This is a genomic window from Bifidobacterium saguini DSM 23967 (assembly GCF_000741715.1).
GTDB classification, from domain to species: Bacteria; Actinomycetota; Actinomycetes; order Actinomycetales; family Bifidobacteriaceae; genus Bifidobacterium; species Bifidobacterium saguini.
The window spans coordinates 173,015-230,685 of sequence record NZ_JGZN01000013.1; the positions used below are offsets into that span (position 1 = coordinate 173,015).

At 56.7% G+C, this 57,671-nt stretch carries 47 protein-coding genes, 2 tRNA genes and 3 pseudogenes (1 of these 52 cut by a window edge); 25 read left to right on the forward strand and 27 right to left on the reverse strand.

Features of this window, described 5'->3' with window-relative positions; all coding sequences use genetic code 11:
* Window positions 1–3: 3 nt before the first annotated feature.
* Both BISA_RS09035 and BISA_RS09040 read right to left on the reverse strand, forming a co-directional pair.
* The gene (locus BISA_RS09035; protein WP_033891520.1) at window positions 4–1,578 is read right to left on the reverse strand and encodes an ABC transporter substrate-binding protein; all 1,575 of its coding nucleotides are present in this window, start codon (window positions 1,576–1,578) and stop codon (window positions 4–6) included.
* Between the two features lie 231 nt (window positions 1,579–1,809).
* Entirely contained in the window at window positions 1,810–3,597 is a 1,788-nt protein-coding gene (locus BISA_RS09040; RefSeq protein WP_337588789.1) for a sugar porter family MFS transporter, read from the reverse strand.
* A gap of 166 nt (window positions 3,598–3,763) precedes the next feature.
* Between BISA_RS09040 and BISA_RS09045 the strand changes: the two genes are divergently transcribed.
* Window positions 3,764–5,587 carry an AMP-dependent synthetase/ligase gene (locus BISA_RS09045; RefSeq protein WP_033891521.1) on the forward strand — a complete coding sequence of 608 codons (1,824 nt, stop codon included), beginning with the start codon at window positions 3,764–3,766 and terminating at the stop codon, window positions 5,585–5,587.
* A gap of 118 nt (window positions 5,588–5,705) precedes the next feature.
* Here the strand turns inward: BISA_RS09045 and BISA_RS09050 are convergent, their stop codons facing one another.
* The 9 genes from BISA_RS09050 to BISA_RS09090 form a co-directional block, all read right to left on the reverse strand.
* Window positions 5,706–7,430 (reverse strand): VWA domain-containing protein, encoded by a 1,725-nt coding sequence (locus tag BISA_RS09050; RefSeq protein ID WP_033891522.1) that lies wholly within the window; start codon window positions 7,428–7,430, stop codon window positions 5,706–5,708.
* A 595-nt stretch (window positions 7,431–8,025) separates the two neighbouring features.
* A complete protein-coding gene (gene araA / locus BISA_RS09055; protein ID WP_033891524.1) occupies window positions 8,026–9,543 on the reverse strand; it encodes an L-arabinose isomerase in 1,518 nt (505 codons plus the stop codon).
* Between the two features lie 149 nt (window positions 9,544–9,692).
* Window positions 9,693–10,385, reverse strand: coding sequence for an L-ribulose-5-phosphate 4-epimerase (locus BISA_RS09060; protein WP_033891525.1), 693 nt, complete (start codon window positions 10,383–10,385; stop codon window positions 9,693–9,695).
* Window positions 10,386–10,426: 41 nt separating this feature from the next.
* Window positions 10,427–12,073 (reverse strand): xylulokinase, encoded by a 1,647-nt coding sequence (locus BISA_RS09065; RefSeq protein WP_033891526.1) that lies wholly within the window; start codon window positions 12,071–12,073, stop codon window positions 10,427–10,429.
* Between the two features lie 255 nt (window positions 12,074–12,328).
* Window positions 12,329–13,444: a LacI family DNA-binding transcriptional regulator gene (locus BISA_RS09070; protein ID WP_033891655.1), complete on the reverse strand. Its 1,116-nt coding sequence runs from the start codon at window positions 13,442–13,444 to the stop codon at window positions 12,329–12,331.
* Window positions 13,445–13,630: 186 nt separating this feature from the next.
* A complete protein-coding gene (locus tag BISA_RS09075) occupies window positions 13,631–14,323 on the reverse strand; it encodes a ribonuclease HII (protein ID WP_033891527.1) in 693 nt (230 codons plus the stop codon).
* 111 nt (window positions 14,324–14,434) lie between these two features.
* Complete coding sequence (gene lepB, locus BISA_RS09080) at window positions 14,435–15,325, reverse strand: signal peptidase I (protein WP_033891528.1); 891 nt, start codon at window positions 15,323–15,325, stop codon at window positions 14,435–14,437.
* A gap of 177 nt (window positions 15,326–15,502) precedes the next feature.
* Complete coding sequence (gene rplS, locus BISA_RS09085) at window positions 15,503–15,868, reverse strand: 50S ribosomal protein L19 (protein ID WP_033891529.1); 366 nt, start codon at window positions 15,866–15,868, stop codon at window positions 15,503–15,505.
* Between the two features lie 196 nt (window positions 15,869–16,064).
* Window positions 16,065–17,078, reverse strand: coding sequence for a LacI family DNA-binding transcriptional regulator (locus tag BISA_RS09090; RefSeq protein ID WP_033891656.1), 1,014 nt, complete (start codon window positions 17,076–17,078; stop codon window positions 16,065–16,067).
* 374 nt (window positions 17,079–17,452) lie between these two features.
* Here BISA_RS09090 and BISA_RS09095 point away from each other — a divergent pair, with 374 nt between their 5' ends.
* Window positions 17,453–18,715 (forward strand): MFS transporter, encoded by a 1,263-nt coding sequence (locus BISA_RS09095; protein ID WP_033891530.1) that lies wholly within the window; start codon window positions 17,453–17,455, stop codon window positions 18,713–18,715.
* On the opposite strand, the gene BISA_RS12900 is transcribed toward BISA_RS09095, so the two are convergent.
* Window positions 18,716–18,874: a hypothetical protein gene (locus BISA_RS12900; RefSeq protein ID WP_156099597.1), complete on the reverse strand. Its 159-nt coding sequence runs from the start codon at window positions 18,872–18,874 to the stop codon at window positions 18,716–18,718. It lies immediately after the preceding gene.
* Between BISA_RS12900 and BISA_RS09100 the strand changes: the two genes are divergently transcribed.
* Both BISA_RS09100 and BISA_RS09105 read left to right on the forward strand, forming a co-directional pair.
* On the forward strand, window positions 18,873–20,450 hold the full coding sequence (locus tag BISA_RS09100; protein WP_033891531.1) for an alpha-N-arabinofuranosidase: 1,578 nt from the start codon (window positions 18,873–18,875) through the stop codon (window positions 20,448–20,450). The genes BISA_RS12900 and BISA_RS09100 overlap by 2 nt on opposite strands.
* Window positions 20,451–20,832: 382 nt before the next feature.
* Window positions 20,833–21,999 carry an ATP-binding protein gene (locus BISA_RS09105; protein WP_033891533.1) on the forward strand — a complete coding sequence of 389 codons (1,167 nt, stop codon included), beginning with the start codon at window positions 20,833–20,835 and terminating at the stop codon, window positions 21,997–21,999.
* Between the two features lie 183 nt (window positions 22,000–22,182).
* On the opposite strand, the gene BISA_RS09110 is transcribed toward BISA_RS09105, so the two are convergent.
* From BISA_RS09110 to pgi, 4 genes are all read right to left on the reverse strand, one after another.
* Complete coding sequence (locus BISA_RS09110) at window positions 22,183–22,611, reverse strand: DUF1893 domain-containing protein (RefSeq protein ID WP_051917461.1); 429 nt, start codon at window positions 22,609–22,611, stop codon at window positions 22,183–22,185.
* 88 nt (window positions 22,612–22,699) lie between these two features.
* Window positions 22,700–23,281: an ECF transporter S component gene (locus BISA_RS09115; RefSeq protein WP_033891534.1), complete on the reverse strand. Its 582-nt coding sequence runs from the start codon at window positions 23,279–23,281 to the stop codon at window positions 22,700–22,702.
* 26 nt (window positions 23,282–23,307) lie between these two features.
* Window positions 23,308–24,216, reverse strand: a complete 909-nt coding sequence (locus tag BISA_RS09120; protein WP_202806965.1) for a DUF362 domain-containing protein — start codon at window positions 24,214–24,216, stop codon at window positions 23,308–23,310.
* Between the two features lie 363 nt (window positions 24,217–24,579).
* Complete coding sequence (gene pgi, locus BISA_RS09125) at window positions 24,580–26,280, reverse strand: glucose-6-phosphate isomerase (protein WP_033891535.1); 1,701 nt, start codon at window positions 26,278–26,280, stop codon at window positions 24,580–24,582.
* Between the two features lie 310 nt (window positions 26,281–26,590).
* Between pgi and BISA_RS09130 the strand changes: the two genes are divergently transcribed.
* The 3 genes from BISA_RS09130 to BISA_RS09140 all read left to right on the forward strand — a co-directional run bounded on the left by BISA_RS09130 (window position 26,591) and on the right by BISA_RS09140 (window position 27,937).
* A tRNA-Thr gene (locus BISA_RS09130) sits at window positions 26,591–26,663 on the forward strand.
* A 79-nt stretch (window positions 26,664–26,742) separates the two neighbouring features.
* Window positions 26,743–26,823 (forward strand) — tRNA-Leu (locus BISA_RS09135).
* Between the two features lie 112 nt (window positions 26,824–26,935).
* The gene (locus BISA_RS09140) at window positions 26,936–27,937 is read left to right on the forward strand and encodes an AEC family transporter (RefSeq protein WP_033891536.1); all 1,002 of its coding nucleotides are present in this window, start codon (window positions 26,936–26,938) and stop codon (window positions 27,935–27,937) included.
* Between the two features lie 116 nt (window positions 27,938–28,053).
* Here the strand turns inward: BISA_RS09140 and BISA_RS09145 are convergent, their stop codons facing one another.
* From BISA_RS09145 to BISA_RS09155, 3 genes are read right to left on the reverse strand one after another with little or no spacing between them, the layout of a single operon-like run.
* A complete protein-coding gene (locus BISA_RS09145) occupies window positions 28,054–28,794 on the reverse strand; it encodes a non-canonical purine NTP pyrophosphatase (protein ID WP_033891538.1) in 741 nt (246 codons plus the stop codon).
* A gap of 41 nt (window positions 28,795–28,835) precedes the next feature.
* On the reverse strand, window positions 28,836–29,600 hold the full coding sequence (gene rph, locus BISA_RS09150) for a ribonuclease PH (RefSeq protein ID WP_033891660.1): 765 nt from the start codon (window positions 29,598–29,600) through the stop codon (window positions 28,836–28,838).
* Window positions 29,601–29,646: 46 nt separating this feature from the next.
* A complete protein-coding gene (locus tag BISA_RS09155) occupies window positions 29,647–30,273 on the reverse strand; it encodes a Pr6Pr family membrane protein (protein WP_033891661.1) in 627 nt (208 codons plus the stop codon).
* 174 nt (window positions 30,274–30,447) lie between these two features.
* On the opposite strand from BISA_RS09155, the pseudogene BISA_RS12040 reads away from it, so the two are divergent.
* Window positions 30,448–31,768, forward strand: a pseudogene (locus BISA_RS12040) (nicotinate phosphoribosyltransferase).
* A gap of 111 nt (window positions 31,769–31,879) precedes the next feature.
* On the opposite strand, the gene BISA_RS09165 reads toward BISA_RS12040, so the two are convergent.
* Window positions 31,880–32,308 (reverse strand): MerR family transcriptional regulator, encoded by a 429-nt coding sequence (locus BISA_RS09165; protein WP_033891540.1) that lies wholly within the window; start codon window positions 32,306–32,308, stop codon window positions 31,880–31,882.
* 200 nt (window positions 32,309–32,508) lie between these two features.
* Here BISA_RS09165 and BISA_RS09170 point away from each other — a divergent pair, with 200 nt between their 5' ends.
* Window positions 32,509–33,519: an aldo/keto reductase gene (locus BISA_RS09170; protein WP_033891541.1), complete on the forward strand. Its 1,011-nt coding sequence runs from the start codon at window positions 32,509–32,511 to the stop codon at window positions 33,517–33,519.
* 264 nt (window positions 33,520–33,783) lie between these two features.
* Here BISA_RS09170 and BISA_RS09180 read toward each other — a convergent pair whose 3' ends face one another.
* Window positions 33,784–34,080: a DUF3039 domain-containing protein gene (locus BISA_RS09180; RefSeq protein WP_033891543.1), complete on the reverse strand. Its 297-nt coding sequence runs from the start codon at window positions 34,078–34,080 to the stop codon at window positions 33,784–33,786.
* Window positions 34,081–34,187: 107 nt separating this feature from the next.
* Between BISA_RS09180 and coaD the strand changes: the two genes are divergently transcribed.
* The 9 genes from coaD (at window position 34,188) to BISA_RS09225 (ending at window position 41,076) form a co-directional block, all read left to right on the forward strand.
* Window positions 34,188–34,688, forward strand: coding sequence for a pantetheine-phosphate adenylyltransferase (coaD, locus tag BISA_RS09185; protein ID WP_033891545.1), 501 nt, complete (start codon window positions 34,188–34,190; stop codon window positions 34,686–34,688).
* The gene (locus BISA_RS09190; RefSeq protein WP_033891546.1) at window positions 34,688–35,572 is read left to right on the forward strand and encodes an ATP synthase subunit B family protein; all 885 of its coding nucleotides are present in this window, start codon (window positions 34,688–34,690) and stop codon (window positions 35,570–35,572) included. Before coaD ends, BISA_RS09190 begins: the two co-directional genes overlap by 1 nt.
* Window positions 35,573–35,621: 49 nt before the next feature.
* Window positions 35,622–36,254 carry a YceD family protein gene (locus BISA_RS09195; RefSeq protein ID WP_033891548.1) on the forward strand — a complete coding sequence of 211 codons (633 nt, stop codon included), beginning with the start codon at window positions 35,622–35,624 and terminating at the stop codon, window positions 36,252–36,254.
* A 99-nt stretch (window positions 36,255–36,353) separates the two neighbouring features.
* Window positions 36,354–36,548 (forward strand): 50S ribosomal protein L32, encoded by a 195-nt coding sequence (gene rpmF / locus BISA_RS09200; RefSeq protein ID WP_033891551.1) that lies wholly within the window; start codon window positions 36,354–36,356, stop codon window positions 36,546–36,548.
* A 174-nt stretch (window positions 36,549–36,722) separates the two neighbouring features.
* A complete protein-coding gene (gene rnc / locus BISA_RS09205) occupies window positions 36,723–37,499 on the forward strand; it encodes a ribonuclease III (protein ID WP_033891552.1) in 777 nt (258 codons plus the stop codon).
* A 161-nt stretch (window positions 37,500–37,660) separates the two neighbouring features.
* Entirely contained in the window at window positions 37,661–39,619 is a 1,959-nt protein-coding gene (locus BISA_RS09210) for an acetolactate synthase large subunit (RefSeq protein ID WP_051917462.1), read from the forward strand.
* Between the two features lie 16 nt (window positions 39,620–39,635).
* On the forward strand, window positions 39,636–40,190 hold the full coding sequence (gene ilvN, locus BISA_RS09215) for an acetolactate synthase small subunit (RefSeq protein WP_033891554.1): 555 nt from the start codon (window positions 39,636–39,638) through the stop codon (window positions 40,188–40,190).
* Window positions 40,191–40,373: 183 nt separating this feature from the next.
* The gene (locus BISA_RS09220) at window positions 40,374–40,664 is read left to right on the forward strand and encodes a FitA-like ribbon-helix-helix domain-containing protein (protein WP_033891555.1); all 291 of its coding nucleotides are present in this window, start codon (window positions 40,374–40,376) and stop codon (window positions 40,662–40,664) included.
* The gene (locus BISA_RS09225) at window positions 40,645–41,076 is read left to right on the forward strand and encodes a type II toxin-antitoxin system VapC family toxin (RefSeq protein ID WP_237746131.1); all 432 of its coding nucleotides are present in this window, start codon (window positions 40,645–40,647) and stop codon (window positions 41,074–41,076) included. Before BISA_RS09220 ends, BISA_RS09225 begins: the two co-directional genes overlap by 20 nt.
* Before the next feature lie 134 nt (window positions 41,077–41,210).
* Here BISA_RS09225 and BISA_RS09230 read toward each other — a convergent pair whose 3' ends face one another.
* Window positions 41,211–41,888 carry a nucleoside/nucleotide kinase family protein gene (locus BISA_RS09230; protein ID WP_033891558.1) on the reverse strand — a complete coding sequence of 226 codons (678 nt, stop codon included), beginning with the start codon at window positions 41,886–41,888 and terminating at the stop codon, window positions 41,211–41,213.
* Window positions 41,889–42,110: 222 nt separating this feature from the next.
* Here BISA_RS09230 and BISA_RS09235 point away from each other — a divergent pair, with 222 nt between their 5' ends.
* Entirely contained in the window at window positions 42,111–43,355 is a 1,245-nt protein-coding gene (locus BISA_RS09235) for an ROK family transcriptional regulator (RefSeq protein WP_033891559.1), read from the forward strand.
* A 91-nt stretch (window positions 43,356–43,446) separates the two neighbouring features.
* On the opposite strand, the pseudogene BISA_RS13615 reads toward BISA_RS09235, so the two are convergent.
* From BISA_RS13615 to BISA_RS09245, 3 genes and pseudogenes are all read right to left on the reverse strand, one after another.
* Window positions 43,447–44,493 (reverse strand): annotated as a pseudogene (locus BISA_RS13615) (ATP-binding cassette domain-containing protein); the annotation flags it as partial.
* A 99-nt stretch (window positions 44,494–44,592) separates the two neighbouring features.
* Window positions 44,593–45,699 (reverse strand): annotated as a pseudogene (locus tag BISA_RS13620) (ABC-F family ATP-binding cassette domain-containing protein); the annotation flags it as partial.
* Between the two features lie 45 nt (window positions 45,700–45,744).
* Complete coding sequence (locus tag BISA_RS09245; protein ID WP_033891563.1) at window positions 45,745–46,470, reverse strand: type 1 glutamine amidotransferase; 726 nt, start codon at window positions 46,468–46,470, stop codon at window positions 45,745–45,747.
* Between the two features lie 160 nt (window positions 46,471–46,630).
* Here BISA_RS09245 and cysS point away from each other — a divergent pair, with 160 nt between their 5' ends.
* The gene (cysS, locus tag BISA_RS09250) at window positions 46,631–48,280 is read left to right on the forward strand and encodes a cysteine--tRNA ligase (RefSeq protein WP_033891564.1); all 1,650 of its coding nucleotides are present in this window, start codon (window positions 46,631–46,633) and stop codon (window positions 48,278–48,280) included.
* Window positions 48,281–48,432: 152 nt separating this feature from the next.
* Here the strand turns inward: cysS and BISA_RS09255 are convergent, their stop codons facing one another.
* Window positions 48,433–49,341 carry a cation transporter gene (locus BISA_RS09255; protein ID WP_033891565.1) on the reverse strand — a complete coding sequence of 303 codons (909 nt, stop codon included), beginning with the start codon at window positions 49,339–49,341 and terminating at the stop codon, window positions 48,433–48,435.
* A 339-nt stretch (window positions 49,342–49,680) separates the two neighbouring features.
* On the opposite strand from BISA_RS09255, the gene ffh reads away from it, so the two are divergent.
* From ffh to rimM, 5 genes are all read left to right on the forward strand, one after another.
* Entirely contained in the window at window positions 49,681–51,348 is a 1,668-nt protein-coding gene (ffh, locus tag BISA_RS09260) for a signal recognition particle protein (RefSeq protein WP_033891566.1), read from the forward strand.
* Between the two features lie 94 nt (window positions 51,349–51,442).
* Complete coding sequence (locus BISA_RS09265; protein WP_033891567.1) at window positions 51,443–52,486, forward strand: endonuclease/exonuclease/phosphatase family protein; 1,044 nt, start codon at window positions 51,443–51,445, stop codon at window positions 52,484–52,486.
* Between the two features lie 191 nt (window positions 52,487–52,677).
* Window positions 52,678–53,142 (forward strand): 30S ribosomal protein S16, encoded by a 465-nt coding sequence (gene rpsP / locus BISA_RS09270; protein WP_033891568.1) that lies wholly within the window; start codon window positions 52,678–52,680, stop codon window positions 53,140–53,142.
* Between the two features lie 17 nt (window positions 53,143–53,159).
* Window positions 53,160–53,393 carry an RNA-binding protein gene (locus BISA_RS09275; RefSeq protein ID WP_033891569.1) on the forward strand — a complete coding sequence of 78 codons (234 nt, stop codon included), beginning with the start codon at window positions 53,160–53,162 and terminating at the stop codon, window positions 53,391–53,393.
* Between the two features lie 15 nt (window positions 53,394–53,408).
* The gene (rimM, locus tag BISA_RS09280) at window positions 53,409–54,023 is read left to right on the forward strand and encodes a ribosome maturation factor RimM (protein ID WP_033891570.1); all 615 of its coding nucleotides are present in this window, start codon (window positions 53,409–53,411) and stop codon (window positions 54,021–54,023) included.
* A 122-nt stretch (window positions 54,024–54,145) separates the two neighbouring features.
* Here the strand turns inward: rimM and BISA_RS09285 are convergent, their stop codons facing one another.
* Window positions 54,146–57,671, reverse strand: partial view of a glycoside hydrolase family 2 gene (locus BISA_RS09285; RefSeq protein ID WP_033891571.1) — the 3' portion only. 2,123 nt of this gene lie beyond the right edge of the window; only the last 3,526 of its 5,649 coding nucleotides appear in the window; its start codon lies off the right edge, out of view; its stop codon occupies window positions 54,146–54,148.

The following is a 57,671-nucleotide window of genomic DNA, read 5'->3' on the forward strand; positions in this document are numbered from 1 at the left end:
CAATCAGCCGATCTTGACGTCCTGGAAGCGCACGGAGTTGTTCGGCAGCACTTCGAGGCCGGTCACGTTCTTACGCACGGCCTTGACGATCTGCGGGGAGTACAGCGGAATGTACGGCACTTCGTCGGCCAGGGTCTGCTGAATCTTTTCGTAGAGGACGGCACGCTCGTCACCGTCTGGGGTCACCTGGGCCTTCTTAAGCTCTTCGGTGACTTCAGGGTTGGAGTAGCTGGTCCAGTAGGACTTGCTGAAGCCGTCAGGGTCGGCCTGGAAGTCGATGATAGAGTCGGCATCCGGGTAGTCGGCCTGTGCGGAGTTGATCATGATCTGGTAGTCGAATGCCTTGAAGCGGGAGCGGAAGGTGGCGATATCCACAGATTCAATCTCGAGCTTCACGCCAATCTTGGCGGCAGCGGACTGCAGCAGCTGAGCGGCCTGAGAGTAGGCGTTGTTGCCGGAAGCGAGCAGAATCTTGGCGTCGAAGCCGCTCGGGTACTTGGACTGGGCGAGCTCTTCCTTGGCCTTGGTGAGGTCATTATCCACTGGCTTGATGGAATCCTGGGTGCTGTATTCGATGGCCTTGGGCAGCACGGTCTTGGCGGTGTCGGCATGACCGAAGGATACGGCCTTGGTTACATCGGAACGGTTCAGGGCGTAGGCCAGTGCGCGGCGAACGTGCACGTCGGAGAAGTGCTCGTCGGCGGTGTTGAAGAAGAAGGTGTGGGTCACCCAACTGCCGGCGGTTTCCACCTTGGTATCGTTGCCGTTCTCGAGTTCGTCGAGGTTTTCGAGAGCCGGGTCTTCGATACCGTCCACCTGGCCGGTCTTGAGCTGGTTCACGGCCTGAGTGCCGTCTTCCACGAGCTTGTAGACGAGCTTGGTGATGCCCGGCTTGCCCTTCTGCCAGTAGTTCTCGTTCTTGGTGAAGGTCAGGTCGCCGGACTTATCCCACTTGGAGACCACGAACGGGCCGGTGCCCACCGGGTTGGCGAAGAAGTCGTCTTCGGACTTGCCGCCGAAGTCCTTAGGCACAATGCCGTTGGAGAAGTTGGCGAGCTCGGCGAGCAGCGGGGTGTACGGGCTGTTGAGCTTGATTTCCACGGTCTTCTCGTCGGGAGCGGTGACGGATGCGATGTCCGCGGTGAGCGGCAGGGCGGCATCCTTCTCAGCCTGATGCTGTTCGATGGAGAACACGGCGTCTTCAGCGGTCACGTTCTTGCCGTTGGAGAACTTGAGTCCATCGCGCAGGGTGAAGGTGTAGGTCAGGCCGTCGTCGGAAATCTTGTGGGACTTGGCGAGCCAGTCGATGATCTTGCCGTTCTTGTCGAAGCTGACGAGCGGCTCGAAGATCTTATCGATGGCGAACGCGTTGTTGGAGGTGATTTCAGTCCACAGGTTGAGCGAGGTCACGGCTGCAGAGCGAGCGTAGGTGAACGTGGTCTGGTCACCGGATGCACTGGTGCCGGCCGTGGTGGAGCCACCGGTTTGCGAGCATGCGGCGAGTGAGATGGCAAGTACGGCGGCGGTCGCAGCCGTCAGAGCCGTGCGAAGGGCACTGAACGTGCGGGTCTTCTTCATTATTCGATATTCCTCTTCTTGAATCCTCTGTTATAAATCAAATACCAGTGCGATGGCGCGAACAATCGCGTGCAGCTGACGCATGGACCTGAAATACAAAAGCGCAGTCCATCCTAGAATGGGCTGCGCTTTGCCGCAATCGCCGTCTTATGTAGAGGCTATTGGCATTGGTTACTACTCGTTATTATGAGCTCTGAGCTCGAGCTCTCGAGTATCAATAATCACCGATTATCAACGTGCCTTTTGTGCATTGACCAAAGCCTCAGCCGCAGCCTTGGTAGCAATAGCACGTTCCTTGGCACGGCGGGCACGAGCCAGTTCAGCTTCAGCAGCCTTAATATCCGCTTCGGCCTGCTTGAGGTCAGCAGTGGCGCGTACCACTTCGAGCTGCGCATTGGACTGCTCACCCTTCGGCTTCCACAGTTCGGCAATCTCTTCAAGCGTCTTGTCCTTGGTTTCAGGCACGAACGTAATCACGCCGAGGAAGCAGATGAGGTTGGTGCAGGCGAACACCAGGAAGGTGCCCATGCCGCCAATGGAGCTGATGAGCATCGGGGTGAACTGGCCGATGGCCCAATTGGTGCCCCACAGGAACACGGTGCAGATACCGGTGGCGCGACCACGCAGATAGGTGGGGAAAAGTTCCGGAATCATAATCCACGGGATCGGACCCATCGAGAAGGCGAAGCAGGAGGTGAAGCACATCACGAAGATGAGCATGAGCAGCTGGTAGTTGTTGGCATAAGAGAAGGAGATGCCCAGCGCGAACAGCACCATAAGGCCGGAACCCACAGCCATCAGCTTCTTACGGCCGGCGGAATCAATCAGGTACATGCCCACCACAGTGAACACCAGCTCGATGCCACCCACCAGGGAGGAGGCCAGGAATTCGGTGTTGCCGCCGAAGCCCATGTGGGAGAACATCACCGGGCCATAGTAGGAGATGGCGTTCATGCCGATGGCCTGGTTGAAGATAGCCAGGAAGATGCCGATGAGCAGGGCCTTGCGCAGGCCGGGCTTGAACAAGTCGGAGAACTGAGCGTTAGCTTCCTTCTCGGCCTTGATCTGCATTTGGATTTCTTCAACATCACGGCGGGCCTTGTCGGAACCGTTGATGCGTTCAAGAACCTTGTAGCCTTCCTCAATACGGCCGGACTGCACGAGGAATCGAGGAGATTCAGGAGAGAACCAGAGGGCCGCAACGAAGATGGCAGCGGGGATAGCGCCGATGCCGAGCATCCAACGCCAGCCGATGTTGATGCCCCAGTTGTGGTCGCCGGAGGAAGCGATGAAGTAGTTGATGACGTTGGTCAGGAAGATGCCGGAAATAGTCAGCAACTGGTAGGCGGAAGTCAGTGCGCCACGAATATTGGTAGGTGCAGACTCGGTGATGTAGGTCACGGCGAGCGCAGCAGCCAGACCAATGCCGACGCCGCCGATCACTCGAGCAAGAATCAGCGTGAAGGGGCTGAAAGTGAAGGCGCTCCAGAGTGCGGCTACGAAGAAGAAAGCACCGCCGAACATCAAAATCTTACGGCGGCCGTACTTATCGGAAAGGAAGCCGGAGAAGCCTGCGCCGATCACGCCACCGATCATGATGGAGCTGATGACCAGGCCCTGCAGTGCCGGGCTCAGCGAATACTTGGTCTGTAGGAAATCGATGGCGCCGGAAATGGAGACGGTGTCGTAACCGTAGAGCAGACCGGCGAGGCCCGCGCTTAGTGCCAGGCCTACGATGTAACGGCCCGAACCGCGGCGCTGATGCTCGTCGTCTTCGGTAACCGTCTGAATGGATGCGGTTGTTGATGCTGCTTGACTCACTGCAGTACCCTCTGTTTCTTTTACTTTCACTCTCTTTTGGCATGTACTGTTTGCGCTAACAGCACATGCGGCCAAAGGTTTATGGTAATGCTTGTTTACCCCGTAAAATGCGGGAAAAGCACCGCTGGAGCAAATCGTTGTAAAACCGTTATCGATACGTTGCCAAACTGTTATCAATTCAGTGGCATAAGTTGCCACAGCGTCAACTTGTAGCTAATCCACAAAAGCGCGGTCACGACTTTTTCGCCGCGCACAACGCGCCTCACGCTACGCCAGCGTAACCTCAGCTAACAGAATGGCTGAAAATGTCAATCGTAAGGCAACCGCCGTGCACACCAGCGCGCGGCATGAAAGAACAGGCACCATGCTCACCGAATACACCACTCCCGGCGAATCCATTACATTACGCGACGATCAAACCATTTACTCACTGCTCACCAACCGCATTCTGCGCACCGGCGAAGATACAATCATCGCCGCCAAGAAGCTCGGCCCCGGCCGCTGGCAGGATGTGACCACCGGCGAATTCCATAAGCGCGTCATCTCCGCCGCCAAAGGCCTGATCGCTCTGGGCATCAACAAGGGCGATGCGGTAACCATCTTCTCCTCCACCCGCCTCGAATGGGGCATTCTCGACTTTGCCCTGGCCGCTGTGGGCGCGGTGAGCGTGCCGATTTACGACACCGATTCCGCTTCCCAGGCTCAGCGCATTATGAACGATTCCGCAGTCAAGCTTGCCGTAGCCGATAATCGCGAGCGCTTCGACCGTCTTGATTCGGTGAAAGACCATTGCCCTGCGCTGCGCCAGATTCTGATGTTCGACGGCAATGCACTCGGCGCTTTGGAGGGTTTGGGCGTTACTGTGTCCGACGAGGAATTCGATGAGCGCGTGGCTTCCGTGCACATCGATGATTTGGCCACGATTGTGTATACGTCCGGCTCCACCGGCAATCCTAAGGGTGCCGAACTGACGCATAAGAATTTCGTTTCGATTACGATTGCGGCTTCTCAGGCGCTGCATGAGATGATTCTTGATGATCATCCGCGTCTGCTGCTGTTCCTGCCGCTCGCCCACTGCTTCGCACGTTTCATCCAGTACGCGTCCATCGCTTCGGATGATGGTGTAGTCGGCTACTTGCCGGACACCAAGTCCCTGCTTCCCGATCTGCGTTCCTTTGAACCGACCTATTTGCTTGGTGTGCCGCGTGTGTTCGAGAAGGTGTACAACGCTGCTTCCCGTAAGGCCGGCACTGGCTGGAAGGGCCGTCTGTTCTTGAAGGCTGCTGAGGCCGCTCGAGTCTGGAGCATTAAGGAGCAGGCTGGCGAAAAGCATACGTTGGCTGAGATGGCTGATCATGCAAAGTATGAGACGCTGGTGTACCGCACGGTGCGCGGTGCTTTGGGGCCGAAGATCAAGTATGTGGCTTGCGGTGGCGCTCCGCTTTCCTTGGATTTGGCGCACTTCTACAACGGCATTGGCTTGCCGATGATTCAGGGCTACGGCATGACCGAAACCGCTGCCCCGTTCGCCGCCACTCGCGTAACCGACAATGTGATTGGTACGGTTGGCCAGCCGGCTCCTGGTTCTTCTGTGCGTATTTCCGACGAGGGCGAGCTGCAGGTCAAGGGCCCGAATGTGTTCCGCGGATATCACAATTTGCCTGAGAAGACCGCTGAAGCGTTCACGGCAGACGGCTGGCTTCGCACCGGCGATTTGGCTGAGATTGATGATGAGGGTCGCATTATGATTACCGGCCGTATCAAGGACATTATCATCACCGCTGGCGGCAAAAACGTCTCCCCGATTCCGCTGGAGGAAGAGATCACCAAGTGCCCGATTGTGGAGCACTGCGTGGTGGTGGGCGATCGTCGCCCGTTCATTGGCGCTTTGGTGACGCTGGATCCGGAATCGCTGGCGGTTTGGCTGCCGGCTCATGGCCTGTCCGCCGATACGCCGGTGGACCGTTTGGCCGTGAACGCTGCAGTGCGCGAGGAGATTCAACAGTACGTGGACAAGGCGAACGCCACGGTTTCCCGTGCTGAATCCGTGCGTAAGTTCGCCGTGCTGGATACGCAGTTCACGCAGGAGAACAAGTGCCTGACACCGTCTCTGAAAGTGGTACGTCCTGCTGTGAATCGTGTGTTCGCTGACGTAATCGACCGCGAAATCTACAACGGCAAGCACTAATCCACTAACACAAGCACCACATACGCAAAGTGGGTTCAACATCAATTAGATGTTGAACCCACTTGCTATTTGGGCTAGTGCTCTACCTCACCGAGAGTCAGAGCACAGCAGTCTGAATTCAGGCATTGCGGCGGCGAATTGCGAGCGCCACACCACCAGCGGCAGCGATGAGCACGGCGACTGCTGCAATACCAGCCACAGCCACACCGGTGTTGCTCAGAACGGGCTTCTTGGTGTCAGTCTTAGTGGTATCAGCCGGCTTGCTCGGCACAACCTCAGCCTTGTAGCTATTGGTCACGGTGAAGGTGGCCTCATTGTGCTGGCCGCCCTTGAACGTCACCTCGCCCGGGTCAACGGCGGCAGTGTAACCCTTGCCCGCGGAGAGCTCCTTGACGCTCCAGGTGTAGTCCTCGAGACCTGCCGGAACAATCACATCAGCCTGCCACTTGGAATCCTTGGACAGGGTGATGTTCTCGCCATACTGTTTGCCATTCTGGAACAGCTGAACGGTTACGGTCTTCTCAGGAGCACCCTTGGCCCACACCTTCTTGATGGTGATGTTGGAAACCGGAGCGGTGATGGAGCCCGGAGCCAGCTGGAATGGAGTGCCATCCACCGGAGTCTGCTCTTCACCGTTGATCTTGGTGGCCACCTTGTAGTTCACGGTTGCCGCATCGTTCGATGGCAGCTTGGATTCCTCGCCGTTCTCCACAGCCTTGTCGAAGGCTGCCTGAGTCGGGGTAAGGGTTACCGTCAGCGTGTACGTAACGCCTTGCTCCAGTTCGGTATCGCCAAGATCCCAGACCACGTTCTTGCCATCGAACTTCGGCGCCGGGCCATTCCAGTTGGCATCGTTGCTCTTGGTCAGTGTGAAGGTCGGGGTGCCGTTGGCCTTGACGAAGTCAACGTACTGAGACAGCGTATCGCTGATCACCACATTGCGGTATGCGGCGGAGGACACGATTTCCTGATAAATGGAATCGAAAGCATCATTGAGCTTTGCAGAGTCGCTACCGTCGAAGAACTTGCCATTGGTTGCATTGGCAAGATTCTGCATCGCTTCGTTGGCGGCTTCATCAGCGCTCACCGAGTAGAGGGCAACGTTACCGCGCTTGTTGGCCTCTTCAACTGCAGCGGCAAGGTTCTTGCCATCTTTATCATCTTGACCATTACCGGCAATGCCATTGCGGGAACCGGCATCATTGCGGAACGTGGGGAGACCATCGGAAAGGAAGACGATGTACTTGGCCGCATTGCTACGAGTTTCAGCAGCATTAGCCTTCTCAAAAGCGTCATCCCAGTTGGTGCCGCCACGCACATAATCCTTATCGTCGTACCGCGGCTGATCGCCAATGGCATTGGCCACAGCAGACGGATTAGTGGTCCAGTCGGAAGCCTTCTCAGCATAGGTGTCGAAAGTCACCACGGACATACGAACATTGCCGCTGTTCTTATTTGCTTCAGTCAGCAACTTGTCTGCCAAATTCGTAGCTGCAGTCTTAACAGTCGTGAAACGATTGCCTTTCATGCTACGAGACTTATCAACAACGAGCACAATGTCGGTCGGAGTCACCTTCTGCGAGCTGTCTTCAGCCGTCTGACCAGTAACGCTCAACGTCATCTTGTAGGTGCCGTCGCCGTTAGCGGTCACGGTTTTCTCCGCCTTTGGCTGCGGCAGAGTAACGGACTCTTCCTGAGCTGAGGCCATGCCTACACCGGCAATGGCCATAGTGCCCAGCGTTGCTACGGATACGATGGCGGCCGCAGCGGTCTTCAGTGCGGCACGCAAACCTTTCCTTGCATTGTGCGAGCCTTCATTGCTTGCATGCAATATCTTCATCATGTACTGCTCCCTCCAGCATGGAGGGACATGTGATTGCATACTGGTAATTCACTAACAACCATTGCATTCCCGCACCCCAACTCCATGCGGTATATCTCTTGAGATACTTCGTTTCGGCACAGTAGCAATTCATAGAAATGGCGGAAATCCCCCGAAAATCAGTCCACCCGATAATTCATTCCCCCGACCTGCGCGCGATTGCCGGCATTACTGACTTTCTTAATACCCCGATACTTCTTGGCAGCACAAAATCTTCACAATTATTTTGTTTGCCTGCAATCTTGGTGCTTGTGTTGCAATTTATAGCGCGGCAACGCAAAAGAGCCGCTCCGGTTTCCCGAAGCGGCCCTTGGGCAGTTTCACTCTAAAGAGTCAAGAAGAGAATTGAATAGCGTGTGCGGAGACCGCCGTCTGAGGACGAAGGAATACAACGGTATTTCGAGCCTGAAGAAAGGCGGTATACGCTCCGCTGTTCAATTATCCAATCAGTGACGGTTTGCCGGCGCTGATTTAATGTGTGTGTCCTCTAGGCGTACCGAGGGAAGGCGTACGAAGGTACGTCGACCGAGGAACAACGACGAGGACACTCCATTAATCAGTGACGGTTGTCAAGACGGTGGTACATCTCGGACAGCTGCAGTTCCTTCTCGAACTGACGAGCGGTGGTCTTGTCGTCGATGACGGCGAGCTCAACGCCGGCGATGCGGGCGAAGTCTTCCCAAGCCTCGCGGCCAACGGAGGTGGTCATGCAGGTGTGGTGGGAACCACCGGCGGTGATCCAGCACTGGACGGCGGTCTTCAGGTCAGGCTGCGGCTTCCAGACGGCGCGGGCGCACGGCAGTTCCTTGAGGGAGCCCTGCGGCTCGACGACGTCGACGACGTCCATGAGCAGGCGGAAGCGTTCGCGCTCGTCGGCCATAGAGACGACGACTGCGTCCTTCTTCGGAGCGCCGGAGAAGACCAGGCGAACCGGGTCGGCCTTGCCGCCGATGCCCAGCGGGTGAATCTCCAGCTTCGGCTTGGCGATGGTGCCGATGGCTGGGGAGACCTCGAGCATGTGGGAGCCCATGTCGAGTTCGTTGCCAGCGGTGAAGTTGTAGGAGTAGTCCTCCATCAGGGAGGCGCCACCCTCGAGGCCGTAGCCCATCACAGCGCCGATGCGGACGAGGACAGCGGTCTTCCAGTCGCCTTCAGCGGAGAAGCCCCAGCCGTACTCGGACGGGAAGCGCTGTGGGCCAACGCCCGGCAGCTGCGGCAGAGCGCCGAGGTCTTCGAAGTTGTCGACGCCTGCGGTGCAGCCGTTGGCACGCATCATGTTGACCATAGCAGCCTCTTCCTTGGCTGCGATGAACAGGGAGTCGTACTTGGCGTCCAGCAGAGCCGGGTCAACGTCGTACTTGGCCTTGTAGTCCTCGATGATTTCCTTGACCTGGTCGTCCTTGACGGCATCGTATGCGGCGACGAGCTCGTTGACGGCCCAGGTGTTGATGGAAGCGCCGAACACGCGCTCGGCTTCGGTCTTGTCGCCTTCGGTGACAGCAACATTACGCATGTTGTCGCCCCAGCGCATGACCTTCATGTTGTTGGAGGCGTCCCAGCCGGCGCAAGCGCGAGCCCAGGTGCCGACCTTCTCGGCGACTTCCGGATCAGTGTAGTGGCCGACGACGATCTTGCGCGGAATGCCAAGGCGGGAAACGATGTAACCGAACTCACGGTCGCCGTGTGCGGCCTGGTTCAGGTTCATGAAGTCCATGTCGATGGTCTCCCACGGAATCTCCTTGTGGTGCTGGGTGGCCAGCTGCAGCAGCGGCTTGGTCAGCACTTCGAGGCCGCGGATCCACATCTTGGCCGGGGAGAAGGTGTGACACCAGGTGATGACGCCGATGACGTTCGGGTTGGCGGAGGCTTCAACCATGAACTGCTTGACGCCGTCGGAGGACTTCAGGGTCGGCTTCAGAACGATCTTGGCCGGGATCTTGCCGGTCTTGTTCAGGTAGTCGACCATTTCGGCGGAGTGCTCAGCGACCTGACGCAGAGCTTCCTCGCCGTACAGGTCCTGGGAACCGACGCCGAACCAGATTTCCTTGCCCTCAAAGGGGTTTTCCATTGCCATAGTGGCTCCTTTTATTTACTTCGTTGTGTGGAGTGTTTAAAAATCAGTGCTGGAAGCACTGGGCTGGCGTGTGTGTCCGCAAGGCGCACCGAGGGAAGGCGTACGAAGGTACGTCGACCGAGGAGCAACGCCGCGGACACTCCGCCAGATCAGTGCTGACCGTAGACGTTCTGGTAGCGGTCGTTAAGCTTATCGATATCGGCCTGGTCGATCTCGATGATGTCGCCGAGCTGCTTGGCGGCCCACATGGTGTGAGCGACTTCCTCGGTCATGGCAGCGGCCTTGACAGCGCCTTCTGCATCCTTGCCGATGGTGAAGGGGCCGTGGTTCTGCATGAGGACAGCCGGGGACTTCGGGTACTTCTTGAGGGTTTCGACAACACCCTTGCCGATGGCCTCAGAGCCGATGAGACGGAACGGACCAACTGGGACCGGGCCACCGAACTCGTCGCCCATCATGGTCAGGCCGCAAGGAATGTTCTGACCGGTAGCAGCCCATGCGGTGGCGTAGGTGGAGTGGGTGTGCACAACACCATAGACGTCAGGCATGTTGCGGTAGATGTAGGCGTGGGAAGCGGTGTCGGAAGACGGAGCTTCGGTGCCATCGACAACATTGCCGTCAAGATCAACGACGACCATTGAGTTCGGGGTCAGGTTCTCGTAGCGAACGCCGGAGGGCTTGATGACGAACAGGTCGGCGGTGTGCAGGCGCTGGGAGACGTTGCCTGCGGTCCAGACGACCAGGTTCCACTTGATCAGCTGCTGGTGCAGGTTGGAGACGACCTCACGAACCTGCTTGACCTCGGCGCGAACCTCGGGGCCGTAATCAGCCAAAGTTGCCATTGTTGGTTTTCCTTTCCACTTAGTTGGAAGCTTGCTAAAACTTACTTGTCTTCGAGGTTGATGGACTCGATGGCGGTGTGCTCGATCGGCAGGCCCTTGGAGAAGCGGGCGAAGAAGTCTTCGAAGCCGATGACGTCGGAGGCCACAGGGGTCTCGGTAACGGACTGGGCATCCTTGAAGACGCAACCGTCGAGGTAGTCGGCCAGGTTGGAGTGGTCTTCGTTGGTGTTCCACAGGTAGTTGGCGAGCACTGCCATGCCCCATGCGCCGCCTTCCGCAGCGGTGGACATGACCTTGATCGGGGTGTTGAAGGCGGCGGCCAGAATCTTCTGGGCGACCTTCGGGGTAGCGAAGATGCCACCGTGGCCCACGAGGGAGTCGATTTGCACATGCTCCTGCTTGGTCATTACATCCATACCGATCTTGACCGGGGAGAATGCGGAGAAGAGCTGCGCGCGCATGAAGTTGCCGAGAGTCATGTGAGCCTCAGGGCTGCGGGCGAACAGCGGGCGGCCTTCGGGCAGGCCGGCCAGGAATTCGCCGGAGCGGAACGGGTAGTTCAACAGGCCGCCGCAGTTGGCGTCGACATCGTCGGCGATGGCTGCACGGAACAGGGTGCCGTACAGGGTGCCGGCATCGACCGGCTGGCCGATGGCCTTGGCGAATTCGCCGAACAGGCCGACCCAAGCGTTCAAATCGGAGGTGAAGTTGTTGGCGTGGCTCATACCAGCCAGATCGCCGGCCGGGGTGGTGACCAGGTCGACTTCCGGGTGCAGGGCCTTGAGCTTGTGCTCGAGCACGACCATAGCGAAGATGGAGGTGCCGGCAGAGACGTTACCGGTGCGCACGCGCACGGAGTTGGTGGCCACCATACCGGTGCCAGCGTCACCTTCCGGAGGTGCGAGCACAATGCCGGGCTTCAGAGTGCCGGACGGGTCGAGCAGCTTGGCGCCTTCCTCGGTCAGCTCACCGGCCGGAGTGCCGGCGACGAGCGGGGTCGGCAGCAGGCTCTCCAGCTTCCAAGGCTGAGCGGCAACCTCGGGCAGGGCGTCGAACTTCTCGATGAATTCGGTTTCGTAGGTGTGGGTGGTCGGGTCGATCGGGAACATGCCTGAGGCATCGCCAACGCCGAGCACCTTCTTGCCGGTGAGCTTCCAGTGCACATAGCCGGCCAGAGTGGTGAAGTATGCAACCTTGGAGACGTGCTCTTCCTTGTTGAGCACAGCTTGGTAAAGGTGAGCGATAGACCAGCGTTCAGGAATGTTGTACTGGAACAGCTCGGAGAGCTTCTGGTGAGCTTCGGAAGTGTTGGTGTTCTGCCAGGTGCGGAACGGGACGAGCAGCTCGCCGTTCTCGTCGAAGGCGAGGTAGCCGTGCATCATGGCGGAGAAGCCGATGTGGCCGATGTGGGTGAGCTTTTCGCCATATGCGGTCTCAACATCGTTGGCCATAGAAGCGTAGGCGTGCTGCAGTCCGCCCCAGATTTCCTCTGTGGAGTAGCTCCACAGGCCATCCTCGAGGTGGGATGCCCAGCTGTAGTCGCCGGAAGCGATGGTGTGGAAGGTGTCGTCGATCAGAACGGCCTTGATTCGGGTGGAGCCGAATTCAATGCCCAGCGTGGTTTTGCCCGCGCGAATCTTCTCGGCGATGTTAGCGACCTGCTCGGCCGCGTTGTCGATAACTGCCATATCTATCCTTACCCTGTGGAGCGCCGGGGTTTGCTCCCCTTCTTTGGGGCACTTCTGTTAGCGCTCACAATTTCCGAAAATTATTGTACCTATAACCGAGGTTCGACACAACTTATAGCGTTATTTCGTTTATAACGAATCGATAACAGCAAGTGAATCGCTTATTGACGCAACGGCACCTCTTATTAACTACCCCTCAGTCGGCTTTTCCACCAGCTCCCCTAACAAGGGGAGCCACGAAATAACAGCCGATATTTATCTGCGCGGGGCGGGACCCAGCGAGCTGCGGCTCATCACCTTGGCCGGAATCAACCCCACGCTGTGCTGATTAGTAAGGAACACAGGCTCGGAGCCTTCCCCCAAAAGACGCAATGTTTCACGCATGGCTGCGCCACCCAACGCCTCAAAATCAGGGCGCACGGTGGTCAGTGGCGGATACAGGTTATCCATGCCAGGCATATCGTCGAAGCCTACAACGCTGATATCCTGCGGAATCCTGATCTTATGCTCATGCAGAGAACGAATAATGCCGACTGCCTGGCTGTCGTTCGCAGCCACTACCGCCGTGGGCAGCGGCGCACCTTTAACACCATATTCGTCAAGCAAGTGGTTCATCTGCGCATAGGATTCATCGGAATTCCAGGTATGGCAACGCACTATCTGCGAATCGATGGAGTGCATGGCCGAAAGTTTGCGCCATGCGTCCAGACGCGTATGTGCGTCACGCCATTCGTTCGGACCAGCGAAATACAGCGCGGATTTATGGCCATATTCGCTCATCAGCCTCACCACTTTGGCCATCACATCCCACTGATCAACACCAACCAGCGCAGTGCGTCGCTTATTATCCGCGGAAATCAGGCTCAAGCCCTCGCGCACGGTCATCTGACCGTGAGTAGAGGTCACGATAACGCGAGGCTGGTTGACTTTGGCTCGGCAGGCCGCCGCGAACATCACATCAGTCGGCGTGAGGAAAATAAAAGCATCCACGTTCTGTTCGATGAATGTATCGCACAGGTTATCGAATTCAGCCTGCGTGCATAGCGCCTCGTGCACCATCATGACGCTCATGAATAGCCCGTGCTCGCGCGCGATGGATTCAATGGACGCGATGGCGGAAATAGGGCCGAAGAACTTCATACCGCCTGCAATCAGGCCGATGGTGCGCGAACGGTGGGAGGCCAATGCGCGCGCGGAATTGGATGGACGGTAACCCAGCTGATTGACTGCGGCCTGAACCTTGGCACGGGTGGCATCGGAAACGTCCGGAGAATTGTTGATTACGCGGGAAACGGTCTGATGACTTACTCCGGCAAGTTTGGCCACCTCGAACATGGACGGACGCTTGCTTGGTTTGCGGCTGTTCACCATACCACCTGAACCTTTCCGCTCGCGACTGGCATCCATTGCACAGCCGTTGAATGGCATTGCTGGTATTGACTTTAGCGCGTTTTCATCAAGGAGCGTTAACGCTCACATTGCCGTGTCGCGGGGAATAATGTTCACTCCCTCTCGTTCGAAGACCACGGCTCTCATTATTCGCATACCCGCAACAACTCAGGTCAGATGCCAGCTGATGCGATGCAGCGGAGTCGGGCCTTGGGCGGCAATGGCTGCACGGTGAGCCGAAGAGCCATAGCCCTTGTTGTGCTCCCATTCGTATGGCGCATACTGCGGATGGCTGCGTGCAATGTCGACCATGAGCCGATCTCGAGTGACTTTGGCAATCACCGCGGCGGTAGCTACCGTGGCACAATGCTGGTCACCTTTGACTTTGGTGGTGACTGCGGCCGGAATCGGTACATCTGGCGCATCAAAAGTGCCTAATGCTTTGGTGATGTAGTCGCTTGGACCATCGAGGATTGCGCCGACTCGCAGCGGCTGATCGGCTCTCATCCCAAGCTGCCGTTCGGCTTGGGTAAGCGCACGCAGGGCAGCAATGCCAAGCGCATAGGAGATGCCCCAGTCGTCGATTTCAGTATTGCTGGCCTGGCCCACCGCCCAGGCGGCGCTCCAGTTACACAGTTCGTCGTAGATGGCTTCGCGGCGATGTTCGGTGAGCATTTTGGAATCGGCTACGCCTGCGGGAACATCGAGGGTGTTCAAATCGCGCGCCCAAATCGCAGCGCAGCCAACCATTACCGGCCCGGCGAGCGCTCCGCGCCCGACTTCATCGAAGCCAACGATCAAGTCATAGCCTTGGGAGGCAAGGCTTTGTTCAAGTTCCAGTGTTGGCGTGATTTTCGGCATGCCTTACCTCCGATAAACAACTCAATGCGTTTCAAAACTTCCACCGAAGAACTACCCCTCCGTCGGCTTCACCGGCACCTCCCTTGACAAGGCGAGTCAAGGAAAAGGAATTCAGGAAGCGGAGGAAGTGGGGTCAGGGACGTTGGCGAAGACATCGTGATGGGCATCGAGCACGCCAATGCGGTTAAGAGGCCAGTACGTCACCAGGCCGGTACCCACCACATCGGAGATGGGCACCAAGCCGTGATCTCCATCGTCTTGATGGTAACGGGAATCGGCGGAATTAGCGCGATTGTCACCCATCACAAACACATGGCCTTCGGTCACGGTCACCGAGAATGGGAAGGCACTCGGATCCACGCCGGGGCGAATATAAGAGGATTCATTAATCGCCACACCATTGATGGTAATCGGCTGACCGGCGCCTTTGCACTCCACGGTGTCGCCAGGCAAACCAATCAGACGTTTGATAAGGAATCCTCCGCCGAGGCCGTTACTTTGCTCGGCGCTCAACCAATTGTTCGGATCTTTGAAGACCACCACGTCGCCGCGTTGCAAATCAAAGTATTTCGGGGTGAGTTTGCTGGCCACCACTCGATCTCCGGGCACAATCGTATCCATCATGGATCGAGATGGAATTTCGTAGAATCCCACGAGGAAAATACGAATCAGCAACACAATCAGTACCGGTACGCCGCACCAGATAAAGAAGTCACGCAACGTGAACCCGCCATCATCGGGTTCGGCTGCACTCTTGGCGTGACGAGCCACGGTTTTTTGCGATCCTCTGCCAACCACCACTACGGCAGGCGGCACCGGAGTCACATCAACGCCATGATCGGCCACTTGCAAAGTGCGTAGGTCACGGGCCGAGGATTCGGCATCAGCGGCCGCATTGGCAGCATCGGTGACTGCAGCGTCCGCAGATTGCAGCGGATCCGCGCTCGGAGTTTCGGCAATCACGGAAATCGGCAGCGATTCGTTATCCTGATCATCCTGCATTGCACATCCTCCGTGGTCCAGTCTGTTTCCGCGTAACCGGTAGCCGGCATATAAGCGGGCTCCATCTTACTTGCCCAATACGAATTCAGCCCGGAACCACAAACGATTCCGGGCTGAATTTCACGGTTTATTCGCGCGACTGCATAGTCGCAAGCTGCAACAAACCTATTGACGAACTCACTTAGCGGAGTTGTCGCGGCGCTCGACGATACGAGCAGCCTTGCCGCGCAGAGCGCGCAGGTAGTACAGCTTGGCGCGGCGCACACGGCCCTTACGCACGAGCTTGATGGACTCGATGGACGGGGAGTGAACCGGGAAACGACGCTCCACACCAGTGCCGAAGCTGATCTTGCGGACCACGAAGGTCTCACGAACGCCAGCACCCTGACGAGCGATCACCACACCGGTGAAGGTCTGGATACGGGAGTTGTTGCCTTCCTTGATCTTCACGTTCACGTCGACGGTGTCGCCGGGACGGAAGGCCGGGATTTCCTCAGCCGGCTTCATGTGCTTGGCGTCAAAAGCCTCAATAGCGTTAACCATTGTTGTTCCTTCAGTGCTGCCGCATACCAGCCCTAGGTTGGGATTGCTGCCAACATAATGTGGCGCAATCGCTCACATTTATCCCTCAGGTTTGCCTTTGGGAAGTCTGCCAATCCGCCGAAAGTCTTGTTCGACTGGACCCTTGGAGAAGTTGGCTTATGCGGCGGCCTACTTCTCGGCACAACAAAGCAAAAGTTTACGGCAGCTTGCGGACACTTTGGCGCACGATCAGGTTCGTGGTCAGCTCGATATGCGTGGGCATGGAACCACCTTTGCCTTCGAGCAGCTGCATCAGCGTAGTGGCGCCAAATTGTGCCATTTCTCGCACGGCGTGATGCACGGTGGTCAGCGGGGGCAGCAGCATGCGGCTGGTGGGCAAATCATCGAATCCGACTACCGATAGATCGTTCGGGATTGTCAGACCGCGCTCCCATGCGACCGCATATACGCCGGCAGCCTGCATGTCGCTGGCGGCGAAGATGGCCGTGGGTGGATTCGGCAGGTCAAGCAGCTTGCGTGCATGCTCGCGTCCGTCTTCATAGCGAAACTCCCCGGATGTGATCAGCGCGGGGTCTACCGGGATGTCTGCCTGCCGCATGGCACCGCGAAAACCATCCAATCGAGCTAAGGCAGTCTGCAGATAGGTTGGGCCACCGATGAATGCGATGCGCGTATGACCTTGTGCAATCAAGTATTCCGTAGCCTCGCGCACGCCTACATAATCATTCGACCCCACAGTGGGCACATTTTTCGGCACTTCTCCGGTAGGGTCGACGAGCACCGCAGGAATGCCGGAGCGAGCCAGACGTTCTTCGGCTTCTTTGGGAAATTCGAACAGCGGTATGATCACGCCGGCTGATTTACGAGCCAGTACCTCTTCCAGCCAATCGCTGATATTCCAATCCTCGTTGGTTCTGGCGGAAACAATGGGCACATATGGCTTGTTGAGCCCGGCAAGCACACCGGAAAGAATCTCCTCGGACCACGGTGTGTCAAGATCGTCGAGCAACAGCTCAACCATATTGGTCGTGGTCTGCTCAGTGCGCTTGCGCCGGCGATACCCATTCTTTTCCAGCAACGCATCAATGCGTTTACGCGTGGCATCGGATACACCCGGGCGATTATTGAGCACCTTGGACACCGTCGATAGGGACACCCCTGCCTCTCGGGCGATTTGGGCGAGCTTGGTATTGCCGGGTTGGGAAGTCATGGCCTTTACCATAGCGCAGTTTAGAGCCGGATATGCAATGAAGACGAAACTTTCGCCGTCATTCGAAGCAGATGCACGGGCAGTATCAATGCATCGCGGAGGCTGCGGGAAAACAGCTGACGGTCGCAGCGCAGAACAATCTTTACCTTCCATCCAAAAAAAGAAAGTTTTTATGAAACTTTCTTTTATCCTACGAAAGTTGGGAAAATGCCCATAAAACGCGCCATATCAAGCAACACGCCGTATTTGATAGCGCAAACACCGAATTACTACAGTGCAAATTAACAACGAAGTTTCTCTAAAACAGAGAAAGTTTCCTAAACGTGTAGTGCAGCGTTGTTACCACTGGGAATAACAGAAGAAAGGACTTCCCCATGTCTTCCAACGAAGCAACCACCACAACGGTGGGCGTTACCAACGAATCACAGCCCAAGCTGCCCACTCGCATTGGTTGGGCACTCGTCATCGGCCCGGCCTGCTGGCTCGGCCCATACGTCGGCACTTCAGTCACCCTGCTGCCGGCCAAGATTCAGCAGCTTGCCCCGAACGATAAGGTCACCTTGGTGGCCACCTTCTCCGCCGTGGCCATGATCGTGGCCACCATCGCCAACATTCTGGCCGGCGCACTGTCTGACATCACCCGCACCAAGCATGGCAAGCGCACCCCGTGGATCGTCATTTGCTCGATTCTTTCCGGCGTACTGCTGTGGCTGCTCTCTATGGCCCCGAACATTCCTGTGCTGCTCGGCGTATGGGCCATCTACCAAGCTGTGCTGAATGCAGTCGTCGCCCCGATGATCGCCCAGCTTTCCGATCGTGTCGCACCGCGTTGGCGCGGCACCATCTCCTCCTTCTACGGCATCGGCATGGCATTCGGCAACTACGGTTCCGGCATCATCGCCTCCCAGTTCCTCGGCAACGTGGGCACCGGTATCCAGGTGCTCGCCGCCTTCGCCGTGATTGGCGGCATCCTTTCCGCGGTCATCGCCAAGGAACCCAGCAACCTCGATGAGCCTCGCGCCAAGTTTGATCTGAACACCCTGAAGCAGAACTTCATGTTCCCGACCCAGAACTGCCGCGACTACTATCTGGCTCTCGCCGGCAAGATTCTGATGGTCACCGGCCAGTACGTCATCGTGGGCTACCAGCTGTACATCTTCACCGACTACATGAAGCTGGACGACAAGGCCACCGCAAGCTCCGTCTCCATCATGTCCATCATCCTGATGATCACTGGCATCCTGTTCTGCGCCATCGCAGGACCGCTGACCGATAAGTTCCACCGTTTGAAGGCTCCGGTTGCCGTGACCACCGTGATGCTTGGCGTGGGCGCATTCTTCCCGTTCATCGAAGCCAAGCCGTGGACCATGCTCGCCTATGCCGTGGTCGCCGGCATCGGCATGGGTGCCTACAACGCCGTTGACCAGGCACTGAACGTGGCCGTGCTTCCTGATCCGAAGACTGCCGCCAAGGACTTGGGCATCATCAATATGGCCAATACCTTGGGTCAGGTCTTCGGCCCGATGATCGCCGCCGGCGTGATCAACGTTCTCGGCTACCGTGCCATGTTCCCGGCCGAGACCATCATCTGCGTGATCGGCGGCCTGCTAATCATGATGATCAAGCGCGTGAAGTAATCATCCATAATTCAATAGCAATCGAGCCAAGCCTTGCCACGCGTAAGGCTTGGCTCCAGTAATCTTCCAATCATTACCGGCCGGATAATCACCGACGACCATCCCCGGCTTTTCTACAATCGAAACAGCTTTTTCTTTACAGCCTAAGGACAACGTCATGAGCACCACATCACCATCCAAGACCACTATCGCAACATTCACCCCAGTTGCCGATATTCCGCGCCGCCTGTTCGGATCATTCGTTGAACAGCTTGGCCGCAGCGTATACGGCGGCATCTACGAGCCGACCCATCCCACCGCTGACGAATACGGCTTCCGCAAGGATGTACTCGACCTCGTCAAGGAGCTCGGCGTCACCTGCGTACGCTACCCGGGCGGCAACATCGTCTCCAACTACCGCTGGGAAGACGGCACCGGCCCTCGCGAGAAGCGCCCAGTACGCCGCGAACTGGCCTGGCACCAGACCGAAACCAACGAGGTCGGCATCGATGACTTCTACCACTGGAGCAAGAAGGCCGGCACCGAAATCATGCTCGCCGTCAACATGGGCACCCGCGGTCTGCAGGAAGCACTTGACGAGCTTGAGTATGTGAATGGCGCCCCCGGCACCACCATCGCCGACCGCCGTGTGGCCAATGGCATTCCGGAGCCGATGAACATTGCCATGTGGTGCATCGGCAACGAGATGGATGGCCCTTGGCAGGTGGGCCACATGACCCCCGAGGAGTATGCAAGCCGCGTGGAGAAGGTGGCACATGCCATGAAGCTCGCCGAATCCGGCTTGGAAATGGTGGCTTGCGGCTCCTCCAGCGCCCAAATGCCAACTTTCGGCACGTGGGAGAAGACCGTGCTCACCCGCGCATACGAATACCTGAGCTTCGTTTCCGCACACGCCTACTACTACGATCACGACCATGATTCGCACAAGCCGGAAGGCATGCGTGAATTCCTGGCTTCTTCCGAAGACATGAAGCAGTTCATCGCCACGGTGGCCTCCTGCGCCGATTATGCGCGCAAACAGAACCACGGCACGAAGGATATCGCCATCTCCTTCGACGAGTGGGGCGTATGGTATCAGGACGTTTGGCAGAAGCAGGAAGCCGAGTGGAAGGCCGCCGAAACCGAGGGACTGCACACCGAACCGTGGCCAAAGGCACCGCATCTGCTCGAGGATGTGTATAACGCGTCCGATGCCGTGGTTGAGGGCTCCTTGATGATCACGCTGCTTAAGCATTGTGATCGTGTGCGTTCCGCATCTCGTGCCCAGCTGGTCAATGTGATCGCCCCGATCATGGCCGAAGAGAACGGACCGGCTTGGAAGCAGACCATCTACTATCCGTTCGCCGAAGTGGCCAACCACGCCCGCGGTGTGGCTTATGCTCCTGCGGTCGATGGTCCGACATTCCACACTGAAACGTATGGCGATGTGCAGGCGCTGGAGTCCGTGGTGACCTGGGATGAGACCACGCGCGAAGGCCTAATTCTGGCCGTGAACCGCGACCCAGATGCCGCTCATGAAGTGTCCATTGACGTTTCGGCCTTGCCGGGCGTGGATGCTGGCCGCTTTGCAGTGACGCATGCCGAAGTATTGCATGACGATGACCCGTACCACAAGAACACCGCAGACGATCCGCTGGCCGTGACGCCGCAGGAGCTGGCCGTGGATGTTGATGGCGCTTCGGTGAGCTTTGCGCTGCCGTCTATCGCTTGGTCGGCGGTGCGTTTTACGGCGTGAGCGTTTTAGACCGCGCACAGTTTGGCGGTGGCGCTCGAACTGTGCGCGGAAATCGCACATAAGCAATCAAATGCACAATGGCGGAATCATTGCGATTCCGCCATTTTCTTATGCTCCGACGTGCGATTCACCACCCAAAATCCCCGCACGTTTCTTAATGAGAATGATTCGCTGCAGGGTCTATCAACCAATTCCGAAATCCACCACAATGGCGAACATCCAGCCTATGCAAATCAACGACTACATATTATGTAAATCAACGAGTATAATGTATGTAAATCATCGATTAGAACTTATGCGAATCAGTGACTAGAGATGCGTCGATTACGCTCGCGCCCTATGACTCGATACTGACGAGAAACGGATTAGATAGGAGCAGCCTATGATTCCCCGCGCACTTACCGCCAAGCTGCTTTCCCTGGCAGATCTTTTTCCCGCAATCACTTTGACAGGGCCACGCCAAAGCGGCAAATCCACACTCGTAAGAGAAGCGTTCCCAGATTATCGTTACGTCTCGCTCGAGAACGAGGATACGCGCGAGCTCGCATTAGATGATCCACGAGCATTCCTCTCCAGATACGACAATCATGTAATCTTGGACGAAGTGCAACGCGTCCCCGAACTATTTTCCTATCTTCAGGGCGTGATTGATCAACGCAATGAGCCCGGCCAATATATTCTTTCCGGGTCGCAGAATTTCCTACTCATGCAACGTATCTCCCAATCACTGGCCGGACGCGTCGCCGTGCTCCATCTGCTGCCCTTGTCTTACTCAGAAATCACCGCATCCGGGCAAATTCCGGACACTATCGACGACTTCTTATTCAACGGCTGCTATCCCCGTCCCGTGTCGAGGGGCATCGACCCGTCCGACTTCTTCCCCAGCTATGTAGAAACCTACATAGCTCGTGATGTCCGCACTGAACTCGGAGTCAGAAAAATTCCCGAGTTCAACACGTTCCTCACACTGTGCGCTACCCGTGTCGGCGAAGTCCTCAACATCACCAGTCTCGCCAACGATTGTGGCATCAGCGTCGACACCGCCCGGGACTGGCTATCCGTTCTGGAAACAAGCTTCATCACCTTCCGACTGCACCCCTACCACAAAAACTACGGGAAACGACTCATCAAAGCGCCAAAACTCTACTTCTACGACACCGGACTCGCCGCGAACCTACTGGGCATGGATTCCTCCAACCAACTGCTCACCAGTCAGTACCGCGGCAATCTGTACGAGAACGCCATCGCCGTCGAAATCATCAAACAGTACCAAGCAATCGGCCGTGAACCGAAACTCTTCTACTGGAGGGACAGTAACCAGAAGGAAATCGATTTCATCATTGAAAAAGGCGGGCACCCGCAGTATGCCATCGAAGTGAAATCATCCACCACCTACAGGCCGAAGGCATTCGAAAACCTCGAAGACCTTGCCCCGGCAATGGGACTCGACTCCGGCCACCGATACGTCGTCTACGGAGGCAACGAGACCTTCGACACTCGCCACGGTCAGGTCATCGGCATCAACGACATCAATAGGCTCGTGGGATAACCAGCAATACCAGTTCCGCACACAGTTTGACAGTGGCGCTCGAACTGTGCAAGGAAACGCACATAATCACTCGAACACACAATGGCGGAATCATTGCGGTTCCGCCATTTTCTTATGTCCCGATGTGCGATTTGCCGCTCAAAATCCACACACGGTTCTTAATGAGAATGATTCGCTGCAGGGTTAACCTTGCATCAGCCTGGCTACAGCTGCGCGGATGGCCGGTTCAGCGGCGGCTGGATCGCTGATGGTTGCCACCGACTGCTCGATTGGGCACATGCCGGTGCCTGTGCGATTGAGAATCATCGGGACCAGAGTGCCATAAGAAGCTGCTATATCGTTGTGTTGCAGGGTTTTCAGCCCAGCTTCGCTCATTGTTTCGGCATATACGGCTTTGGCTCCAAGCTTGGCATAGAGCAACGCGGCGCCTTTGCCAACCACTCGGTCAGCGGCAGAATATCCATCCAAGCTTTGCCCAGCAGCAAGCCATTGCAGCAGTGGTCGCACTCCCCTACCAGTGCCGGTCAGGGTCTCAGCGTTACTGCGGCAGGCCACGCAGCCGAGTGCCGAGTTCGATTTCAGCAGTGCTTTCGCTTGTTCAATATCAGACATGATCGTCCCTCTTATGAAAAATCCTCATCGATTGCGACTCACCATACGAGTAGCAATCGATGAGGAATACACAGATATTTGAAGATGTTCAGTCGCGCTTGCGATCCACAGCGAACATAATCACCGGAATCGCAATCCACTGCAGAATAAGACCCGGCAAACCAGTTACGACTGCAGCCGCAACCGAGGCGATGGACATCTGCGCATTGCCGAGCAGATAAACAGCCACAGCGATAGCAATAGCATCGATCACACGGCCGGCAACCTGCGCGCCAAGCAGCTTAATCAGCCAAGCGATGGGCGAAGGAACAGCGTTGGGCAGTCGCACCCCGCGCAGCAGTCCCGCAAACAGACCGTACGCTGCAAGCTCAATAACCATAAACGGCACCATTGGAGCCATCGGCATACCGGTTAAGGCAAAGCTGATAACGGGCGCAAAAGCACCAGTTGCCACACCGGCGTAAGGGCCAGCGAGGAGGCCGACGAGCAACACCGGCAGATGCATCGGCAGCAGTATTTGGCCGAGGGCCGTGCCCAAGCCAAGCGCGGCACCAGCTACATGGAAGATCTGTGGCAGCGCCACCGCGGCGATGACGGCGAGCACGGCGGCCGCGGATTGGAATTTGACGGACGGCAGCGCATAGGTGCGCGCTGCAGTATCGGTTTGCATAGTTCAAGCTCCTTCTTTTACCGCTCTTACCGCTGGTCGAGGTCGATGAGGTGGTAGTCGCGCGAACCGAGGCCCATCTCCACGGCGTGCTCAATGGTATGGATGCCGTGGCGGGATTCGATGCGTTCGATGAGCGGTTCCTTGTTGTCATGCGAAACGTAAACCATGTTCACACAGGCCTGGTCCACGGCCACCGGGTCAAGTGATGCGCAGATGCCGATGTCGGCCATGACGGGCGGGTGCGGGTTGCCATCGCAGTCGCAATCCACGGAAAGGTTGTTCATCACGTTGATGAAGAGCATATTGCCCTTGAGCGCGTTGAATACGGCGGTTGCAGCTTCGGCCATTGCCTCAAGGAAGGAGTCCTGATCGCCACTGAACGGATTAGGCAGGATCTCGTCCTGACCGGAGTGCAGGCGCTTCTTTCCGTTTGAGGAGGCCATGCCGATGGAGATGTTTTTGAGTGCGCCGCCGAAGCCGCCCATCATGTGGCCTTTGAAGTGGGAGAGCACGGCATAGTAATCGTAGTTCGGGAAGTGCGAGCCAACGATGTCGCCGGTGATGCGTTTGCCGCCTTCGACCGGGATGGTGATTTCGCCTTCTTCGTCTTGAATATCGCAGGGGGCAATGTCAAGGAAGCCGTGGTCTTTGATGGTTTGCCAGTGGTGTGCGGAAATGTCGCGCGTACCGGGGTAAGCGGTGTTGCACTCCACGATGGTGCCGTTCAGGTGCTGCACCAGATCTTTGATCAGCGCCGGCTGGAGGTAGTGTGTGTTGCCGCCTTCACCGGAGCTGAGTTTGACGGCCACTTTGCCCTGAGGCCTTGCGCCGAGCGCTTCGTACACACGCATCAGGCCGGCTGGGCTGATATCCCTTGTGAAATAGACATTGGCCGCCATTGGGTAGTCAGTATCGTGATTATGCGTTTCCACCATGTGCCGCCTCCTTGCTTCATGGTCGCTTCCAGATACAAGGATACTCAGGATGCCTCACCGCAAGAAATTTGGGAATTTAGGCCTAATCCCCCAAAATCTTTGCACTGAGGCACACTCAGTGCAAGAAATTCGGGGAGAGAGGTCTATTCTCCGGAAATCCTTGCACTGGCGCCATCTCAGTACAAGAAATTCAGGAAGATAAGCCCAATTCCCGTAAATCCTTGCACTGAGACAACGTCAGTACAAAGATTTACGGAAAAAACGACATGAGGCTTCCCTCCGGTCATGGAGGAAAGCCTCATATTACGGTGTCAACGTCGTTTATGACGAATTACCGAAGTTCCAATCAGAACGCGAGTGGAATCAGAACTCGCGGTTCTTGCGGTAGAACTCAATCAGGGACTGGGTGGAAGCATCCTGGGCGGCCAGAGCCTCGTCATCCTTGGAGATGGCCGGGGTGATCTGCTTGGCCAGCTGCTTGCCGAGCTCGACGCCCCACTGATCGTAGGAGTCGAGGCCCCACACGGTACCCTCAACGAAGGTGATGTGCTCGTACAGAGCAATCAGCTCGCCAAGTGCGAACGGGGTCAGAGCCACACCGAAGATGGAGGTGGTCGGACGGTTGCCGGTGAACACGCGAGCCGGAACGATCTCTTCCGGAGTGCCCTCGGCGCGGACTTCGTCGGCGGTCTTGCCGAAGGCCAGAGCCTTGGTCTGAGCGAAGTAGTTGCCCAGGAACAGCTCGTGCACGTCCTGGTCACCGTCCTTGGTCGGGTTCGGGGTGTTGACGAACGCGATGAAGTCGGCCGGGATGAGCTGGGTGCCCTGGTGAATCAGCTGGTAGAAAGCGTGCTGGCCGTTGGTGCCAGGCTCGCCCCAGAAGATCTCACCGGTTTCGGTGGTGACCGGGGTGCCGTCCCAACGCACGGACTTGCCGTTGGATTCCATAGTCAGCTGCTGCAGGTAGGCCGGGAAGCGGTGCAGGTACTGGTCGTACGGCAGCACGGCGTGGGAAGCGGCCTTGAAGAAGTTGCGGTACCACACGTTCAGCATGCCGAGCAGCACAACGACGTTCTTCTCGAACGGGGTGTTGGCGAAGTATTCGTCGATCTCGTGGAAGCCGTGCAGGAACTCCTCGAAGCGAGCCGGGCCGAAGACCACAGCCAGAGAGGTGCCGACAGCGGAGTCGACGGAGTAACGGCCGCCAACCCAGTTCCAGAAGCCGAAAGCGTTGGCCGGGTCAATACCGAACTCCTCAACCTTCTCCAGGTTGGTGGAGACGGCCACGAAGTGCTTCTTGATGGCTTCAGCACGCTGAGCGGCATCGCCGGAAGCGATGGCACCGTTGGCCTCGAGCTCTTCGAGCAGCCAAGTGCGGGCTTCGCGAGCGTTGGTCAGGGTCTCCAGAGTGGTGAAGGTCTTGGAAACGATGATGAACAGGGTGGTCTCCGGGTCAAGGCCCTTGGTCTTCTCAGCCAGATCGTTCGGGTCGATGTTGGAGATGTAGCGGGCGGAGATGCCGGCGTCAGCGTACGGCTTCAGGGCTTCGTAAGCCATGACGGGGCCCAGGTCGGAGCCACCGATGCCGATGTTGACCACGGTCTCGATCTTGCGACCGGTCACGCCGGTCCACTTGCCGGAGCGAACGTCATCAGCGAAAGCGTAAATCTTGTCGAGGGTTTCGCGCACGTCCTTGACGGTGTCCTGACCGTCAACGATGTACTTGCCTTCATCCTCAACCGGGCGACGCAGCGCGGTGTGCAGCACAGCGCGATCCTCGGTGTTGTTGATGTGCACACCGGTGTACATGGCCTTGATGCGGTCGCCGAGCTTGACCTCGTCGGCGAGGAAGGTGAACAGGCGCAGGGTTTCCGGCTTGATCAGGTTCTTGGACAGGTCGAAGTGCAGGTCGCCTGCGTCGAAGCTCAGCTCCTTGACGCGGTCGGGATCTTCAGCGAACCACTTCTTGAGGTCGATGCCCTCGGCCTGAAGCTCGTCATAGTGCTTCTGCAACGCAACCCATGCAGGGGTCTTGGTGGCGTCAACAGGAGGATTGATTGCCATTGGAATTTTCCTTTCCTCGTTGATTGGAGCGCCCGCGCACACGGTTCATCTGCGCTCCGTATCACCAAACAGAATACTCACAAATTCGGACATGAACAGAACAAAAACAGTCAGTGTCGCGGAGTCGAACTACGTTGCACGCGCCAGAAACCTATATATAGTTACCATTTGGTCACTCACCGAGCGCGACCCTCTCGGCGTTTCTCGAACCACCGTATTCACGCTCGAACACGTCCGATTGGCGTTTTTCCACAGTGTGCTTTATACTCATTATCTTGTGCGCGGTTAGCGAATGCTTTCCGCGAGACAAGCCACTTTAGCTCAGTCGGTAGAGCGGCTCACTCGTAATGAGCAGGTCGTCAGTTCGATTCTGACAAGTGGCTCGACTGCCCTAGGTAGGTTCGTCCGCCTAGGGTTTTGCATATCGCCTCGCATCAATTGGCGCGAACGATATGCAGCAACGCGCGAGTGGCGGAATTGGTAGACGCGCAGGATTTAGGTTCCTGTGTCTTTGACGTGTGGGTTCAAGTCCCATCTCGCGCACCCTCAAAACTCACATCACATGTCCGCGGTGTGAGAAATCCCTCAACGCTTCATGTTCACAGTCCGCCACGGCGAGGATAGTAAAACCGTACGCGATTGAGGGAGAAAAGCTGTGTCTGCCATACTTACGCCAGTCGGCCTGCTGCTAATCATTCTTGCCGGCTACCTGTTTCGGCGTTTTGGCCTCTTCGGGCAAAAGGATTACCGAGTCCTGCAAACCGCGGAATTCAATATCGTGCTGCCGGGTGCCATTGTTTACTCGTTCGCCACAAATCCTCACGACATCTCCCTACTCTGGATTTCGCTGTTCGCGTTCTTCTGTTCGTTCATTCCAGTCGTGTGCATTTTCATCGCCACACGCAAGCGCAATGTCACCGACCGCGCATTCCTGATGCTCAATGGTGCCGGGTTTAACCTCGGCTGCTTCTGCTTCCCGGTAGTGCAATCATTCTGGGGTGCGGGTGCAGTAGTACCTGCCGCAATGTTCGATATTGGTAACTGTGTGATGGTTGCAGCCGGCACCAATGTGCTCACCCAGCAACTTCTGCATATTCAGCCCGGCAAAACACTCGCCGAACAGCACGCCGGCTCTGCACCAACGCTGCCATATGAAAAGCCCAAGGATCGCGACGCTAAGCGACTGGCCAGGCGCGCACTGTTGCGCACTATTGGCAAAAGCTTCCTCGGTTCAGTACCGTTCGACACCTATCTGCTGATGATTGCGCTCACCATGTTCAATGTGCATATTCCTGACTGGATTGCCACCATATGCCAGCCGCTCAGTGGTGCAAACGCACTGGTATCCATGCTGATGGTGGGTATGCTCATGGATTTGCCGCAATCCAAGCACGATGTGCGCGAGGTGCTGGCCGTTGTGGCATGGCGACTGCCGTTCAGTATTGCATTCGCCTGCGCCGCATGGTTCCTGCTGCCATTCAGCGCTTCGATTCGCGCGGTCGCAGTCATTTGTGCGCTGGCACCTATCGCCATCTTCTCCACACTGTTCACCGATAAGGTGCTCGGCAATGCCAAGCTCGCTGGCTTCTCGCTAGCCTTGACTGCGATTATTTCGTTAGTGCTGATGGCTATTGCCCACGCGCTGATGGGTGTGTGATTGAGGCGGCGCGACAATCACACGATATGATTTGAGGCCTGTACTTCAGAACAATGAAAGTACAGGCCTCAAATCGTCTTTCGGCTACTTGCCGCATTCAGGTCGATACCGAAGCATCAGCCAAGCAGTGCTTCGATATCCGGCACCAAAGCCTTGAGCGCCTTGCCTCGATGGGAGATCGCGTTCTTTTCGGCGGGGGTCATTTCGGCGCTGGTGAGCGGCTCACCCTCATAATCAGGGTCGGTGCTGGTGCGGCCTGCAGGCTGGTCGTTCGGCACGAACAGCGGATCGTAGCCAAAACCATGCTCGCCGCGTTCTTTGCGAATAATGCGGCCGACCATATCGCCTAGCTTGACCACTTCAGATTTGATGGCGTAGCGTCCGGTTACTGGAGCGCTCTGGGCCGTAGCGGAATCCGCAGCCTGAGCATCACCAGTTACATCGATGCCGGCTTCAGTGTCCGGCACAACCAGTGCCGCTGCGCATCGGAATCGAGCAGTGCGCTTGTCATCCGGAATGTCTTCGATCTGAGCGAGCAGCAACGCATTGTTGGCCTTGTCATGACCGTGCGCACCAGCCCAACGAGCGGACAGAATGCCAGGCGCATTGCCCATCACGTCCACAATCAGGCCGGAATCGTCGGCAATGGCGGGCAAGCCTGTGCAGCTGGCCACATCGCGCGCCTTGAGCAGCGCATTCTCTTCAAAGGTCACACCGGTTTCCACCGGGTCGGGCAGATGCAGACTGCCAGCGGAAACCAGCTCGATGTTTGCGGCATCCGCACCCAAGTCCTCTTCAAGAATGCGGCGGATTTCCACCAGCTTGCCTTCGTTGTGCGTGGCAACGACAAGTTTCATCGGGTTTTCTCCTTATATGATTGCAAGTTCGGTCAGTGGAATCAATCCAGAGCCAAGGCGGCACGCTGGGCGGCCTGCAGCTCCTTGTTGCCCTTTTCAGCGAGGTCAAGCAAGGTGCCGAGTTCGGCACGGTTGAACGGACGATGCTCAGCAGTGCCCTGAATTTCAATGAACGTGCCGGAGCCGGTCATGGCCACGTTCATGTCGGTCATGGCCTGGCTGTCTTCGATGTACGGCAGGTCGAGCATCGGCGTGCCATTGATCACGCCCACGGATACCGCGGACACTGAATCCTTCAGCACCTTGGCGGCGGACTTGATGTGACGGTTCTTCTCAGCCCAATTCACCGCATCGACCAGCGCCACATACGCGCCGGTCACGGAAGCGGTACGAGTACCACCGTCCGCCTGCAGCACATCGCAGTCAAGCTGAATCTGGTTCTCACCCAATGCTTTCATATCGACAACACCGCGCAGGCAGCGGCCAATGAGTCGGCTGATTTCCATTGTGCGGCCACCGAGCTTGCCCTTGACGGATTCACGATCAGTGCGCTCGGATGTGGCACGCGGCAGCATCGCATATTCGGCCGTGACCCAGCCGAGGCCGGAATCCTTGCGCCAGCGCGGCACACCAGGAGTGAAGGTTGCGGTGCACATCACGCGGGTGTTGCCGCATTCAATCAGCACCGAGCCTTCAGGAGCGTCGGTGAAGTGGCGGGTGATGCGAACCGGACGCAGCTCATCCACAGCACGACCGTCCGCACGAATAATTTGATGATTAGGAAGCAAATCTTTAATTTCAGCCATGAGGCCCAGCATACGCCAACCGGCTCACGCACGAATCGCAAGTCACCTAGCCAAGCAAGGCTTTCTTCGGCAGTGCACGATCAATCACCCACACTGCAAAAGAAAGCACGATGAACGCGAGCGCCAGTTTGCCACAGCTCACTGCAAAGCCTTGCCAGCCAAGCGTGCTCAGATTAATAAATTCATACGGGTATGGGCTCCCGCCCGCAGCCGGACCGGAATTAGGCCAGAGTGCAGCTCGAATCAGCACAAACGCAAGATACAGAGGGAAATACAGCAGCCACGAAAACATGTAATGCCAGCGGAATCGGCGGTGCGGATCGAACAGCAGGAAATCGATTACTGCCATGATCGGCGCGATTTTGTGCAGCATGGTATTGGTCATAATGCCGATGACTTGCGGCACATAGGCGGGATCGTCAGGCGGCATCAGAAAGAAGGCGACCAGTGCGGTCACAATGGCGTACAACGTGACGCAACCTTTCAGCCAAGCGGGCGGCTGTATGCCTTTGAGCAGTGTGGCGGCTCCGGCCCAGAGCATCACAACGCCCAGCACAAAGCCGGTTTGGAAGGTGAAATATACCCAATATTGCGGCTTCGACCAAGCCTCATACGTGCCTACGAAGCAGAATCCCGCAATGGCCAGACGCCATAGTGCCGCAATGAATCTCATATCGATGAGTCTACTCACTGCGCCAGCCTCGCCGCGAAAGCCCATGACTTGTCACGTTGCATTTCCTGAAATCCGCCGACATAATCCCGCGCAGGCCCACACCGGAACCACATAAGGACTACACTTATAGTCAGATTTACTATTAGTAGGAAAGCAGATACGAAAGGCCCGATAATGGTCGATTATTCGCCGGCTCTAATGACCGACATGTACGAATACACAATGCTCGACGCCACGCTCAAAGATGGCACCGCGAACCGCAAGTGCGTGTTTGAAGTGTTCACTCGACACCTGCCGGAAGGCCGACGCTATGGAGTAGTGGCCGGCACCGGTCGCATTCTGGATGAACTCGAGCGCTTCCACCTCGATGACGAGGACCTGAAGTTTCTTGCCGACCGCCATGTGGTGAGCCCTGAAACCATTAAATGGCTGGAGAACTTCCACTTCTCCGGCTCCATCAAGGGCTACCGCGAAGGCGAAATGTTCTTTCCGAATTCCCCGATCTTGCAGGTTGAGGCACGTTCGGCGAGTGCACGCTGCTGGAAACATTGATTCTGTCCATTCTGAATTATGATTCCGCCGTGGCTTCCGCCGCTTCCCGCATGGTGTCGGCCGCCAAAGATCGCCCGTGCATGGATATGGGCGGGCGTCGCACCAACGAATGGGCCGCCGTAGCTGCTGCACGAGCCGCCGTGGTGGGCGGTTTCAAGGGCACGGCGAACCTGCTCGCCGCTCAGCTCTATGGCTTGAAGGCTATTGGCACTGCCGCGCATTGCTTCACTTTGGTGCATGACTCCGAACGCGAGGCTTTCGAATCGCAGATTGCCGCCCTCGGCAAGAACACCACGCTGCTGGTGGATACATACAACATTGAGGAAGCCGTCAAAACCGCTGTTGAGGTGGCCGGTCCGGAGCTCGGTGGCATTCGTATTGACTCTGGTGATTTGGCTGCGATGGCTCAGCGTGTGCGCAATCAGTTGGATGCGCTGGGTGCTACGAACACCACTATTACTGTGACCAATGATTTGGATGAGTACGCGTTGGCTTCGCTGCAAACCGCACCCGTGGATTCCTATGGCGTAGGCACGATGCTGGTCACCGGATCCGGTGCCCCGACCTGCGCAATGGTGTATAAGCTCACCGAGCGCGAGGGTGCGGATGGCACGATGCAGCCGGTTGCCAAGAAGTCGAAGGATAAGGCCACTGTGCCCGGCCGCAAGCTGGCCTACCGTTCATATGAGTATTCGCTGGCCGAAGCCGAGCATGTGATTTCTGGCTCCGAGGAGAAGCTCGCTGGATTCACGCCGGAGCCGGAATGGAAGAATCTGCTCGTGGACTTTGTGAATCACGGCGAGATTGATTCTCAGTGGCAGGGTCACGACGCATCATGGCTGCACATGATTACCGTGCCAAGGCACTGGCCGAGCTGCCGATTACCGCACAAAGCCTGATGAAGGGTGAGCCTGTGATTCCTACGGAAACCACAGTTCTGTGATTTCCGTAGGAATCCGTCGCGGCACAGCCGCTCCCCTCACCTATGGACAGCCCACTGGGCTGTCCATTTAACGGTTCGGCTACGGAAACCACAGTTCTGTGATTTCCGTATTTAGCAATCGATCGAGTAGACGCGGGTTTTGTAGTTCTTCCAATCAGGCAAGGACTCGCCCGCGTCTATCGCGCGCTTAATATCACTGTAATAATGCAGTTTGCGCTGCACGTGGATGGCTGCCTCGTTGAGCGCGCGTCGCTGCTCATCCAAAGCTTTGCGCCGGGATTCCAAGAGCTCCAAGATTTCATTGATATGCTCTGGCTCATTGGATTCGTAGACGAAGAATTTCTTCAAATCATCAATGGTCATGCCAGCGTTTTTGAAGCAGCAGATGGCACGCAAACGGTCGATATGGCAGTCCTCATATACACGCTGCCCGGTTTCCGTTCGCCCGACGTTGGTGAGCAGCCCCTGATCCTCGTAATAGCGCAGTGTGGATGGCTGCATATGGAATTGTGTGGCTACTTGCCGAATCGTATATGACATGTATGTTCCCTTCCCCTGCGTGGTACCGATGATGCGCAATGCCGCCATCGCACGGTACCGACGCTGCGCAATGGCCACGACACGCCGACGTGCCGTCCAACATTTGCATTCAAGTTCACTTGAACTGGAACCATAATAACCGACAAAGGAAAAAGCACACCCCGAATCGAACACCAGAACAATACGCCACAGGAGGCATTATGTTCGAACCAACCGCTACCTACTCCCCCAATCCACATCGCTACGACACGATGACCTACAACCGCGCCGGTAACTCCGGACTCAAATTGCCGGCCGTTTCCCTCGGCTTCTGGCACAACTTCGGCGACATCACGCCGTTTGAACAGATGAAGTCCCTCGTGTTCACCGCGTTCGACAACGGCATCACCCACTTCGACCTAGCCAACAATTACGGCCCGGAACCCGGCCAGGCCGAGAAGAACTGCGGTTTGCTGCTTGCCAAGTATTTCAAGCATCATCGCGATGAGCTGATTATCTCCACCAAAGCCGGCTACGAAATGTGGGCAGGCCCGTACGGCGACCTCGGCAGCCGCAAGTATCTGCTCGCCTCGCTTGACCAGAGCCTCGAGCGCCTGGGCCTTGATTACGTGGACATCTTCTACCATCACCACCCGGATCCAGAGACCCCGCTTGAGGAGACGATGGGCGCACTAGCTCAGGCCGTGAACTCCGGCAAGGCGCTGTACGTGGGTCTTTCCAACTATGACGGACCGACGATGGAGAAGGCGACCGCGATTCTCAAGGAACTGCATGTGCCGTTCATCATCAACCAAAACAAGTACAACATCCTCGACCGTACGGTGGAGCACAATGGCCTGAAGGAAACCGCATACCAGCTCGGCAAAGGCCTCATTACCTTCTGCCCGCTGGAACAGGGCCTGCTGACCAACCGCTACCTGAATGGCATCCCGGCTGACAGCCGCATCGCCCATGATCCGCGATTCCTCAACGATTCCGCACTCACCGACAAGCTGCACAAGCAGGTGGTGGACCTGAACAATCTGGCTGCAGAGCGCGGTCAGACGCTTGCAGAAATGAGCCTCGCATGGCTCCTGCACGACGGCAAGGTGACCTCCGTGCTGGCCGGCGCTTCCAAGCCGCAGCAGATCCTGGACAACATCGGTGCACTGAAGAACACCCACTTCACCGATGAAGAGCTCAAGCTCATCGACGAGATCGCGGCTCGCTGATCTCCCTGTTCTCTGACATAAGGAATCGGCCTTCGGCCGATGCGCGAGTCCTGCAGGACATGTCCTGCTCTTCTCTCCCTCCGCCTTCGGCTTTACCAAAGGCACCTCCCTCATCAGAGGGAGGCAGAACTCACGTACATACAATTGGCTCCCTCTGATGAGGGAGCTGTCGAACGAAGTGAGACTGAGGGAGAGAAGAACAAGAGCATAAACCTTGCAAATAGACCCGCATCAATCCTGTTTACGCCGGCATAACCTAAGATTTCAGGCCATCATTTCGTCATAGATGCGCTTGCAATCCGGGCAGACCGGGTACTTGGACGGATCATGCTTCGGCACCCACACCTTGCCACACAGCGCCACCACCGGGCGACCGGTCGCACGGGACTCGGCGATACGGTCACGAGACACATAATGCGCGAATCGATCGGCGTCACCGCCATCATCGCGCACCGGAGACTCTTCAACCTGCGGGCGCTCCAACACCGAAGTTCCCGCGGACTGATCCGGATTTCTCAACGGCTCAGCATCATTGACAAAGCTTGTAAAGTTCAGGCTCATAACGCACTTCTTTCCTTGACATACAGCGTCCGCCATCGACACAGACGGATATCCGCACTCCATCATAGATTCCCACTACCCCTGCCGAACGATGTAGTCTAGGAACCATGACTATCGCAGTATGCCCCGGCTCGTTTGACCCCGTGACAGCCGGCCACTTGGATGTAATCGAGCGCTCGGCGCGATTTTTCGACGAGGTACATGTAGTGGTGGCTGTTAATGCCGCGAAAACACCGATGTTTTCCGAATCCACCAGAGTTGAAGTAATCCGTCATGCATTGGAGAAGGCCGGCTGCACTAATGTGGTCGTCTCCTCCACCGAAGGACTCATCACCGACTATTGCAAGAAGGTTGGCGCAAGCGTCATTGTGAAGGGCCTTCGCCAAAACGGTGATTACGAAGCCGAACTCGGCATGGCCTTGGTCAATCGCAAACTTGCCGGCGTCGAGACGCTGTTCCTGCCGGCCGACCCGATTCTTGAACATATCTCCAGCTCCATCGTCAAGGATGTGGCCCGCCACGGTGGCGATGTAACCGGCATGGTGCCCGATTGCGTTGTCCCTATGCTTGCCGAAGCCTTGGCCAAGGAAGGTCAGAAGAAGGACTGATGACTATGAGTGACGAGCATCCCACTGGATACGTTGATTTGACTCAGCCGGCGCAAGATACTGCCCCAAATACGCAGGCCGATGATGTGCCGGTTCCACCGGTGACTTCGCCGGCTCCTGCATCAACTGCCGACTATGAGCCGCCCGCACCCACCGAGGCAGCCTCCGCAGTCATGCCTTCTGCTGCTTCGCCGGCACCGCATGCAAACTATGCCGAACAGGCACCAGCAGCTGCAACCAGTAACGCCGACAGCAAACCGCGCAATTTCAATATGGATTCGCTGCCTGATTTGCGCACCACGTTGGACCCTGATTCCCCCACGGAGAAGAGCCGCGAGGAATTTACCACCGTGTATGACGTTATCGATCAGATTGACGCCATGCTCGCCGAGGCGAAAACCAGCATCTTCACCCCCGGCATGGTACGAGTCGACCGCGATGAGCTGACCTCACAACTTAACGAATTGAAGAAGCTGCTGCCGGTGCAGTTGGAACGCGCTTCCGCTTTGATGCGCGAAGCGGAGCGCCGCTTGGAATCCGCTCAGACGCAGGCCAACGCTGTGGTGGCTTCCGCACAAAGCCGCGCTGCCGACATGATCAATGAAGCCAACGAACAGGCACAGTTCCTGGCAGGACAGGAAAACGTGACCGAACTGGCTCGTCAAAAGGCGCGCGCAATCTTAGAGCAGGCACAGAACAAGTCCGATCATCTCACTCAGGGTGCGGATCAATACTGCACCACGGTGATGGAAGGACTTTCCCAGCAGCTCACCAAGCTGAATCAGGATGTTCAGGCTGGCCTCAATGTGCTGAACGAGCGGCAGCGCGCGGCAGCGGAAAAAATGCCGAACATCACGCTGAACGATTATCCTGAAGCGCAGTAACCAGCAGCACAGCAAGTACAGCAAAGTAGTACGCACGAAAGGTATATACATGGCACGAGTTGAGGATTCCCCCTGGGCGATTCCGGTGGCGCAAATCGCCTCCCGAGCCGGGCAGTCCAAGTCGATTGACGCTGATTTCCCCGCACCGAGCGGTATTGGCGATAGCATTGTCGGCATCAAAGAAGGCGAGCCCGTACATGTGACCGGCCAGTTCGATTCGATTGTGGACGGACTGATTTTCACCGGACGCTTGGTGGCACCGTTTGTCAGCGAATGCACGCGATGCTTGAAGCCGATTGATGAGGATTGGCCGGTGAACGTCACTGTGTTCTTCCCATATGAATCCGCCGCAGACAAGAATGCAGGCCGTGGCGGCAAAGGCAAGGGCAGCAAGGCTTCCAAGGACGAGGAAGTTGAGATCTTCGCCGGCGAAGATGAGTCCGAAGACACTTACCCGTTGTTGGAAAATGGGGCGTTTGCGGATATCGAAGCGATGATTCGCGACACGCTGGTCGAATCCCTCCCGCTGCAACCGCTGTGCAAGCCGGATTGCAAGGGATTGTGCTCCCAGTGTGGCGTGGATTTGAACGAAAACCCCGATCATCATCACGACACCACGGATATTCGTTTCGCCGGACTCGCCGCGCTGAAAGCCCAGCTGGAAGCCGAACAAGGCGAATAGTCGAGGCGCAAAACAGGTGAGTTTGGCGTTTGTACGAGCCCTGCGTTAAGATAACGGACGCTTAAGCTCAATTGTTCGAACGAAACAGAGGATACTCAAATGGCACTGCCTAAGTACAAGACCTCTCGCGCCAACACGCATTCGCGTCGCGCGAACTGGAAGGCCACCGCTGCTGCAACCGTGAGCTGCCCGAACTGTGGTGCTCCGGCTCTGCCGCACATGGCTTGCCCGGCATGCGGCAACTACCGCGGCCGCACCTACCGCTACGCCATCCAGCCGGCTCACACCAAGTGAGTCCTGAGATAACGGCTTAACCAAGACCCTGCCATCGACGGGTGGCAGGGTCTTCGCATACCGGCTGATTATGATCCGCATGCGCCAATACAGCAAAGCAGCTCACGGTCGGCCGACAATGCGGCACATTATCCATCCATTCATCTCACTATTGCGAAGGATTGCGCATTAATCATGACTGAAGCATCAGCCGAACATCACGTCCGCGTCAGCGTCCAAACTCCCGAGAACAATCCAGCCAACGAGCTGCTGGAAGCGCTCGGCACCACCATCAGCCCTGAACTGCTGGTACAGGCCCTCACCCACCGTTCCTTCTCCCACGAGAATCCCGGTGCGCTCAACTACGAGCGTCTTGAATTCCTGGGCGATGCCGTGCTGGAACTGGTTTCCACCGAAACCCTGTTCAAGATTCACCCGGATATGACCGAAGGCCAGCTTGCCAAGATGCGCGCCAAGGCCGTTTCCGAAGATGCACTGAGCGCCATCGCCAAAACCAAGCTCAAAGTAGGCCCTTATATTCTGTTGGGCCACGGTGAGGCCGAACAGGGCGGCGCACAAAAGAACTCGATTCTGTGCGACATCGTGGAATCGCTGATTGGTGCCACATTCCTGGAGCACGGCATTGACGAGGCTCGCAAGGTAGTGCATCGTTTGATTGACGATACGCTTGCCGAAGTCGCTACTGAAGGTCCGGCTTTGGATTGGAAGACTTCGCTGACCGTCAAGTCGCATGAGCTGGGTAAGCCTGAGCCGATCTATCACATGGAAGTCTCCGGCCCTGAATACGCCCAAGTGTTCACTGCAAAAGTCAGCCTCGGCGATAATGACCAGATCATCGGCGTCGGCAAAGGCTCCAGCAAACGCAAGGCTCAACTGGCAGCTGCCGAAGCCGGCTGGAAGGCACTTGACCAAAAGCAGAAGTCCGGCGCTCTCAAGAAGCGGACTAAGTAGGCCTGCTGTCAGCATTACGAATAGACTGATACCACAACATGAGCAGCGAGCCGCATCCTGAGCCACAAGCCCAGTCATCGGCGAGAATTCATACGAGCGCAGCACCGACTTCACCCCACAGTCGGCAAGTAAGCGCGGTACTTTATGAGGTGAGAGGAATCATGGCTTTACCCACGCCTTTGCAGGCTTTCAGCGGTGTGCCCAAAACCACTGCGGCCACGGACAAGCAGACCATTATCGACGGCGAGAAGATGACTGGCGCCGAAGCGCTGGTACGTTCGTTGGAAGACCTGGGCGTTGAGGACGTCTTCGGCATTCCAGGCGGTGCGATCCTGCCGGTTTACCATCAAATCAACGGCAACACCAAGTTCCGCTTCGTGCTGATGCGTCACGAGCAGGCGGCCGGTCACGCAGCGGAAGGTTATGCGCTGGCTACCGGCAAGGTGGGCGTGTGCATTGTGACTTCCGGCCCGGGTGCCACCAACGTGGTCACCGCCATTGCGGACGCCAACATGGATTCCGTGCCGATGGTGGTTATCACCGGCCAGGTGGGCGTGAACGCTATTGGTACCGACGCCTTCCAGGAGGCGGATATTGTGGGCATCACCTACCCGGTGTCCAAGCACTCCTTCCTGGTGACTCGCGCGCAGGATATTCCGCGCGTGCTTTCCGAGGCGTATCACATCGCTAGCACCGGCCGTCCGGGCCCGGTTGTGGTCGATTTGACCAAGACCGCTCAGACCGGTGAAATGTACTACTCCTGGCCGCAGCGCATGATTCTGCCCGGCTACAACCCCACCACCAAGGCGCACGGCCGCGTGCTCTCGGATGCGGCGAAACTGTTCTCCAAGTCTTACCGCCCGGTGCTGTATGTGGGCGGCGGCGCGGCTCGCTCCAACGCCGGTGCTCAGGTCAAGGCTCTCGCTGATCTGACCGGCGCTCCTGTGGTCACTACCCTGCCTGCCCGCGGCATTATTCCGGACACTGATCCGAAGAACCTCGGCATGCTGGGTATGCACGGTACGATTGCAGCCACCGGCGCTGTGCAGCGTGCTGATTTGTTGGTGGCTATTGGTGCTCGCTTTGATGATCGTGTGACCGGTAAGCTTGATGCCTTCGCACCGACCGCTCGCGTGATTCACATCGATATCGATCCGGCTGAGATTGGCAAGAATCGTCAGCCTGATGTGCCGATTGTGGGCGATGTGGCTACGGTTCTCGATGATTTGATTCCGGAAATCGAGCGTACGCAGGCCATTGTGGGCAAGCCGAACCTGAAGCCGTGGTGGGATGCCATCGACGGCTGGCGCGAAAAGTACCCGATGACTTGGGATGAGCCGACCGATGGTTCTTTGGCTCCGCAGTGGGTCATCAAGAAGCTTTCCGAGCTTGCAGATCCTTCTACCATTTGGGTTACTGGCGTAGGCCAGCATCAGATGTGGGCTTCCCAGTTCATTGATTTCGAGAATCAGCACTCTTGGATTTCCTCCGGCGGCCTTGGCACGATGGGCTATGGTCTGCCGGCTGCCATCGGCGCTTCCGTGGGTTCGGCCCGCGAGTTCGACGGCAAGAAGCCGGTGTGGCTGATTGATGGCGATGGCTCCTTCCAGATGACTTCCGAAGAGCTGGCCGCCGCATTCCTCGACCACGCCCCGGTGAAGATCGCGATTCTGAACAATTCCGTGTACGGCATGGTCCGCCAGTGGCAGACGCTGTTCTATAACCACCACTATTCGCAGACCAACCTGAAGGATGGCGAGGCTCACGGCACCGAAGGCGAAGCACAGCTGACCGCCGGCGAGGCTCCGCTCGAAGTCCCGGACTTCATCAAGCTGGCCGAAGCCTACGGCTGCGTTGGCATCCGCGCCTTTACCGAGGATGAGGCGATCGCCGCCATCAAGAAGGCCAACGAGATCAATGATCGTCCGGTGCTGATTGACTTCCGCGTGTGGAAGGATGCTATGGTCTGGCCGATGGTCGCCGCTGGCGCTTCCAATGATGAAGTGACGTATATGCCCGGCATCAAGCCGCTGATGGGTGGCACTCCGGCTCCGGGAACTGGCGCTGCTGATGCCGAAGTTGCTGCCGATTCCGCTGACTCTGCTGTGAACGAGCACTGAGGGGAGAAGATTTACGATGGCTATTTATCCTGCATCTCAGCCGGGTTCTGAGCGTCATACCCTGTCCGTGCTGGTGGAGAACCGCCCGGGCGTGCTGGCTCGTATCGCCGGCCTGTTTGCCCGCCGTGCGTTCAACATCAACTCGCTGTCCGTCTCCCCCACCGAGCGTCCGGACATCTCCCGCGTGACCGTGACCGCCGACGTGGAAGCCGTGCCGCTGGAGCAGATTATCAAGCAGCTCAACAAGCTGCTGCATGTGCTGAAGATCGTGGAACTCGACCCGAACTCCACTGTGGAGCGCGAACTGGTGCTCATCAAGGTGGCGGCGAACCAGTCCAACCGTTCCGACGTGCTCGAGATCGTGCGCCTGTTCCGCGTGCGCGTGGTGGACGTGAATCCGGAATCGCTCACCATTGAGGCCACCGGTGCCGAAGGCAAGATCGATGCGCTGCTGGGCCTTCTGGAGCACTACGGCGTCATTGAGCTGGTGCGTTCCGGTGCTGTGGCTGTGACCCGTGGTCCTCGCGCCCTGAGCGAAAAGGTGATCGGCTCCGAAGTCACCGGTCGCTGATTCAGTCAGCCAGATACCAAGCCAATAACCTCATGGAGCTTACGCTGATTCCTTGTCAGCGTAAGCTCCATGAGGTTTTTCTATTGTCTGATGTGCTAGCAAAATGCATGCAAATTATGCTAGCATTTTGCTAGCACAGACAACGAGGTCTTTTTTAATCGACCTATGGAAAGGAGCTCCAACATGGCGACCATCACTTTGCGCAAAGTACCTGACGAATGCGTAGAAATCTTGAAAAAGGCAGCCAAGAACAACAATCGTTCTATGGAAGCTGAAGCCAAATCAGTATTGGAAGAGTTCACTTCACAGTATGTGGCGCACAAAATCGTTACGACCGCTGATCTCGTGGCAGAGATGCAACGATTGCTGGACGGAAACGGTTTGAGCGAAGATGAAGAGCTTGTCCCTCCTCGTAACACATACGATACCGAGCCACGTCCAGTAGATTTCGGAGATGATGATGATTGTGCTTGACACCAATGTCGTCAGCGAAATTATTGCTAGGCAGCACGCAAATCATTCAGTGCAAAATTGGATAATTGCGCAAAATCTACGCGATTTATACACGACTAGCATCACTGGCGCAGAACTGCTGTATGGAGTAGCACTGATGCCAACGTCGCATCGAAAAAACTATGTTCAGAATGCGACTGCTGCTTTTCTAGATAATTTTCGATATCGCACTTTTGACTTCGATGTCGAATCCGCAGCTCATTATGCCGCAATCACCGCATCACGTCGACAAGCCGGCCGACCCATCGGCGTGCAGGATGCCATGATTGCAGCCATCGCACGCTCCCACGGTGCAGCTGTGGCCACTCGCAATATCAAAGATTTCGAGGACACCGGCGTCGAACTCATTAATCCTTGGGAATACACCAAGTAATACCTCCACAAATGTACGCTGAGCCGCAGTCAGTGTACGTTTAGCGAGAAGAAAGTCAATAGAACCTCCGTAAACGTACGCTAGCGAGCGCTCAGCGTACGTTTACGGAGGTGAGCAGTGAGGGGATTGCCGAGTCAGAGATTCAGCGGAGGCAGCTCGACTGTGGCATCGGCGCGGTCGCGGCATGCGGCGATGCGACGCGCATTGATTTCATCGACTTCCATCACCCACTTGCGCGCCTGCTCTGGAGACTTGCCGAACTGAATGTGACGCTCCACCAAGCGTTCGCGTCGCAGGTCATCATCAACGTCGACATACCAGACTTCCGTCATGGCCCCACGCACATTCTTCCATGCGTCGGCTTCATCAAGCAGATAGTTGCCCTCGGTCACCACCAAACGAGTCCACGGGAATACCGGAATCGCACCCGCCAGAGGCTGCTCGAGGTCACGCTCGAACATCGGAGCGTAAATCACACCATCTTCGCCCCGATGAATGCGTTGCAGCAACGAACGATAGCCGCGTGCATCGAAGGTGTCGATGGCACCTTTGCGCTGCAAACGCCCCAAGCGCTTCAGCTCCACATCCGCCAAATGATAACCGTCCATCGGCACCCAAGCGGCGAAATGATCCACCGGCTCGACGATGCCGGCTTCGCTGCCGTCTTCGAATGCTTCGGCTATCAGCTGCGCCAGCGTGGACTTGCCGGCACCGGGAGCGCCCACAATGCCAAGAATCACTCGTTCATTGGATTCGAGCAGCTCCCTAACACGGGCCTTGGCTTCTTCGAGATTTGCGATGTGGACCATCATTGTCGTTTCCTTCCTCGGAATGAATTCTGTTGTATTCGCGCTGGGCCCGCTGGATTCCCACTGCCGAAGTCTCCAACGAACTGGAGTAACCGAATGCTTCACCGCCATCCATTTTCTCCTTGCTATACATAACTATACCATTGTTTTGTATAGCTCTATACAAAAGTAAGAAAATATTTGTAAAGGTCTTGTCAAATAGAGCGATGTTGTATGCTAACAACTATGGATAAGTCAGCGGAGAGTATCGATATCAGCGCCGGTACCGTCGAGCTACTCACACGCCTGCGAGAACACGGACCGATGACGCGCAGTGAGATTGGTGCGACAACCGGATGGGCACGCCCGACTGTGAACAAGCGCATCGACGAGCTCACCGCCATCAGCATCGCGCAACCGCTTGCCATCGCCAGCGCAACAGGAGGCCGACCGGCACAAGGCTTTGCATTCAACCCTTCCTGCGCGTACATCCTTGCTATAGATATCGCGACCACAGTCACTACGATTGCGCTATGTGATCTTTCCGGGCAGCCGGCCGTCGCGCAGACCATCAACGTCGGCGCAGAGAACGAGCCTGAAGATGCCTTACATACGATTTGCGCAACCGCCGACGTCTTGCTTCTTCAGGGACTCAGTGCTTCATCAACTACAGAAGCCTCCAGCACCGGTGCAATACGGTTGTTTGCGGTATCCATTGCCGTGACCACTCGAGTCGAGACAGTCACCGGCAATATCATTCAGGCTCCGGTCATGCAACACTGGGAGAATCACCACATCCGCGAATACTTTGCCGACCGATACCACGTCCCGGCCTTTATCGAGAATGACGCCAATGCTCGAGCCCTCTGCAAAGCTTATGAATTAGCCGGTGACGAATCGCACATGGTGTCTCATTTGTTGTATGTGCATGCCGGTATGGGACTCGGTGCCGGCATCATTTCCTCTGGTTCCATCATGCATGGAGCGTTTGGCGCCGCGGGCGACATCGGCCACATTCATGTCTTCGGCAATATTGGCGAGCGCAATCTGTGCCGTTGCGGCAACACCGGATGCGTGGAGGCCACCGCAGGCGGATGGGCCATATTGCAAACCTTGCAAACGCAAGGCAAAGCTGCACATACCTTGGATGACGTGGTTGAATTAGCCTCCCATGGCGACATTGAGACCGTGCAACTTATCCGTCAGGCTGGTCGGCTTATCGGTGACGTGATTTCCGCATGCGTCAACATGCTGAATCCTTCGTGCATTGTGGTCGGAGGCGAGCTTTCGCATTGCGGCGAACTGCTGATGAATGGCATCCGCGAGCGCGTATGGGCGCGCGCACAACCGCTCGCGACCAAATCATTGCGTATTGAATCCTGCTCAGATGAGGCTCAGGCCGGCATTGTTGGCTTGGCTTATGCCGCCATCGACCAGGGGCTGACTTCGCTGGATATGCTGCAGGACTTCGCCAATCAGCAGAATCGATAGCCTCCCCTTACCTCAGCAAACGTACGCTGAGCCGCAGTCAGCGTACGTTTCGTGAGGTAAGTAAGGGTAAGTGAGATAAGTGAGGTAGGGGCTAGCCTAGCTGTTCGGAGAGCTCGAGCCATTCAGCTTCGAGGTCGTCATTCTCCGTGTTGATAGCGGTCAGCTGCTCGTTGAGCTTGTTGAGGCCTTCGTAGTCGGACGGGTCGTGAGCGGCCATCTGCGCTTCAAGGTCGGCCTTCTGCTCTTCAAGCTTGGCGAGCTTGCGCTCGATGGCATTTACGCGCTTGGATGCCTCGTGGAAGGCCTTGCCGGTGAGCTTCGGGGTGGAATCCTCGTCGGAGTTCTGAGATTGCGTTTCGACGCGCAAACCCCCTCCGGCGCTTTGCGCCACCTCCCCCTTCGAGGGGGAGGCAGAAGATTTACGCTTCGCCGAGCTGCTACCAGTACCAGCGAAGCCGGGCGTGTCAGCCGGCAACCCCTTGCCGTTCTTAATAGCCTCAACCATATCGAGGTAATCCTGCACGCCACCGGGCAGATGGCGTACCTTGCCGCCGAGCAAGGCGAACTGCTGATCAGTGACGCGTTCGAGCAGATAACGGTCGTGGGAGACCACAATCAGCGTACCCGGCCAGGTATCAAGCAGATCTTCCATCACGGCGAGCATATCGGTGTCCAAATCGTTGCCGGGCTCGTCCATGATGAGCACGTTCGGCTCGTCGAGCAGAATCAGCAACAGCTGCATGCGGCGCTTTTGGCCGCCGGAGAGGTCGCGAATCGGCGTCATCAGCTGGGCGGATTCGAAGCCGAGACGCTCCATCAGCTGCCCCGGCGTCACTTCCTTGCCGTCCACAATGTAGCTCGGCTTATAGCGGGAAAGCACTTCCTTGATCTTGTACTTGCCGAGCTTCTCCAGCTCATCGAGGCGCTGCGAAAGCACCGCGAACTTTACCGTCTTGCCAATGTTCACATGGCCTGCAGTCGGGGTGAGCGTGCCGTCAATCAACTTGAGCAGCGTGGACTTACCGGCGCCATTCGCACCGACGATGCCAAAACGGTCGCCCGGGCCAATCAGCCACGTCACATCATCCAAAATTTCACGGCCGGAAACCGTCACCTTGCGGGCAGCCGAGGTGGCACTGGCTGCAGCAGTGTCAGCATCCGCCTCGCCGATGGTTTCGCCTCCGGTGTTCATGCGACGAACCTCACGATCATCGGCGAGCTGCGGATTACTACCCTCGGCCTCGGCCTTTTTACGAGCTTCTTCCGCGGCCTCGACTGCTTCGGACACGCCGGCATCCACCAGGCGAGGGTCGGTCATGTCGGTGACCGCTACCTCAACGGAACTGTGCAGCTGCGGCTCGGCGTACATGGCGTTGACCACATCCACGCGGGAGGCGGACGCGGAGAGCGCCGCCACATCCGGGTCGATATCGGCCATGCCTTGCGGTTTTTCGAAGATCTGCGTCACGTCGACCAGATCGACCACCTGCTTGCCGAGACGGGAGGTGGCCATCTGCTTCAGCTCAAGCGTATTACGCATCGGCGGCACGTCGGCAATCAATTCGCGCGCGGCCTTCACATGGAACTTCTGCTTGGTAGAACGGGCGCGAGCGCCGCGGGAAAGCCATGCGAGCTCCTTGCGGGCCAGATTGCGGCGCTTGGTTTCGCGCACGTCGGCCTGGCGGTCACGTTCCACGCGCTGCAGCATGTATGCGGAATAGCCACCCTCGAATGGTTCAATCACGCCATCGTGAACTTCCCACATCGATTCGCAGACTTCATCCAGGAACCAACGATCGTGGGTGACGAGCAGCAAAGCACCCTGGCCTTTGGACCAGCGGTTCTTCAAATGTTCGGCAAGCCAGTGGATAGTGACCACGTCGAGGTGGTTGGTGGGCTCGTCGAGTGCGAGAATATCCCAGTCCTTGAGCAGCAAACGAGCCAGATCGGCGCGGCGGCGCTGACCACCGGACAGGGAGCCGACCTTGGCGTCCAAGCTCATGCCGCCGAGCAGCGCCTCAACGATTTCACGGGAAGTGTTATCGGATGCCCATTCGTAATCCGCACGACCCTCCAGTGCGGCTTCGCGAATGGTGGCGTTATCGTCAAGCGGATCGCGCTGGTCGAGCATGCCGAACGTCAAACCGCCACGCTTGGTCACGCGGCCGGAATCCGGCTCCTGCGTGCCGCGAAACAGATGCAGCAGCGTGGATTTACCGTCGCCATTGCGGCCAACGATACCGATGCGGTCGCCTTCGAAAACACCTTGCGTCACATCGGTGAAGATGGTTTTGGTGGCGAAAGCGAGCGAAACGTGTTCAAGTCCAATATCGTAAGTCGGCATGATTCACCAATGTAGCGTCATGCTTGCCCAGCGATGGACCTCTTACTAAGCCAGCGTTTGCGCGTATGAGTTGCAGCGTGCCGCGAATCCAGAAAATACCTGCTCGGCGAGCGGCTGTAGCAGCGGATCATACTGAGCGAATTGTTCGCGCAGTTCAGATTTCGAACCGCCCGCGTCCTTCAAATCCTTGACCATGCTGGGCTCTTCCAACCATTCGTCCAGCAGCGAACCGCAGACTTCAAGATGGAATTGCAAGCCTAACGCCGAGCCGAGCCGGAATGCCTGCACTTTAGTACCTGCCGAGCGGGCGAGCAGCTCGCCGCCTTCGGGCAGGCCCACCACATCGTTATGCCAATGCAGCACGTTCAACTGCTTATCCCACATGGAGAAGTAGTCATGCTTTTCCACACGCTTGATTGGCGCAAATCCAATCTCAGGCGCATCCCCCTTGCGCAGCTGCGCACCGAGCGCAGTGGCAATAATCTGATGCCCCAAGCACACGCCAAGTACCGGCTTGCCGGATGCCACGGCCGCCTTGGCCAGCTTGGCCTCGGTTTTGAGCCCAGGATACTTGTCGTAATCAAGCGCTCCCATTGGGCCGCCCATAATCACCACGCCTGCGAGTTCGCTGAAGTCGGGGAGGTCGGGCTTCTTCTTTTTGGTGATGTTCATCGTCACCGTCTGGATGCCGAGATCCTCAAGGTTCGAGAGAATGCGCCCAGGGCGCTCCCATGAAACATGTTGCAAAATGAGCACTTGTGGTGTGACCATGCTCCCCATTGTGGCACGAGCATTCCCCGTTTGCGTTAATTCGACGGCATGGCGCGCATGGATTGCGCCTTTTTCTCATGCCGCAGCAGCCATCCAATTCCGTCCACATGCAAGCGCAAGGCATCTTCCATGTCTGGCTTGTTTCCTACGCTTGGAAGCTATGGGAAACAGCCAAGAACCGCATGATTTCAACATTTCCGTTATGCCTTCAAGCCTTACGCCCGTGCGCGTGGCCAAGGCTGCCGAGGGTTTGAACCTGTACGACACCGCTTCGCATCAGGTCAGCCATTTCGTGCCGCTTAAGCCTGGCCGCGTGGGCATTTACGTGTGTGGCGCCACCGTGCAGTCCTCCCCGCACATTGGTCATATTCGCGCCGCAGTGGCATTCGACGTGATTCGCCGCTGGTTCCTGAAGCTTGGCTATCAGGTGACGTTCGTGCGCAATGTGACTGATATCGACGACAAGATTCTTGATAAGGCCGCTGCCGCTGGTCAGCGCTGGTGGGCTCGCGCCTACTACTACGAGCGTGAATTCACTGAGGCATACAACACGCTGGGTGTGCTGCCTCCTACCGTTGAGCCGCGCGCAACCGGCCACATGTCGGACATGATCGATTTGATTCAGCGCATCATCGACAATGGCCACGGCTATGTAGTGTTGGATGATGAGGGTAAGCCCACCGGCAATGTGTACTTCGATGTGGCTTCTTGGCCGCATTATGGTGAGCTGACCCACCAGAAGCAGACCGCCGAGGTGGATGAAGCCGCAGCCGTGGCCGATCGTATGGGCCCGTCTGTGGACGCCACCGGCGCTGACAAATACAACCCGGTTGATCCGGCCGATGCCTCCCCTGACAAGCATGATCCGCGTGACTTTGCCCTGTGGAAGGCTCCGAAAGACACTGATCCTGAAGATGCCCGCTGGTCCACGCCGTTCGGTGTTGGCCGCCCGGGCTGGCATATCGAATGCTCCGCTATGTCTCACCGTTATCTGGGTGATGGTTTCGATATTCACGGTGGTGGCCTGGATCTGCGCTTCCCACATCACGAGAACGAGATGGCCCAGACTCGTGCGGCTGGCTATCCGTCCGCGGCTCGCTGGATGCATTCGGCTTGGGTGACCGCCAAGGGCGAGAAGATGTCGAAGTCGCTGGGCACCGGCCTGTCCGTGCCTTCCGTGCTGGCTGAGCATTCCGCTTGGGTGGTGCGTTACGCTCTCGGTTCCGTGCAGTACCGTTCGATGCTCGAGTGGTCCGATCAGGCGCTGGTTGAAGCTCAGGCCGCATACGACCGTGTTTCGAACTTCATTGAGCGAGCCGGCGTGGTGCTCGGAGAGCAGCCGACCCGCGACGAGGTCGTGGCGGTATCCGCCGATGAGCTTCCGGCTGACTTTGTGGCTGCGCTGAACGACGACATCAATGTTTCCGGTGCCACCGCCGCCATCTTCACCGCTATTCGCTCCGGTAATACGCTGCTGTCCAAGCTGGCCGATCGTGTGGATTCCGAAGACGCCAAGGCTGAAGTGCGTGAGACTCTGGTTTCCGTGCGTGCCATGCTCGACACGTTGGGTCTCGATCCGCTGGCCGAACCGTGGCTCTCCGATGGCGCTGCCGGTGGTGCTGGTGCTGGTACAGGCGAATCTCCTGAGCACACGGCACTTGAGGCTTTGATTTCCGAGCAGCTTCAAGCTCGTCAGGAAGCCCGCAAGGCTCGTGACTTCGCCAAGGCTGATGCCATTCGCGATGCATTGGGTGCTGCTGGCATCGCCATCGAAGATGGCCCGCAAGGCTCTACGTGGAGTCTGAAGTAATACATTGATAACAGGCTTCTCTTCCTCAGTCCGCCTTCGGCATCCGGCTCCCTCTGATGAGGGAGCTGTCGAACGCCAGTGAGACTGAGGGAGAGAAGCAACCAAAATATTGAGCCATGCAGTATGCGCATGGCTCACTTGTTAGTCAGTAATCAGTCGAATACAAAGTCCACATCAACGATGTGCAGACGCTTAGTAAGCGCTTTCTCCAGCGAACGCTTGCATTCCACCAGATTCGCCACGTCAATGGTCTCGCCGGTGCCGGCCAAATACACATCGACTGTGTAGTTCATACCGGTTTTGAAAATCAGCGTCTGCTCGTATTCGGTATTGGCCGGCAGATGCTGTTGCGCGGTTGTTTCCACGAACGCATTGGTTTCGTCATCGTCATGAATGCCGCCAACCAGCTCGATGAACGCATCCTTGAGCACACTGAATGGTTCTTTGATGGTCAATGCGACCAGTACCACGGTGATGAAGAAGTCGCCGGTGTAATGCAGGAAGTCCAACGGACCATTCGTAGGCAGCACCATCAGGAACACTGCCACTGCACCAATGCCGAACGACATCGCGCCGTCGACCAATGTGCTTTTGCATTCGGCGGTGAGCATGGTGCTCGCGTTGCGAATAGAGCGGTTTTCGCGGCGGTAATACATGAACAATCCGAAGCAAACCAGCACGGTCAGCACTTCGTAGATCACTACAGGCCCGGTGACGATGCGTTCGCCGTCGCCTAGCACGAAGTAGTCGTAGGCTACTTGGCAGACGTCAATCAGCGAATACACCAGCAAGGACATGGTGAAGATGGCTTTGCAAATCGCGTAGATCGGCTCGAGCGCGAACATGCCATTGGGGAACCGTTCGGTGGTGCGCACGGTTCGGGTGGAGAGATACACCGCCACAAGACCCGATAGCACGGATATGGCGGTGAAGGAGAAATCGAGGAACATGGCTTTCAGGCCGGTCATAAAGAACACGGCCATACCAGCAGCGACCTGAATGATGTTGACAACAATGCCAACGATCAGGGCTTTGCGTTCGATAGTTTTCGTTTGGGGCATCGGTGGTCCTTCCGTATTGCACGGCATGTCTGCGTTGGCCCGCTACTTCACTGGCCGATCTGAGAGCTTGGGATGCTCGTTTCAGTCGGCTCGATTCGCGAGGGCGCACGGCAGTCTGCGTATAGGGCGGTGTCCAAGGATTTTCAAAACTGCATAAGCATTCCAAAAAACACTGGATTTTTGCCATTCCATAGTACCGGACACCCCTCGATCGGCATGGGACCAGTTGTGCCGTGAGCGGACGAGCCTTTCCACATCAATGTGTTTTTACGCGAAAAGCACGCGGCATGATTGCGGCACGGCCTAATTTCCCGCGTGGCGGCTAGACTGTTGCCCATTATGGCAGCTTTTTCTTCTTTAACTGACAGGCTCTCGAATGCGTTCAAGCATTTGAAGAGCAAGGGTAAACTTTCCGAAGCGGACATCGACGGCACTATTCGCGAAATCCGCCGTGCACTGCTCGACGCCGATGTGGCGCTCGACGTGGTTCGTTCCTTCACCGGCAAGGTGCGCGAACGTGCGCTGGGCACTGAGGTTTCCGAGGCACTGAACCCTGCACAGCAGGTGGTGAAGATCGTCAACGAAGAGCTCACTGATGTGCTCGGCCAGGGCGTGGACCGCCCGTTGAACTTCGCCAAGAATCCGCCGACGATTATCATGCTCGCCGGTCTTCAGGGTGCTGGTAAGACCACGCTGGCCGGCAAGCTCGGCTACTGGCTGAAGGATTCCGGCCATACGCCGCTGCTGGTGGCCGCTGATTTGCAGCGTCCGAACGCTGTGACCCAGCTGCAGGTGGTTGGCGAGCGTGCCGGTGTACCGGTATATGCGCCTGAGAAGGGCGTGCAGTCCGATGGTGGCGAGGCCGTTGCCGCTCCGGGCCAGGTGTCTGGCGACCCGGTGAAGGTGGCACGCGATTCCATCGCCTTCGCTAAGCAGAAGCTGTACGACACGGTGATCATCGATACCGCTGGTCGTTTGGGCGTTGACGAAGAGCTGATGAAGCAGGCTCGCGATATTCGCGATGCCGTGCAGCCCAATGAGATCTTGTTTGTCATCGATGCGATGATCGGCCAGGATGCCGTCAAGACCGCCAAGGCTTTCGATGAGGGCGTGGACTTCACCGGCGTGGTGCTTTCCAAGCTCGATGGCGATGCTCGCGGTGGTGCGGCCCTGTCTGTGGCGTCCGTGACCGGCAAGCCGATTCTGTTCGCCTCCACCGGCGAAGGTCTGAAGGATTTCGAGGTCTTCCACCCGGATCGTATGGCTTCCCGCATCCTCGACATGGGCGATATCATGACCCTGATCGAGCAGGCGCAGAAGCAGTTCGATGAGGAGGAGGCTCGCAAGGCCGCTGAGAAGATCTCCGAAGGTTCCTTTGGCTTGGATGATTTCCTCGCTCAGCTGCAGCAGGTGCGCAAGCTTGGTTCGATGAAGTCCTTGCTCGGCATGATTCCGGGCATGGCTCAGCATCGCAAGGAGCTGGAGCAGTTCGATGAGAGGGAAATCGACCGCACTGAGGCAATTATCCGCTCGATGACTCCTGCTGAACGTCGCGATCCTTCGATTATCAATGGTTCTCGCCGTGCCCGCATCGCCTATGGTTCTGGCGTTACGGTTTCCCAGGTCAATGCTCTACTGCAACGTTTCGAACAGGCTGCGAAGATGATGAAGCGTATGGCCAACCGTTCTGGCATGGGCGGCGGCATTCCCGGCTTCGGCGGCCCGGCTATGGGCGGCGGTAAGAAGAAGGGCAAGGGCAAGAACAAGAAGAAGGGCGGCAAGTCCGGCAACCCGATGAAGCGTGAGGCCGAGGAGAAGGCATTGCGCGATAAGCTGGCCGGCAAGTCCTCTGGTTCTGGCTCTACCGGCGGCTCCGCTTTCGCTAAGAAGCCGCAGAACCCAGCTCTGCCTGCAGGTCTTGAGCAGATGATGAACAATGCTGAGGGTGACGGTATGGAACTGCCGCCGAATCTTGGCGGCGGCATCGGTGGCCTGTTCGGCCGCTGATTTTCAGCTGACTTCCGGCTCCCCTCCACAGAGGGGAGCCTCTTTTGTACTTCAGTAGTTCAGTACTTAGTTTGCTGCGTAAGGAGTTTTGTTTATGACTACGTTGTTCGCTGTGATAGTCATTCTTTCATGGCTCTGGCTGGGATTGTCCGCGCTTCCAGCTGGCCTTGAAGCGCGCATGCCCATGCCATATATGATTGCGCTCACCCCATTCCTGTGGATTCCGCTGGTTATTACGGCCGGTGTGGCAGCTTGGCAGCATGAATGGGGCGGCATGTGTCTGCTTCTGGCCTCCGCTGTGATGACCAGCTCGCAGCGCATCAGCTACTGGGGCACAGGCCTAACCTCCGGCACGAAACGTGAAACACCTCGTGAAACAGACTTGGCCGACCGTGGAACCACCTGTGAAACATTGCCAAATCAGTTTGCGGTCATGACGTTGAATTGCCGATACGGGCGCGCAAATGCCGAGAGCATTGTGGCCGCGGTGCGCGAACGCCATATTGCAGTGTTGGCTTTGCAGGAGGTCTCCGACGAGCTCGTTGCGCGTTTGGATGCCGCAGGCATCGCGGATCTGCTCCCCTACCGCCAGTCTGGCGAGCCGCAAGACACGGATAACGGCGGCTACAATGTGCTGTTTTCTCGTTACGAACCGGCTGCCGCAGTGCCAAACGTGGTGGAGATTCCTGCAGCCGATGTGCCGGCAATGACCTTGAAGCTCACCGATGAGGCCGCATCCACTGATACTCCGCAGCACAGCCGCACCATCACCTTCTGTTCAGCACATCCGAAATCCCCAATGCGCGGCTGCGCGGATTGGTCGGCTGGCATTCTCGGCCTTGGTGCCGTGGCGAAAGCCTCTGCCATTGGCGATCACAATATTGCCGTGGTGATGGGCGATCTCAATTCCAGCACCGATCATCCCAGCTTCCGCGCGCTACTGAAATCCGGTTTCAAAGACGCGAGCCTCACGCAAGCGGCCGGCCCGAATCTGACGTTCCCGCGCTGGGTCAAGTGGCCGCGCATCGAATTGGATCACATTCTCTTTACTCCCGGCCTGAAGCCGTCCGGCGTGCGTTCCTTTGAAGTCAAAGACACCGATCATCTTGCACTCACCGCAACGCTCACTCTGCGCTGATTCATGCGTTGCAACTATCGCCAGTACAGGCGTGTTTCACGTCCGGGGCTCGGCGCTATAATGGGCCAGTTATTCACGCGCGCGTGGCGCCCTCTACACCCCGCACCGTGAGGACACGTGGGTTCCGGCGAGCCGTGCCCCACACAGCATACCGAGAAACCACAAACCTAGTATTTACAAGGAGAGCCATTTTGGCAACCAAGATTCGTCTGAAGCGAATGGGCAAGAAGTTCTACGCCTTCTACCGCGTGGTGGTCGTTGATTCCCGCAAGAAGCGCGACGGCAAGGTCATCGAGGAGATCGGTACCTACAACCCGAACACCCAGCCCTCCACCATCGAGATTAAGTCTGAGCGTGCTCAGTACTGGCTCGGCGTCGGCGCTCAGCCGTCTGAGCCGGTCTTCAAGCTGCTGAACATCACTGGTGACTGGCAGAAGTTCAAGGGCCTCGAAGGTGCTGAAGGCACCCTGAAGACCGTTGAGGCTGGCCCGGACGCCGCTGCTCGCGTTGAGGCTGTGGAGAACGAAGCTCAGAAGCTGAAGGCTGCTAAGTCCGAAGCTGAAGCCAAGGCCAAGGCCGAGGCTGAAGCCGCTGCCGCCGCTGAGGAGGCCCCGGCTGAGGACGCCGCTGCTGAAGAAGCTCCGGCTGAAGCCTGATTCGAGAAAGGCTCGCAATGCTTGCACAGGCTGTGGAACACCTCATCAAGAACATCGTTGATTTTCCGGACGATGTTTCTGTCAAGTCTCATGAGAATGCGCGCGGCGAACTGCTTCGTGTGCGCGTGAACCCAGAGGACATTGGTCGCGTAATCGGTCGTTCTGGCCGCACCGCCAATGCGATTCGCACGGTGATTCAGGCTCTGTCTGATCACAAGGTGCGCGTCGATATCATGGACGTTCGTCGATAAGGAACAATTCACAGCATGGCACAGCAAGACATGCACGACGACCCTCAGCAGCTCGAGTTGCTGAGGGTCGCTCGTATTGGTAAGGCACAAGGCTTGAAGGGCGAAGTTACCGTTCGCCTGTATACCGATGATCCGGAATGGCGATTTGAGCCGGGTTCCGTGCTCTACGATCAGAGCGGTGAAACCGAGTACATTGTTGAGAACTCCCGCACGTTCAAGGACCGCTGGATCATCAAGTTCGAAGGTGCCGACGATCGTACCGCCGCCGAAGCATTGAACGGCATCGAACTCTACGGTGAGGCCGATGACCCGGATGAAATGCTGGAAGCGGACGAATGGTATCCGAAGGATCTTATTGGTCTTGAGGCTCGACTGTCTGAAGACAACGGATTGGGTCTGCCGGCCGGCCAGGTAGTCGGCAAAGTAGTCGATGTGGTCGACTCCCCCGCCCAGTCGTTGCTCAAGATCCGTTTGACTGAGCCAGTGATTACCGGCCAGAATTCCAAGGGTGAGGATGTGGTCGAGAAGACCGCACTAATCCCGTTCGTAGAGCAGCTGGTACCCGACATCGACCTAGATGAGCAGTACCTCACGCTCGACCCGCCCGGTGGTCTGATTCCGGGACTGTGACAAACAGTGAACAACGGAAGACCTCTTGGTGTACGTGCACCAAGAGGTCTTCCGTTTGCTATCCAAATACAACTAGCCGAGTATCGCAGAAATTAATCCTCGACGCCCAGCCAGTTATTCGATTATTCGCAATAGCGCTTCGAGTACTTCGTGGCAATGCCAATCAGTCCTGCAGCCAAAGCCATTATGGCGACAACTGCAATCACCATGACAGAGCTGCCGGTGGCACTCATTTGATTAATCCCGCCAGACTGTCCAACTCGGTCAAGCTGTCCAGATGATTGGTCGGACTGCCCAGGTTGAGTAGCCGTTTTGCGTTCCAAACCGCTAAGAGCATCGGATAGTTCCGTTACCGCGGTGTCGACACGTTGCTGGGTAGCATCTTTATCCTTGAACACAGCGCGGGCGGACACCAGCGCCTTGTTCAGAGCCGAGACAGACTCATCCGTGTATTGGCTGAGATCCAGTACTCCGCTGTCCACGACCTTGATCAAGGCCTCGAGACCAGTCTTGTCGACCTTACCGAGCTCCGAAGTAGGCTGCTTAACCTGCAGATGTTGTACAGCCGTCTGAATAGACACAACTGCGGCATCAACATCAGACTGAGCAGCATTCGGATCATCAGCCAGTTTCTTGCCTGCATCAACAGCACTCTGCAGTGCAGACCAGGATTCATCGGTGAACTTGGTTGAATCAAGTTTGCCGATAAGATCAATCACAGCTTCCAAAGCCTTGACGGAGGCCTTCTTGACAAGAGCCGTTTGGCTTCCAGTCAATGCCTGAAGAGCGTTGTCCACTGCAACCTGATCCGCTGAATCATCCTTTACGATTGCCTCAGCATCGGCAAGCGCCTGAGCGAACACCTTCCACGTAGCAGGCGTATAGTCCGATTGCTTCAACTTCTCCGCTTCGGCAAGCGCCGTCTTCAGATCAGATTTATCGCTCTTGGACTGCCCTGTGATTGACACGATGACCGCATCAGATGTTCCCGTGCCATCCTTTGCCACGGCTTTAACCACGACATAACCATTGGCTTGGGCTTTGAGCAATCCATCAGCATTAATTACAGCTTTGGAGCTCTTCTTGCCATCGGTATCAAGAACATGCCACTGCACATCTTCGGTTCCATGAATTACATTGAAGTCCAACGTTCCATGATCTGCAGTAACAGCGGCAACATTGTTATCAGCGGCAATCGTCAATCGCTTGCTCGTGTCCGCAGACACATAGTTCGCGTAACGTGCCTTTGATTGATTGCCAAGGCGTATCGTGACAGAGCCGGAATATGTGCCGGTAAGACCCCACTCCGATTTATGGTATTCCAAATCCGATGCCGGATAACCCCACCAATCGTCGATTCCGAAATGCACACTGCCATCGGCATTAACGCTTGGCTTGATAGCACCTGTGCCAGTGCCTTCGACGCTTACTATGCCGCTGTTGCCAGAGAATCCAGCTTCAGCGTAATAGATATTGTTCTTGCTGCCGCGGAAATCATTGGTTCCTCGATTTCCTTGATCGCTGTTGCCAAAGTCGAAGAAGTCTTTGTCGTCAAGCTTCCAGGGCGTGGCATCAGCATTGAATGAACCGTCAGCAGCTGTGGAGGGTGGACGAACACCATACTGGCGTTTGTATGTCACAGTCCTATCTGCCGTACCATCATTTACGCCATACTGATAGTCAGGATAGTACGTGAAGTAACCGTTCCTGTTCCAGCTGACTTTGTCCATGTTCGGGGCGGAATCATAGGCAACGCCCAACTCGTAGGTCCATAGCGTGCCATTGGCAGTAATGGTGTAGTCAGTAACGATTTTGCCTTGGCCATCAATCGTCAAATTGAAGGTTACAGCATGACCGCTATCATAGGTGCCGGCAATAATGACTTTCACCGTCCCGTTTCGTGTAGTCTCCGTTTGGAGGCTGCTCAATGTCCAGCCGGAAACACCACGGTAGTCGACATTCAGGTATGGTCCTCCGACAAGCAATGTGTTGCCATCATAATTGCCTGCAGTAATTAGACCGGTGGCCTTCGAGAAAGCAATATCAAAATTACTTCCTACGACTTTCACTTCGTTGTCATGCTCCTCTATCCGAGGCGCATTGCCATATGATGCCGGGAACGCATAAGACTTAGTTCCGATAGTGACGATATGCGTGATCACGTTACGGGTGATGCCTGAAGTGGTCTTTTCAAACTCCAACTGAACTTGATCGCCATACTGCCAGCCACCTTTTGGTGCCGGAATGCTGATGTCGCCCTTGGTCTTTGGGGACAGTGCTATTCCACTAATTTTAGTTCGCTTCACACGTGTTTCACCTTGGTTGGAAACAGTGGCGTACACGGCAAAATCGTTATCGCCAAAATCAACAGTCTCATATCGGTTCTCGTAATTCAGCTTGAGTGCAGCTGTATTATCATTCGGCAAATCAATAGCATTTGCTCCCTGATACTGCACTGGCGAATACACATTCTTGGTAGCGTAGCCTTCTGGTTTCTCTCGTCCCCAGATGTCCAACTGACCCCACGTGCCGACACCACCGTTGGTCTGGTTCAAACCTTCATTGTAGTAATCGACAAGATTCCAAATAGCACCACCCATAAAGTTATCGGCACTGTAGACCTGGCTCCAATCCGCCAAAATGGTCTGGTAGTAATGCTCACGATAGCCAGGGTTATATTGCAATTTGTTAATGGAACCGCTGATGAATCCATGCGCGTATTCATCCCAAATCACCGGCTTACCAGTGCTTTCCGCAAAGCGAATGCCATCACCGCCGTTATGGTAGTGATAACTGAGCACGTCAACATTCGTATGATCTGCCACTCGGCCACCCCAAGAGAAAATGGTTGGTCTCGTGGGATCTTCAGTCTTGACGTATTCCGCTTCTTCTGCCATGTTCTGGCCCCAATTGGATTCATTGGCCAATGACCACATGACAATGCTGGCATGACTACGGTCCTTCTCCACCATTTCATTGGCGGTGTGAACTATGTACTCACGGTACCGTTCCTGATATGCAGCGCCCGCAGCGAATTCGCCTACGAAAGTAATGGAATTCTCTTGCTCCACATAAATGCCAAGTTCATCGCACAGCTCCAACAACTGATCATTGATCGGGAAATGCGAGGCACGGATAAAGTTACCGTTGAGTTCCTTGACCTTTTCCAGCAACCGTTTTTGCGTTTGCCAGTCCTTGCCAAGCTCATCCATAGATTCCACACCATAATATGCTTGGAAATTAAAGCCACGCATCTTGGTCGGCACACCATTAACCAAGAATTTGTTGCCTTTGACCTGCACTTCGCGGAAACCAATCTTCTGGTTGAAGGTTTCTACGGTCTTGCCATCCACTTGAACCTTAGTAGTCAGCTGATAGAGATTCGGATGTTCGGCATCCCATTTCAGCGGATTCTCAATATGATTCGAAATGGACTGATCCTTTAGGCTGTCTTTGAGGCTTATCGTGTCATTCTTCAAGGGCACGGTCTTGCCATCAGCATCCTTAAGGGAGAATTTCACCGTAGCGTTCGTCTTCCCGCTAGCGAGCACACCACTGGTCGTGAGTTTCAGCGTCGCATCCTTATACTCATCATCTAAATCAGTATCCACTTGGACTCGATTCACATATGATGCGGGCGTGGCATAC

What these genes read in the sequence shown, in the direction of transcription:
- BISA_RS09120 (WP_202806965.1), bottom strand. Translation starts at nt 24,216, where the DNA reads ATGGTGGAAACGCATAATCACGATACTGACTACCCAATGGCGGCCAAT.
- BISA_RS09230 (WP_033891558.1), bottom strand. Translation starts at nt 41,888, where the DNA reads ATGATGGTCCACATCGCAAATCTCGAAGAAGCCAAGGCCCGTGTTAGG.
- BISA_RS09065 (WP_033891526.1), bottom strand. Translation starts at nt 12,073, where the DNA reads ATGGCAGTTATCGACAACGCGGCCGAGCAGGTCGCTAACATCGCCGAG.
- BISA_RS09145 (WP_033891538.1), bottom strand. Translation starts at nt 28,794, where the DNA reads ATGAAACTTGTCGTTGCCACGCACAACGAAGGCAAGCTGGTGGAAATC.
- BISA_RS09190 (WP_033891546.1), top strand. Translation starts at nt 34,688, where the DNA reads ATGACTATGAGTGACGAGCATCCCACTGGATACGTTGATTTGACTCAG.
- BISA_RS09110 (WP_051917461.1), bottom strand. Translation starts at nt 22,611, where the DNA reads ATGTCTGATATTGAACAAGCGAAAGCACTGCTGAAATCGAACTCGGCA.
- BISA_RS12900 (WP_156099597.1), bottom strand. Translation starts at nt 18,874, where the DNA reads ATGACGTTGTCCTTAGGCTGTAAAGAAAAAGCTGTTTCGATTGTAGAA.
- BISA_RS09210 (WP_051917462.1), top strand. Translation starts at nt 37,661, where the DNA reads ATGGCTTTACCCACGCCTTTGCAGGCTTTCAGCGGTGTGCCCAAAACC.
- coaD (WP_033891545.1), top strand. Translation starts at nt 34,188, where the DNA reads ATGACTATCGCAGTATGCCCCGGCTCGTTTGACCCCGTGACAGCCGGC.
- ilvN (WP_033891554.1), top strand. Translation starts at nt 39,636, where the DNA reads ATGGCTATTTATCCTGCATCTCAGCCGGGTTCTGAGCGTCATACCCTG.
- BISA_RS09170 (WP_033891541.1), top strand. Translation starts at nt 32,509, where the DNA reads ATGTTCGAACCAACCGCTACCTACTCCCCCAATCCACATCGCTACGAC.
- rplS (WP_033891529.1), bottom strand. Translation starts at nt 15,868, where the DNA reads ATGGTTAACGCTATTGAGGCTTTTGACGCCAAGCACATGAAGCCGGCT.
- BISA_RS09070 (WP_033891655.1), bottom strand. Translation starts at nt 13,444, where the DNA reads ATGGTGAACAGCCGCAAACCAAGCAAGCGTCCGTCCATGTTCGAGGTG.
- rpmF (WP_033891551.1), top strand. Translation starts at nt 36,354, where the DNA reads ATGGCACTGCCTAAGTACAAGACCTCTCGCGCCAACACGCATTCGCGT.
- ffh (WP_033891566.1), top strand. Translation starts at nt 49,681, where the DNA reads ATGGCAGCTTTTTCTTCTTTAACTGACAGGCTCTCGAATGCGTTCAAG.
- BISA_RS09035 (WP_033891520.1), bottom strand. Translation starts at nt 1,578, where the DNA reads ATGAAGAAGACCCGCACGTTCAGTGCCCTTCGCACGGCTCTGACGGCT.
- rimM (WP_033891570.1), top strand. Translation starts at nt 53,409, where the DNA reads ATGGCACAGCAAGACATGCACGACGACCCTCAGCAGCTCGAGTTGCTG.
- BISA_RS09100 (WP_033891531.1), top strand. Translation starts at nt 18,873, where the DNA reads ATGAGCACCACATCACCATCCAAGACCACTATCGCAACATTCACCCCA.
- BISA_RS09180 (WP_033891543.1), bottom strand. Translation starts at nt 34,080, where the DNA reads ATGAGCCTGAACTTTACAAGCTTTGTCAATGATGCTGAGCCGTTGAGA.
- BISA_RS09265 (WP_033891567.1), top strand. Translation starts at nt 51,443, where the DNA reads ATGACTACGTTGTTCGCTGTGATAGTCATTCTTTCATGGCTCTGGCTG.
- BISA_RS09220 (WP_033891555.1), top strand. Translation starts at nt 40,374, where the DNA reads ATGGCGACCATCACTTTGCGCAAAGTACCTGACGAATGCGTAGAAATC.
- BISA_RS09095 (WP_033891530.1), top strand. Translation starts at nt 17,453, where the DNA reads ATGTCTTCCAACGAAGCAACCACCACAACGGTGGGCGTTACCAACGAA.
- araA (WP_033891524.1), bottom strand. Translation starts at nt 9,543, where the DNA reads ATGGCAATGGAAAACCCCTTTGAGGGCAAGGAAATCTGGTTCGGCGTC.
- rph (WP_033891660.1), bottom strand. Translation starts at nt 29,600, where the DNA reads ATGGCTGAAATTAAAGATTTGCTTCCTAATCATCAAATTATTCGTGCG.
- BISA_RS09275 (WP_033891569.1), top strand. Translation starts at nt 53,160, where the DNA reads ATGCTTGCACAGGCTGTGGAACACCTCATCAAGAACATCGTTGATTTT.
- BISA_RS09060 (WP_033891525.1), bottom strand. Translation starts at nt 10,385, where the DNA reads ATGGCAACTTTGGCTGATTACGGCCCCGAGGTTCGCGCCGAGGTCAAG.
- pgi (WP_033891535.1), bottom strand. Translation starts at nt 26,280, where the DNA reads ATGGCAATCAATCCTCCTGTTGACGCCACCAAGACCCCTGCATGGGTT.
- BISA_RS09075 (WP_033891527.1), bottom strand. Translation starts at nt 14,323, where the DNA reads ATGCCGAAAATCACGCCAACACTGGAACTTGAACAAAGCCTTGCCTCC.
- BISA_RS09045 (WP_033891521.1), top strand. Translation starts at nt 3,764, where the DNA reads ATGCTCACCGAATACACCACTCCCGGCGAATCCATTACATTACGCGAC.
- BISA_RS09090 (WP_033891656.1), bottom strand. Translation starts at nt 17,078, where the DNA reads ATGACTTCCCAACCCGGCAATACCAAGCTCGCCCAAATCGCCCGAGAG.
- BISA_RS09255 (WP_033891565.1), bottom strand. Translation starts at nt 49,341, where the DNA reads ATGCCCCAAACGAAAACTATCGAACGCAAAGCCCTGATCGTTGGCATT.
- BISA_RS09105 (WP_033891533.1), top strand. Translation starts at nt 20,833, where the DNA reads ATGATTCCCCGCGCACTTACCGCCAAGCTGCTTTCCCTGGCAGATCTT.
- BISA_RS09115 (WP_033891534.1), bottom strand. Translation starts at nt 23,281, where the DNA reads ATGCAAACCGATACTGCAGCGCGCACCTATGCGCTGCCGTCCGTCAAA.
- BISA_RS09195 (WP_033891548.1), top strand. Translation starts at nt 35,622, where the DNA reads ATGGCACGAGTTGAGGATTCCCCCTGGGCGATTCCGGTGGCGCAAATC.
- BISA_RS09050 (WP_033891522.1), bottom strand. Translation starts at nt 7,430, where the DNA reads ATGATGAAGATATTGCATGCAAGCAATGAAGGCTCGCACAATGCAAGG.
- rnc (WP_033891552.1), top strand. Translation starts at nt 36,723, where the DNA reads ATGACTGAAGCATCAGCCGAACATCACGTCCGCGTCAGCGTCCAAACT.
- lepB (WP_033891528.1), bottom strand. Translation starts at nt 15,325, where the DNA reads ATGCAGGATGATCAGGATAACGAATCGCTGCCGATTTCCGTGATTGCC.
- BISA_RS09165 (WP_033891540.1), bottom strand. Translation starts at nt 32,308, where the DNA reads ATGTCATATACGATTCGGCAAGTAGCCACACAATTCCATATGCAGCCA.
- BISA_RS09245 (WP_033891563.1), bottom strand. Translation starts at nt 46,470, where the DNA reads ATGGTCACACCACAAGTGCTCATTTTGCAACATGTTTCATGGGAGCGC.
- cysS (WP_033891564.1), top strand. Translation starts at nt 46,631, where the DNA reads ATGGGAAACAGCCAAGAACCGCATGATTTCAACATTTCCGTTATGCCT.
- BISA_RS09225 (WP_237746131.1), top strand. Translation starts at nt 40,645, where the DNA reads ATGATGATGATTGTGCTTGACACCAATGTCGTCAGCGAAATTATTGCT.
- BISA_RS09235 (WP_033891559.1), top strand. Translation starts at nt 42,111, where the DNA reads ATGGATAAGTCAGCGGAGAGTATCGATATCAGCGCCGGTACCGTCGAG.
- BISA_RS09155 (WP_033891661.1), bottom strand. Translation starts at nt 30,273, where the DNA reads ATGAGATTCATTGCGGCACTATGGCGTCTGGCCATTGCGGGATTCTGC.